The following is a 57671-nucleotide window of genomic DNA, read 5'->3' on the forward strand; positions in this document are numbered from 1 at the left end:
CCCTAGAAAAACAAAAACAGGAAATCTTGCGCCATGAAATCTCTACTCAATGCCTTCAAGGCTGCACCTGCCCGCGAGGGTATCCCCAGCCAGGACATGCAAAGGTTCAGGGTTTTGCGCTGGCAGACCTTTATATCCATGTCACTGAGCTACGCCTTGTTCTACGTGTGTCGCCTCTCGTTCAACGTGGTCAAGCCGGCACTGGTATCGAACAACATTCTGAGCCCCACCCAACTGGGCATCATCGGCTCGGCGCTGTTCTTCGCCTATGCCATCGGCAAACTGGTCAACGGCTTTCTGGCCGATCACTCCAATGTGCGCCGCTTCATGATGCTGGGCCTGCTGCTCAGCGCCATCGTCAATGCCTGCATGGGCATGACCACCAACACCATCATTCTGACCCTGATCTGGGGCCTCAATGGCTGGGCCCAATCCATGGGGGTCGGGCCGTGCGTGGTCTCGCTGTCGCGCTGGTACACCGACAAGGAACGCGGAACCTTCTATGGCTTCTGGTCGATTGCCCATAGCCTGGGCGAAGCCTTGACCTACGTGGCCGTGGCCGCTGTGGTGGTGACCTGGGGCTGGCAGTTCGGCTACTGGCTCGCCACCCTGATGGGCCTGGCGGGGCTGGCCCTGATTTACTTTTTTATGGCCGACTCGCCACAAAGTTGCGGCTTCCCCCCGGTACAAGCCCCTGAACCCCATGACAAGACGGGGCCGAGCATCTTCGGCAAACAGCTGGAACTGCTGAAAAACCCGGCCCTGTGGCTGCTCGCCCTGGCCTCTTGCCTGATGTACATCGGGCGCTATGCAGTGATTTCCTGGGGCGTGTTCTTCTTGGAAAACGCCAAGACCTACAACACCCTCAGCGCCTCGACACTGATCTCCATTACCGGGGTTTTCGGGATTATCGGTACCGGCCTGAGCGGGCTGATTTCGGACCGTTTCTTCAACGGCAAGCGCAATGCCCTGGCGATGATCTTCGGCTTGATGAACACCGCGTCGCTGGCCGCATTCCTGTTCGTTCCGGCCGGCCACTATTGGCTGGATGCTACGGCCATGATGTTCTTCGGTCTGTCGATGGGGGCTCTGCTGTGTTTCCTCGGCGGCCTGATGGCCACTGACATTGCCTCCAAAAGCGCTTCCGGCGCTGCGCTGGGCATGATCGGTATCGCCAGCTATGGCGGCGCTGCAGCAGGAGAAATTCTTACCGGCGTACTGATCGAGCACGGCACTACGGTGTTGAGCAATGGCAGCAAGGTCTATCAATTCCAGACCCTGTCGATCTTCTGGGTCAGTGCCTCGCTGATCTCGGTGCTCATGACCGCCCTGTTTGCCCTGTATATCCAAAAGCGCACACAACCGCCTATGGGTAAAACAGCAGCCTTTGCTGAACCGGCAAAGATTTAAACCGCTCTTGATCCTGAAACAAAAAGTGACATATACCTGCAACATTCATCCCGCATAGTTGGCGACTGGCCAGCAAGGAGTTGTGTGTTTCCCAAGAGCAATACCGCCGTGTCTTGGAACTAACAACAACAATAAACGAGCAAACAAGATGACCTATCCATTGAATGAAGCCCTGAACACATCTTTTTTTTCGCCGCGGAATGCACACGTGTGCAAACCCGGTCGCTACAACGGTCTGATCGCCGCCCTGTGCTTCACCGCACTGGAAGGCGCGCTCATGCTGATGCCCACTGCGTCCCACGCACTGGATCTGGACTACCAGCATCAGTACAACGAAAAGGATCGCGACCACACCGACAAGGTGATGATCACCCAGGCCCTGGACAATGGCCTGGCGTTCTCCTTCCAGATGGTTGCCAGCCCCGCAGTCAAGGAAAACGGTCAGCCCGGCCAGCCGTTTGAACACATGACCAAGGATTCCCTGAAAGGCAAGGTCAAGTATTCACACAAACTCACCAAGCGCCTGAAGTTCAAACCCAAGTTCACCTACTCCCAGGGCAAGGATAAAAAGTCCTATAAACCGGCGTTCAAGTTCCCCTACGAGTTGAACAACAGTTTTTCCGTGATCCCCGGTTACTACTACAAGGTCACCACCTATAAAGATGACGGCAAGGAAAGCAAAAGGGACAACGTCTGGTCATTGGGCGGCAAGTACCGAACCGACCGGATGTCCATCGGCATAGCGCGCAAAGAGATTTACAGCAACCAGATAGCGTTTGACGGCAAGAAGCGTAACTACAGCAACAAGTTCGTCATCGACTACAAAGTGACCCACCGGTTTATTCCTTACTTTGAAGTGGCCGACGTGTACGTCGACAAAGACACCGACGAGCGCCAGGCCCGCTATCGCGTGGGCTTTAAATACAAATTCTGATCGCGCGCCCCCCTGCAACCCCCTCCAGGAGACTGTGAATGAACGTTTCTCTTTCGGCCCTTTTTCGCCTCAGCGGCCCGCTGCTGACGGCGGCCCTGAGCATCAGCGCCCCCCAGATTGCCCACGCCCAGGACAACGGCCACTACGTAATGGAAAAAGCCGTGCAGGTCAGCCGCCACGGCGTACGCCCGCAGACCGACACGCAAAAACTGGTGGACGCCACCCGGCGCCAGTGGCCCACCTGGCTGGTGCGTGACGGCGAACTCACCGGCCACGGCTATCTGGCAGCCAGCCTGATGGGCGCCTGGCAGGCCGGGCACTATCGTCAGGCCGGGTTGCTCCCGGCGGGTTGCCCGGACACCGCCACGGTGTACACCTTGTCCAGCCCCAAACAGCGTACCCGCGCCACCGCTGGCGCATTGCTCGACGGCATGTTCCCCGGCTGCGGACAAAAGGCCCTGGCCAGCACGGAAAAACTCGACCCGCTGTTCCAGACCGACAAGATGGACTTTGCCCGCATCGATCCGGTGATCGCCAAAGGTGAAATCCTCAAGGCCCTGGGCGGTGACCTGCAGGCGGCGAAGGCCCGACTGCAACCGGACCTGGACCTGCTCAAGGCCGCAGCCTGTATCGAAGGCAAACCATGCCCGTTCTACGAAGCCGAATGGGTGCTTAAACAGAATGATGAGGGGCGTCTGAAGATCAAGGGCCTGGACAAGGCGTCATCCCTGGGCGAAACCTTTCGCCTGCAATACAGCGAAGGCAAACCTTTGTCCGAAGTCGCTTTCGGCCATGCCGCCAACGCCAAACAGGTGATGGCCCTGACCCGACTGCACCGCGCCAAGTACGACTTCGTCAATGACACGCCGCACATTGCCAAACGCGGTGGTTCGCAGTTGATGAACCAGCTGCTGCTGGCACTGGAACAAGGCACCGCACTGGAAAAATCCGACCCGCTGGGCAATCCGCCCAAAGCCCCGTTACTGGTGATTGTCGCCCACGACACCAACCTCTCGCACTTGCGCACCATGCTCGGTTTTCACTGGGCCCTGGGCGAGTACCAGCCCGGCAACATCCCGCCCACCGGCACCCTGGCCTTTGAACGCTATCGCGATACCAACAGTGGCGAACGCTTCATCAGGACCACCTTCGTGACCCAGTCACCGGATCAGATCCGCAACCTGACCCCGCTGACCGGCAACAACCCGCCGCTGCAGGTGGACTTCGAACAGCCCGGCTGCAAGAAAACCGCGGTTGGCACCCTGTGCCCGCTGGAGAGTTTTGCCAGCAACCTGAGCAAAGCCATTGACCGCACAGCGATGACCACAGCGCGCTACCCATAAACCCGCAGGCTGCGATGGGGCCGGACAGAGACGAAGGTCCTTGGGCCCTTATCGCAACCTTTGGCAGCGACTACAGGATTCACCGTACTTGAGTCATTAGCCGACTAGACTCTGCGCCCATTGTGTCCAGGAAGACTAAAAGGAAAACCCATGAAGACCTCGCTCTATGCCAGCCTGCTGCTGGCCGGCATGCTCAGCCCGCCAGCCTTTGCCCAAACGCCATCCAGTGACGGCTACGTCCTGGATAAAGTGGTACAGGTCAGCCGCCACGGAGTCCGCCCGCCTACCGAGTCCAATGAAAAACTGCTCACCAGCGTCACCCAACGCCAATGGCCTACCTGGCTGGTGCCCCTGGGCAACCTGACCGGTCACGGCTACACCGGCGCCGTGGAAATGGGCCGCTACCGGGGCCAGGTGCTGCGCACTGCCGGGCTGATCCCCAAAGGCTGCCCGGACGCCAGCCAACTGCTGGTCCATGCTAGCCCCCTGCAACGCACCAAAGCCACGGCCCAGGCCTTGCTCGACGGCATGTTCCCCGGTTGCGGTTTCCAGCCGACCTACGTTGCAGGCAAACAGGACGCCCTGTTCCAGGCCAATGAAATGCCATTTGCCGCACTCGACCCGGACAAAGCCAAGGCCGGCATATTCAAAGCCCTGGGGGGCAGCATCGAAGCCGCCCAGGCACGCTACAAACCCTATGAAGAAAAACTCCGGGAAGTGGCCTGCTTGCCGGGTGCTGATTGCCCGTACGGCAAACAGCCCTGGGTGCTCGAAGAAAATGCCAAGGGCCGCTTCTCGATCAAGGGCCTGAGCGCCGGGGCCAACATGGGCGAAGTGTTCCGCCTGGAGTACAGCCAGGGCCTGCCGCTGGACAAGGTCGCCTTCGGTAATGCCCGCACCCCGGCCGAAGTGTCGAGCCTGATGGTACTGACCAAAGCCAAATACGACTTCCTCAATGACATCCCCTATATCGCCAGCCGTGGCGCATCCGAGCTGATGAACCAGATTTCCCTGGAGCTCAAGCAAGGCACCTCCTTCGCCAAAAAAGATGCCCCAGGCACCCCGCCCGATGTACCGCTGATGCTGTTGGTGGCCCATGACACCAACATCTCGTACCTGCGCACCATGCTCGGCTTCGGCTGGAAACTGGGTGACTATCTGGAAAACAACATCCCGCCGGTGGGCACCCTGCAGTTCGAGCGTTACCGGGAAGTCAAAACCGGCGAGTACTTTTTGCGCATCGCCTTTGAAGCCCAGTCGATGGATCAGATCCGCAACCTGACCCGGCTGGCCGGTGCCGAAAAACCGCTCAAGGGTGATTTCGCCAGCGCCAAAGACTGCCGCAAAACCAGCGTCGGCCTGCTGTGCCCGCTCAAAGAGGCGCTGCTGAAAGTCGATCAGAACATTGATCCGACCGCGCTCACGCCTTACAGCTTCCAATAACCGGCGGCCTGGGGTAAAAGTCGCTTTCTGCGTTGAACCCGGGATGGGCACAATAGCGGCGCGACTCGCCAGGCATTTCCCGGCGTCTGAATCAGCATTTGAGGGGAGCGGTATCGTTTGGAGTTGAGGCAACTGCGCTATTTCGTAAAGATTGTTGAACTGGGCAGTCTTGGACGTGCCGCCCTGGAGCTGGAGGTCGGGGTTTCGGCCCTGAGCCAGCAAGTCTCCAGGCTCGAAAACGAGCTGTCGACCCGCCTGCTGAATCGCACCTCCACCGGCGTCACCCCCACCAGCGCCGGTGTTGCCTTTTTACATCACGCCCAACTGACCCTGCGTCAGGCGGAAAACGCCGTGATGGCTGCCCATCGCGGTCGTATGAGCGGGTACGTCAGCGTCGGCCTGGCCCCGACCACGGCTACCGTGCTCGCGCTGCCCTTGATCAATGCGATGCGTGAGCGCTATCCGGACATTCAGTTGCATCTGGTGGAAATGCTGTCGGGCCATTTGGCCACGCAGCTCAATGCCCGCCAGATCGACCTGGCCATCCTGTTTCAGCTCGAAGGCGGGAAGCGCTGGAGCATCACCCCCCTGCTGGATGAAAAGCTGTTTGTCATCGCCTCACCCCAATTGCCCAATGCTCCTCGCGGTGATGGCGTGCAGATAGCCGATCTGGGGGGCTTGCCGCTGGTGATGCCGAGTTCGCAACACGGGCTGCGTTCAACCTTGATGACGGCCTTTGAGCGGTCGGGGATCACCCCCAATATCGTGATGGAAGTCGATGGTCTGGCAATCTTGATGAACGCCGTGCGGGCCGGGCATGCCGCCACGATTCAACCCGGCGCGGCAGCGGCGCTTAAAGGCGAGTCCGGGCTTTCACTGGTGCAAATCACTGATCCCCATGTGGGCCGGCGTAATCTTCTGGCGACCCTGGCCGATGACGAACTGTCCCCGGCGGCGCTGGCCACGCGGCTGGTGATGGTAGAGGTGGCAAAAAAACTGGTGCTCGATCAGCAGTGGCCCGGCGCAACCCTGGTTGAAACCGCCAGCGGCTAGCAACCCGAACCGGCCAACCCTTTAATAAAACTAAACACCCCGCGTCGAATCCCGTCTTTCGGCGCTTTGCGCTGTCACCTACCTTCTCCCTCCTTTGCAAGGCGCACTTTGCTCCGGCTGCCTTGGGAACCGAGGAGAAATAATGATCGATGTACTCATCATAGGTGGCGGCAATGCAGCCCTGTGTGCCGCACTGATGGCTCGGGAAGCCGGCGCCAGCGTCATGCTGCTTGAAGCCTCGCCCAAAGTATGGCGAGGCGGCAATTCACAACACACGCGTAACCTGCGCTGCATGCACGATGCTCCTCAGGATGTGCTGATCGATGCCTATCCCGAAGAGGAATACTGGCAAGACCTGCTGAAGGTCACCGGCGGTATCACCGATGAGAAGCTGGCCCGAATCGCCATTCGTGCGTCGTCCACCTGCCGCGACTGGATGCGCTCCCACGGCGTGCATTTTCAACCGCCGCTATCAGGCGCGCTGCATGTGGCGCGGACCAACGCCTTTTTCATGGGCGGAGGTAAAGCCCTGGTCAATGCCTATTTCCGCAGTGCCGAACGCCTGGGCGTCGAGATCCGCTACAACACGCAAGTGACCGACATTGAGCTCAAGGACGGCAAATTTATCGCCGCCCACATTGGCGCCCATGAGGTCGATGGCCAGGCCGTGGCCGCGCAACGCATTGAAGCCCGGGCCTGCGTACTGGCAGCTGGCGGCTTTGAGTCCAACCGCGAATGGCTGCGCGAAGCCTGGGGGCAGAATGAACGGGGGGAATGGCCTTCGGACAACTTCCTGATCCGTGGCACACGGTTCAACACCGGTATCCTGCTGCGGCGCATGCTTGATCACGGTGCTGATGGCATCGGCGATCCGACCCAGGCGCACATGGTCGCCATTGATGCTCGCGCCCCCCTGTATGACGGCGGTATTTGCACGCGCATCGATTGCGTATCCCTGGGTGTGGTCGTCAACCGTGACGGCGAGCGGTTCTACGATGAGGGCGAAGATTTCTGGCCCAAGCGCTATGCCATCTGGGGACGGCTGGTGGCGGGTCAACCGGGTCAGCAGGCGTACTCGATCATCGACCAGCAGGCCATCGGTCGCTTCATGCCGCCGGTCTTCCCCGGTACCCGGGCCAACACCCTTGAGGATCTGGCCCGCCAGTTGCAGCTGCCCCAGGCTGCGTTCGTGAAAACCGTGGAGGACTACAACCAGGCCTGTCACGTCGGCACCTTCGACCACACCGCGCTGGACGATTGCCACACCCGGGGGCTGACCCCGGCCAAAACCCATTGGGCACGGCCGCTGGTGCAACCACCGTTCTATGCCTATCCGCTCAAACCGGGCGTTACCTTCACCTATCTGGGCCTTGCCACCGACGAAACCGCTGCCGTGCATTTCAATGGCGAGCCCAGCCCCAACCTGTTCGTTGCCGGCGAAATGATGGCCGGCAACGTGCTGGGCAAGGGCTACACCGCGGGTATCGGCATGGCCATCGGTACTGCGTTCGGGCGTATTGCCGGCGTCCAGGCCGCCGCCTCCGTGGGCTATGGCCCTTCCTCCACGATATCGGAATCTCGACATGCAACTGTTTGATCCCAAGGCATCCGGCGAATTGATCCCGGTATTGAACCTTGATGAAACCGAAGTCCAGCGCCAGCTGGCGATCTGCAACTCCTGCCGTTACTGCGAGGGCTTCTGCGCGGTGTTTCCGGCCATGACCCGGCGTCTTGAGTTTGGCCAGGCCGATATCCACTACCTGGCCAATCTTTGCCACAACTGTGGTGCGTGCCTGCATGCCTGCCAATACGCAGCTCCCCACGAATTCGCAATCAATATACCCAAGGCCATGGCCAAGGTACGCCTGGACACCTACGCCGAATACGCCTGGCCCAAGGCCCTGGGCACTTTGTATCAGCGCAACGGCCTGACCCTGGCTCTGGCCACTGCGGCGGGGCTGACGCTATTTCTGTGCCTCATGCTGCTGGTGATGGGCAATCTCTTTACCGCTATGCCCGGGGGCAATTTCTACGGAATTTTCCCGCACAACACACTGGCATTGATGTTCGGGCCGGTGTTCGGCTTTGCAGTGCTTGCCCTGACCCTGGGCGTACGCCGCTTCTGGCGCGATGTATCACCTGCCAGTGCCAGCCTGGGGCTTAAAACCTCAGCGGCCCTTGAGGCGACGTCCAGCGTTGCCCGGCTCAAGTATCTGGACGGCGGGCATGGCGAGGGCTGCAACAATAGCGACGACGCTTTCACCCTGTGGCGTCGGCGCTTCCACCACCTGACCTTCTACGGCTTCCTGCTGTGCTTCGCAGCGACCGGCGTCGCCACCCTCTATCACTTTGTCCTGCACTGGTCGGCTCCGTATCCCGTGTTCAGCCTGCCCGTGATGCTGGGGATTGTCGGTGGGCTTGGCCTGCTGGTCGGCCCCGCCGGGTTGTTGTGGCTGAACCTGCGCCGTCATCCGGATCAGGGCGACGAGCAGCAAAAACCCATGGACCGCGGCTTTATCGCACTGCTGCTGTTGATCAGTGCCAGCGGCCTGGCGTTACTCGCCCTGCGTGAAACCAGCGGCCTGGGGCTGGCTCTGGCGATCCATCTCGGCCTGGTCATGGCGTTCTTCCTGACCATGCCGTACAGCAAATTTGCACACGGCATCTTCCGCAGCGCAGCACTGCTCAAATACGCCATCGAAAAGCGCCAGCCAAACCCGATCAACGCGGCAAGCGACTGACACCAGAAGCACTCATTCCAATAACAATATCCAGCAAGACGGTAGCCATGATGAAAACAACAACAGAAACAAGCCGCAAAAAGGGGTCCAAGCTGGGCGCCATTTTGCGGGTCACCAGCGGTAACTTCCTCGAACAGTTCGACTTCTTCCTGTTCGGCTTTTACGCCACCTATATCTCCAGGACCTTCTTTCCGGCGACCAGCGAATTTGCCTCGCTGATGATGACCTTTGCAGTCTTTGGATCCGGCTTTTTGATGCGCCCGCTGGGCGCCATCATTCTGGGTGCCTACATCGACAAAGTGGGGCGGCGTAAAGGGTTGATCGTAACGCTGTCGATCATGGCCGCGGGCACGGTACTGATTGCACTGGTGCCGGGCTACGCCAGCATCGGCATTGCCGCACCGATTCTGGTGTTGCTGGGACGGCTGCTGCAGGGATTTTCTGCGGGTGCAGAAATGGGCGGTGTTTCGGTTTATCTGGCTGAAATCGCCACACCCGGGCGTACCGGTTTCTACACCAGCTGGCAATCAGCCAGTCAGCAGGTGGCGATCATTCTGGCCGCCGCTCTGGGATACTCGATCAATACCTATATGGAGGCATCCGAAATTGCCGCCTGGGGCTGGCGCATTCCGTTCTTCATCGGCTGCGCGATTATCCCGTTCATCTTCGTCATTCGCCGTTCGCTGGAAGAAACCGAAGACTTCAAAGCCCGACGCCACCATCCGAGTACCCGTGAAGTGTTCCGCTCCATGCGTGATAACTGGCGGACCGTACTGGCGGGCGGCCTGCTGGCTTCCATGACCACTACCACCTTCTACCTGATCACGGTCTATACCCCGACCTTCGGCAGAACCGTGCTCAACCTGAGCACCACCGACAGTCTGGTGGTGACCCTGTTCGTCGGCCTGAGCAACTTCATCTGGTTGCCCATTGGCGGTGCGCTCTCCGACAAGATCGGCCGTCGGCCCTTGCTGCTGGGCATTTCCCTGCTGTGCATGCTGACCGCCTACCCGGCCATGCACTGGCTGGCCGAAGCCGCGAGCTTTGAACGGCTGCTCATCGTGCTGCTGTACTTCTCGTTCTTCTTTGGTCTGTACAACGGCGCAATGGTGGCGGCCCTGACCGAAGTCATGCCGCAAAACGTGCGGGTGGTGGGGTTCTCTCTGGCCTTCAGCCTGGCTACCGCGTTGTTCGGTGGCTTTACCCCGGCTATCTCGACCATCCTGGTGCAAACCACCGGAGACAAGGCATCACCTGCGTTCTGGCTGATGTTCGCGGCCTTCTGCGGGTTCTGCGCAACGATGGCGCTCTATCGTCAGCATAAAGCGCCGGTGCTCAACGCGGCATAAGCAAATAGCCGTGCCCCCTGTGTAGATACGCTCACGTGAGATACATTGAGCTCGCATCTAATAACAACACTCCCACAGGGGGAAACTTGAACACTAATCAAAAGCTCAGAACTTTCGACCGTATCCGTGAAGCAGTACTCCCTGAATTTCGCGACCGGGTAGCTGAATACCTGGTGGTGTATGAAGAGGCATTGCACGACGAACATGCACCTGTGGACGTCGTGCGCTCTACCGCAAATCAGCTCAGGGGCTATCTGCGCGGCCTGAACACCACCCGGGTACTGGGCATGGCTGATCTGGAAGAGCTGGACCGGCGTATCAGCGAATCCTGGCTGTGATCACGGCGCTTACTGAGCGCTGCGACTGAAAATCCGGATCACTTCATCCAGATGCTCGGCCATCGCCTGACGCGCAGCGGCCGGGTCATGCTGCTCCAGCGCCTGCAGCACTCGCCGGTGCTCATCTTCGGAACGATGGGGCATGTCACCTGAGCCGTAATGACTTTGCAGGCGCTGGAACATGCTGCCGTAACGATGGCCCAGCAGGTGCTGGATCATCAGCGCGTAGGCCGGATTGTCCGAGGCCTGGGCGATACGGATATGGAACAGGCGATCACCGGGATGGGTGTGCGAGTCCTGGCGGTTGTCCTGCACGTTGCGCTCGAACGCTTCGCGGATGCCTGCCAGCTCTTCATCGCTGGCATTCACCGCCGCCAGTGCCGCGGCTTCGGGTTCGATCAGACGGCGCGCCTGGAGCAAGGCGAAGGGCGGGATCTCGGCACTGAAATCCACCTCGATACCCAGCTCGGGGTCCAGTTCTTTCCACTGGTTGCGCGTAACCTGGGCCATCACCGGTTCATTGGATACCGCTTGTACCGGCGGCTCGCATACCAGCACCCCGTTACCCACACGCACATCCACCAGACCAATCACTTCCAGCGCAATCATCGCCTCGCGCACAGAAGCCCGGCTCACCCCCAGCAACTTGGCCAGCTCGCGTTCGGCCGGCAAACGGCTGCCCGGCGGAAATTCTCCGCTGTCGATCAAGGCCCGCAACTGATCGGCGATCTGTCGATAAAGTCTTTGGTTATCAATTACTTGAAATGGCATCGTGAAATAAGCTCTGGTCTGGACAGCGTTCGACGAGCACTTTTGGGGAAAAAAGACGCTTGTTGATGCTTGAGGTGCATGCTACAAAAGGCCCAATGGCCTGACCATTGAACGGATAACGTAAAGCGATCATAGCAAACCTTATCCCGATACTTGCGTCGTTTTGCCATTTGCTACGCCCACAATGGCCTGACCATTGGGCCAAAATAAAAATAATGAACTGCAACACGGAGCATCTATGGATCTTTCCGGCAAACGCGTGCTGATCACGGCCGCCGCCCAGGGCATTGGCCTGGCCAGTGTCCAGGCATACCTCGCCGCTGGCGCTGAAGTCTTCGCCGCCGACATCAATGCCGCCGCCCTCGACGCCCTAGAAGGCGCGCACCCTGTTCTTTTAGACGTTACCGATGCCGGTGCCATCGAGCGCCTGGCCAGTGAGCTTGGCCCGCTGGATGTGTTGTTCAACTGTGCGGGTGTGGTGCACAGCGGCAATATCCTGCAGTGCAGCGAAAAAGACTGGAGCTTCGCCCTGGACCTCAACGTCACCGCCATGTACCGCATGATCCGCGCCTTCCTGCCGGGCATGCTGAGTAACGGCGGCGGTTCGATCATCAACATGGCGTCGGTGGCATCCAGCGTCAAAGGCGTGCCCAACCGTTTTGCCTACTGCGCCAGCAAGGGTGCCGTGATTGGCCTGACCCGTTCGGTGGCGGCTGACTTTGTGAGCCAGAACATCCGCTGCAACGCCATCTGCCCCGGCACCGTCGACTCCCCTTCCCTGCGTCAACGCATCAGCGAACAGGCCCTGCGCGAAGGCCGCAGTGTCGACGAGGTGTACGCCGCCTTCGCTGCACGCCAGCCCATGGGCCGCATCGGCAGCGCCGAAGAAATCGCCCAGCTGGCGCTGTATCTGGGTTCCAGTGCCAGCGGCTTCACCACCGGCACCGCACAAATCATCGATGGCGGCTGGAGCAACTAGCCCCTTCCACACCTGTAGGAGCGAGCTTGCTCGCGAGCTGTTGATCTTGAAAAAAGCTCGCGAGCAAGCTCGCTCCTACAGGGACTTGATAATTGATAAAGGAATTTTTATGAAACTGCTGCGCATCGGTAACAAAGGCCTGGAACGTCCCGCCCTGCTTGATAACAACGGTCAATTGCGCGACTTGTCCGCCGTAATCCCGGATATCGCAGGCGACAGCCTCAGCCCGCAAAGCATTGCCCGCCTGCAAGAGATCGACCCATCGACCCTGCCGCTGGTACAAGGCTCGCCACGCATTGGCGCCTGCGTCGGCCAGGTCGGAAAGTTCATTTGCATCGGCCTCAACTACGCTGACCACGCCGCCGAAACCGGCGCCGCCATCCCGGCTGAGCCGGTGGTGTTCAGCAAGTGGACCAGCGCCATTGTCGGCCCCGACGACGATATCGAAATCCCGCGCAATTCCCGTAAAACCGACTGGGAAGTCGAACTGGGCGTGGTCATCGGCAAGGGCGGGCGCTATATCAGCGAAAGCGACGCCCTTGAGCATGTAGCCGGTTACTGCGTGATCAACGACGTGTCCGAGCGCGAGTTCCAGCTGGAGCTGGGCGGCACCTGGGACAAAGGCAAAGGCTGTGACACCTTCGGCCCGCTCGGCCCGTGGCTGGTCACCCGGGATGAAATCGCCGATCCGCATCAGCTCGACCTGTGGCTGGAAGTCGACGGCAAGCGCTATCAGAACGGCAACACGCGGACGATGATTTTCCAGATCCCGAAAATCATCAGCTACCTCAGCCAGTTCATGAGCCTGCAACCCGGTGATGTGATTTCCACCGGCACCCCGCCCGGGGTCGGCCTGGGCATCAAGCCCGAGCCGGTGTACCTGCGCGCCGGCCAGCAAATCCGCCTGGGCATCGCCGGCCTTGGGGAACAAAACCAACGCACCGTGAATGCCGAGTGACAGGGAGCTGCGCCATGACCACCATTACCGCCGTACGCGTTGAAGATATTCGCTTTCCCACATCGCAATCCCTGGACGGTTCGGATGCGATGAACCCGGACCCGGACTACTCCGCCGCCTATGTGATACTCGAAACCGATACCCCGGGTCTGGAAGGCCACGGCCTGACCTTCACCATCGGCCGCGGCAACGAAATTTGCTGCGCTTCGATCAAGGCCCTGGCCAGCCTGCTGGTGGGCTTGAAGCTGGAGTGGATCGCCGAAGACATGGGGCGTTTCTGGCGCCACGTCACCAGCGACAGCCAACTGCGCTGGATCGGCCCCGACAAGGGTGCAATTCACCTGGCCACCGGCGCCGTGGTCAACGCCGCCTGGGACCTGTGGGCCAAAGCCGAAGGCAAGCCGGTATGGCGCCTGGTGGCAGACATGAGCCCCGAGCAATTGGTGCGCTGCATTGATTTCCGCTACATCACCGACTGCATCACCCCCGCCGAAGCCCTGACCTTGCTGCGCGAACGCGCCCACGGCAAAGCCGGGCGCCTGGCACTGCTCGAAGCCAACGGCTACCCCTGCTACACCACCTCGGCCGGGTGGCTGGGCTATGCCGACGACAAGCTGCGCCGCCTGTGCCAGGAAGCGGTCGATGCCGGGTTCTCCCACGTCAAACTCAAAGTCGGTCACGACCTGCAGGACGACATTCGCCGCGTACGCATTGCCCGTGAAGTGCTGGGCCCGGATCGCCAGTTGATGATCGACGCCAACCAGGTCTGGGAAGTCGATACCGCGATCGACTGGGTGCGTGAACTGTCGTTCGCCAACCCCTGGTTTATCGAGGAGCCCACCAGCCCGGACGACGTCGAAGGCCACCGCAAGATCCGCCTCGGTGTGGCCCCGGTCAAAGTGGCCACCGGCGAGATGTGCCAGAACCGCATCGTGTTCAAGCAACTGATCATGCGTGAAGCGATTGATGTGGTGCAGATCGATGCCTGCCGCCTGGGCGGGGTCAACGAAGTGCTGGCCGTGATGCTGATGGCCGCCAAGTACAACTTGCCGGTGTGCCCGCACGCCGGCGGGGTTGGCCTGTGCGAGTACGTGCAGCACCTGTCGATGATCGATTACCTGTGTCTGGCCGGCACCCATGAAGGTCGGGTGGTGGAATTTGTCGATCACTTGCACGAGCACTTTGAAGACCCGTGCGTGATTCGCAACGCGGCCTATATGCCGCCACAGGCGCCGGGGTTCTCGATCCAGATGAAAGCCGCGTCCCGCGAACAGTACCGCTATCGGGGCTAAACCAACGGACGGAGCACAATAACAATGTCGTCCTCACCCTCACTACGGCTCGATGCACACCAGCACTTCTGGCGCTATGACGCCGCGGCCTATCCCTGGATCGGCCGTGACATGAGCGCTTTGCGCCGGGATTTTCAGCCCGCTGATCTGCGCCCGTTGCTGGACGCAGCCGGGTTCGACGGCTGCATTGCCGTGCAAGCCCGGGCCTGCGAAACAGAGACCGATCAGTTACTGGCACTGGCTGAACGCTACCCGTGGATTCACGCCGTGGTGGGTTGGGTCGACCTGTGCGCCGCCGACCTTGAACAGTCGCTGGAACGCTGGGCGCAAGCGCCGGCCTTGCGAGGCTTTCGTCATCAGTTGCAAGACGAACCCGCGCCGGCCGACTTCATGCAAAACCCGGCGTTTAACCGGGGGTTGAACACCTTGCAACGCCGGGGGCTGGTCTATGAAGTGCTGATCAAGGCTGCGGATTTACCCGCTGCAACCGCTTTGTGCCAACAGCACGACCAGCACGCCATGGTGCTCGATCACTTGGGCAAACCCGATGTACAGGCCAACGATTTACCAACCTGGGCCCGGCAACTCGCCCCCTTGGCCGCCCTGCCCCATGTCAGTTGCAAACTGTCGGGGTTGATCACCGAAGCCCATTGGCAACACTGGAACAGCGCACAACTGACGCCTTATCTGGACACCGCACTGCAGCTTTTCGGCCCCGAGCGCCTGATGTTTGGCTCGGACTGGCCGGTGTGCCTGCTGGCCAGCCAATACGCCGATACCTGCAGCCTGGTCGACAGCGCGCTGCAGGGTTTGAGTGCGCCGCAGCAAGCAGCGGTTTGGGGTGGCAATGCCTGCGCCATTTACGGGATTGAAGGAGTGAAGCAATGAATCTTTATCTGCAGGACAAGGTTTTTATCGTTACCGGCGGTGGCTCGGGCATTGGTGCAGCCATCTCTTTGGGCCTGGCTGACGAAGGTGCGATCCCGGTGATTTTCGGCCACAGCCCGCTGTCCGATGAACTGGCGCGGCAACTGGATCAGCGTGGCGCGCAAAGTCTGTTCATCCAGGTTGAATTGCGCGATGAAGACGCCTGCCGCGCCGCCGTCGCCAGCGTGTTGCAGCGTTTCGGGCGCATCGACGGGCTGGTCAATAACGCCGGGGTCAACGATAGCGTGGGGCTTGAAGCCGGGCGTTCGGCGTTCGTCGAATCCCTGGAAAAAAACCTGATCCACTACTACCTGATGACCCACCTGTGCGTTGACGCGCTGCGGGCCACCCGCGGTTCCATCGTCAATATCAGTTCCAAGACCGCCCTCACCGGGCAAGGCGGCACCAGCGGCTACACCGCGGCCAAAGGTGCGCAACTGTCGCTGACCCGGGAATGGGCCACCTCTTTACTGGCTGATGGCATACGGGTCAACGCCGTGATCCCGGCCGAAGTCATGACCCCGCTCTACGAGCGCTGGATCAACAGCTTTGCCGACTCCGAGGCCAAGCTGGCGAGCATCGTCGAAAAGATCCCCTTCGGCCAACGCATGACCACCAGCGAAGAAATCGCCGACAGCGTGCTGTTTCTGTTGTCGCCACGCGCCTCCCACACCACTGGCCAATGGCTGGTGGTGGATGGCGGCTACACCCACCTCGACCGGGCGCTGACATGAACCGCCAATGCCTGGCCCTGGACCTGATCGACGACCCGGCGCTGATTGCCGAATACGAGCGCTTGCATCAACGGATCTGGCCACAGATCAGCGCCCACCTGCACCGCCATGGCGTACTGGACATGCAGATCTGGCGCCTGGGTACACGGCTGTTCATGGTCATGGACACCGGCCCGCAGTTCAGTAGCGACGCGTTTGCACAGGCCGCTGCCAGCGACCCCAACGTGCAGCAATGGGAAGCATTGATGTGGCGCTTTCAGCAACCTACGCCCTGGACACCACCGACAGAGAAGTGGGCACCAATGACCCGAATCTTCAGCCTCACATAACCCTGTAGGAGCGAGCTTTCAAGATCAAAAGATCGCGAGACAAGCTCGCTCCTACAGGTGATTCGGTGATTCATGCCGGCAGATACAACGCTCTAAAAACAACAGACAGAGAAGTAGGCACCAATGACCCGGATTTTCAGCCTCACATAACCCTGTAGGAGCGAGCTTGCCTCGCGAGCTTTCAAGATCAAAAGATCGCGAGACAAGCTCGCTCCTACAGGTGATTCGGTGATTCATGCCGGCAGATACACCGCTCTAAAAACAACAGACAGAGAAGTAGGCACCAATGACCCGGATTTTCAGCCTCACATAACCCTGTAGGAGCGAGCTTGCCTCGCGAGCTTTCAAGATCAAGAGATCGCGAGACAAGCTCGCTCCTACAGATGATTCGGTGATTCATGCCGGCAGATTCACCGCTCTAAAAACAACAGACAGAGAAGTAGGCACCAATGACCCGGATTTTCAGCCTCACATAACCCTGTAGGAGCGAGCTTGCCTCGCGAGCTTTCAAGATCAAGAGATCGCGAGACAAGCTCGCGCCTACAGGTGATTCGGTGATTCATGCCGGCAGATACAACGCTCTAACAACAATAACAAGGAGATGCGCCATGTCATTCAAGCACTCGAACGTCGCAGCACCGCCCATTGTCCGTGGGGTTACGTCCTATCGCTGGGCACTGATTCTGGTGACCTGCCTGTTCTTTCTATGGGGCCTGTCCTATGGCCTGCTGGACGTGCTGAACAAGCACTTTCAGGAAACCCTGCACGTCAGCAAGGCGCAATCGGGCTTGCTGCAAAGCGCGTACTTCGGGGCGTATTTTCTGATCGCCCTGCCCGCCGGTTTGCTGATGGACAAGTACGGCTACAAGGCGGGCATCCTCCTCGGTCTGTGTCTCTACGCCACAGGCGCCCTGCTGTTCATGCCGGCCGCCGCCGCGCAGAGCTTTCAGTTCTTTTTGTTCGCCCTGTTTGTGATTGCCTGCGGCCTGGGCTGCCTGGAAACCGCCGCCAACCCCTATGCCACGGTATTGGGTTCACCTGCGGGCGCTGAGCGACGTTTGAATCTGGCGCAATCGTTCAACGGCCTGGGGCAGTTTTTCGGTCCATTGATTGGCGGTGCACTGTTCTTCAGCGGCGCCAACAGCGCCGACACCACGCAATCGCTGCAAATGACCTATCTGGTCATTGCCGCGATGGTGCTGCTGGTCGCCGTGCTGATTGCCCGTACCCCGCTGCCCGACTTGCGCGAGCAGGAAGCCGAGGTTCAGCAGCACAACCCCAAAACCCTGTGGCAGCACCGCGAGTTCGTCACCGGGGTCATCACCCAGTTCTTCTATGTCGGCGCGCAGGTCGGCGTCGGCGCGTTCTTCATCAACTACGTGACCGAACACTGGGCGCAGATGAGCAGCCAGCAAGCCGCGTATTTGCTGTCGGTGGCCATGCTCAGTTTTATGTTCGGCCGCTTCTTCAGCACCTGGCTGATGGGCCGGGTCAATGCCCAGCTTATGCTGCTGATTTACGCGCTGATCAACGTCGCACTCTGCGTGGTGGTGGTGCTGGGGTTTGAAGGCGTCTCGGTGGTGGCACTGGTGGCGATGTTCTTCTTTATGTCGATCATGTTTCCGACCCTGTTCGCCATGGGCGTGAAGAATCTGGGCGCGCATACCAAGCGCGGCAGCTCGTTCATGATCATGGCCATTGTCGGCGGTGCGTTGCTGCCCTACGTGATGGGGCTGGTGGCCGACCACTCGTCCACCGCCGTGGCTTATCTGTTGCCGATGGGCTGTTTTGTGATCGTCGCAGCTTATGCCCGTGCGGCCCTGAAAAAAATCTGATTGCTGTACTCCATAAAAAAAACAAACGGAGCACTTCATGTCCAACCCCGTATTGCAACAAGCACTCAGCAAAATCCGCTGGCGCATCCTGCCCTTTGTCGCACTGATGTTTGCCATGGCAATCATCGACCGCTCCAACATCGGCTTTGCCAAACACGCCTTGCAGGCAGACACCGGCCTGAGCAACGCCGCGTTTGCGCTGGGCGCGGGTATTTTCTTCATCGGCTATGCGGTGTTTGAAGTACCCAGCAACCTGATGCTGCACAAGGTCGGCGCGCGTATCTGGCTGAGCCGGATCATGGTCACCTGGGGCCTGGTGTCGGCGGCCATGATGTTTGCCCACGACGAAACCAGCTTCTACATTCTGCGCTTTCTGCTGGGGGTGGCCGAAGCCGGCCTGTCGCCGGGGGTGGTGCTGTACCTGACCTACTGGTTCCCGCAGAACCAGCGCGGTTCGGCCTATGGCATCTACTACTTCGGGGTGCCGGTGTCGCTGATGGTGGGCGGCCCGGTGTCGGGCTGGCTGCTGGAGTCCGCGCAGTTCGGCCTCACCGGCTGGCAATGGATGTTTCTCACCGAAGGCCTCGCGGCCTCGGTCATCGGCGTGTTTGCGTTCTTTTACCTGACCGACAAACCCCGGGACGCCAAGTGGTTGAGCAACGATGAAAAGGCTGCCATCGAACACGAGCTGGACAAAGAGCAACAGCTCAAAGCCAACAAAGGCCCGTCTTCGTGGCGCGCCGCGCTGATCAACCCCAAGGTGCTGTACTTCACCCTGATCTACTTCACGATTCAGGTCAGCGTGTATGGCGTGCTGTTTTATCTACCGACCCGGATCGCCGAGCTGCTGGGCACCGGCATTGGCCTGAAGGTAGGCCTGCTGACGTCGATCCCGTGGATCGCCACAGTGATCATGCTGTATGCCGTGACCCGGCATGCCGACCGCAAAGGCCAGCAAACCCGCTTCGCGGCAATCATGCTGGCACTGGCAGCGGTGGGCATGGTCGGCTCGACCTTGAGCGGCAGCTTGCCACTGGTAATTCTGGCGTTCTGTGTCGCGGCAGCCGGATTTATCACGGTGCAACCGTTGTTCTGGACCTTGCCAACCCGTTTTCTGGGGGGTGCGGCAGCGGCCAGCGGGATTGCGGTGATCGGCGCCCTGGGCAACCTCGGCGGCTTCCTCGCGCCAACGGTCAAGACCTGGGCTGAGCAACACTTCAACAACCCCCATGCGGGCATGTACTTCCTGGCCGCTATGGCGTTGCTGGGAGCCTTGATGCTGATGCGCTCGGCAAGGGCGGGCAAGCAGGCCGACGGCGCGCAGACGGTGCAGTCACCGGGTTAAAAACCCACCCCCCCCTGCCCCCCCTGCCCCCCCTGTAGGAGCGAGCTTGCTCGCGAGCTTCTCAAAAAGATCGAGTTCACTGGCTAATCAATGTGGGCTCGATAAAAAGCTCGCGAGCAAGCTCGCTCCTACAAGAAGCTCGCTCCTACAAGAAGCTCGTTCCGACAAGAAGCTCGCGCCTGCAGAAGTTCGCTTTTAGGCCGCTGCCGGTGCGCCATCAGGCTTGAGTCGCGGTTCTACGGGTACACCCGGCTCTTTGAGCAGCGCGAAGTAGGCAAATGCTGAACACACCGCCACCACCGCGCTGATCACAAACGCCGTGGAAAAAGAGCCGCTCTGCTGCACGCTGAAGCCGGTAAGGATCGGCGCCACGGAGCCCGCCAGATAACCACCGAAATTCTGGATCGAGCCGAACGACGCCACCCGCTCCGAGGGCACGATGGTGTTGACGATCATCCACGCGGTGGCGCTGGAGATGTTAATGAAGAACATGGTCAGGCACAGCAGCACCACACAGGCCACAACGTTGGTGGTGAAGGCGACGATCAGGGTGAACAGCGCCCCGCCGAGCAAGCCAAGGATGACCATCAATTTGCGGCTGGCCAGCACCCGCATGCCGCGCGCCACCAGACGGTCGCAGCACTTGCCGGCCACGATGGTACCCAGCGCGCCGAACAGATAGGCCAGGGATACCACCCACGCCGTGCGATACAGGTCCAGGCCGTGTTCGCGCTCAAAGTAACCGGGCAACCAGGTGAGGTTGAGCCAGATCATGTAGATCACGCCCATGAATCCGAGAAACGCACCCCAGGTGTTGCGGTCTCTGAACAGTGAGGTCCAGGCCACCTTCGGCGCCTTTTTCTGTTGCACTGCCACCGGCTCGGCGCGGCCCGTCTCAGCCATGTACTGGGCTTTGCTTTTGTAGAATTTGAACCAGCACACCGCCAGCAACAGCCCCATGACGCCGGTGAGGATGAACATCCCGCGCCAGCCCAGATGAACCATGAATACGGTCAGCAATGGTGGCGCCAGGCATGGCCCGATGCAGGTCGATGACCAGACCCAGCCGGTGGCCGTGCCACGTTCCTGGGTGTCGAACCATTCGGACAAGGCCTTGGCCGCCGAAGGAAACACCGGGGCTTCGCCAATCCCCAGTAATACCCTTAGCCCCACCAGATGCCCGTAGCTGCTGAACAGGCCGAATGCCGCCTGCGCCACCGACCACACCACCAGGGATCCACCCAGCGCCAGTTTGCTGCCGAGTTTGTCGATCAAGGCGCCAAGGGGTAACTGCGAGAAGGCGTAGGCCACGGAAAAGGCCGAGAGCATTACCCCCATCTGCATGGGGCTGATGGCCAGGTCGTGCTGGATGGTGGTGTTGGCAATGGACAAGGCGCTGCGGTCCAGGTAGTTGACCACGCCAATCAGGAACAGGAAAAAGATCGTCAGGTTTTTGTAGGTTTTTATTGTTTTCATGCACGCCTCTCGTGAGCGGTTGCGCTCCTGCCCGACAGGTGGAGCGTTGCTCACTGTAGTTGGCGTCCCGGTTACTGCCCAATCACATGATTCGATCGACTAATAACCTCGAGTTATCAAGGCGTCTGGGGGGGACCGCGCAGAGCATCCGGGCCACTCAAAAGTGCATCGATAAAGGCTTTCGCGGACCATTGCGCTACTTCGTTGCGCCGGGTAATGACCCCGTAATCGGCCAACACCAGCGGAAACGGCAGCGCCAGGCGGGTCAAGCGCCCGGCGCGGATTTCCGGCTCCACCATCGACTCTGCCAGCATCGCCACCGTCGGGGTGGTTTGCAGCAGTTGCATGGTCGTTTGCAGCGACACGGTTTCTACCGTGTTTTCCGGGGTCTGCATGCCCGCTTCGACAAAGGCCTGCTCCACCCGCATGCGCATCGGCGTGCCCGTGGGGTAAATCACCCACGGCCAACTGCCCAGATCAGCCAGCGGTACTTCGCTGGCCCCAGCCAGCGGGTGCTGGCTGCCCGTGACCAGGCACAGCGGTTCCGGCGCCAGGGCCTGAAAATCAAACAGTTCGCGATGACGGTCGAGGGTAAAGCGGGCCACCACCACGTCCAGCTCCTTGTGTTCGAGCATGGCCAGCATGTTGGCGCTGGTGCCCTCGAGCACCTGCAAGGTGAGCAGCGGCCAGTCTTGTTTGACCCGCACAATGGCCGCCGGAACGGCCAAAGCCGTGGCGGCGTAGATGGTGCCGACTTTCAGCAGGCCATGGCCGCCCTGGCGCAAATGATTGATCTGACCGACAAACTGCCCGGTGTCATTCAATGCGATCTGGGCAAACCGGGCCACATGACTGCCCAGATCGGTCAGCGACATGCTGCGTGGCAAGCGCGCAAACACTTCAAAGTCCAGCTGGTGCTCGATCTCCCGCAGCATCTTGCTCACCGCGGGCTGGCTGATGTTCATTTCATGGGCGGTGGCATGCATGTTTTGCGTGCGCGCCAGGGTGTCTATAAGCACCAAATGGCGATAGCGCAGCCAGTTGCACAGTTGATTAAATCCGACATCAGCCATCCGATAACCTCCGGTTATTGAGACTTAAGAATATCTCATTGGCGATTATCGAGAAGCAATATTAGGGTGAACCGGTCGCGCTAAATAAAAACAATGGAAACCGCCCATGAACCTTGCCAATAAACGCGTAGTGATCACCGCTGCGGCTCAGGGAATCGGACTGGCATCGGTGCTCGCGTTCCGCGATGCAGGCGCCGAGGTCATTGCCACCGACCTGCACATTCAGGCACTGCAGGACATTCCCGGGATCCGCGTGCTGCAACTGGACGTGACGCAACCTGCGGCCATCGCTGCCGTCTGCCAGCAGGTCGGAGCGGTGGACGTGCTGTTCAACTGCGCCGGTTACGTTCATAGCGGCGCACTGCTGGACTGCGACGAACAGGCCTGGCAGTTCTCCTTCGATCTCAATGTCACGGCCATGTACCGCATGATCAGCGCCTTCCTGCCCGGCATGCTGGCCGCGGGCGGTGGCAGCATTATCAACATGGCCTCGGTGGCTTCCAGCGTAAAAGGCGTACCCAACCGCTTTGCTTACACCGCAAGCAAGGCCGCAGTTATCGGCCTGACCAAATCGGTGGCCGCGGACTACGTGCGCCAGGGTATCCGTTGCAATGCCATTTGCCCCGGCACGGTGGACTCGCCGTCCTTGCGCCAGCGCATTGCCCAACAGGCGCTGGAACAGGGCCGTACGCAAGCCGAGGTGTATCAGGCATTCGTCGACCGCCAACCCATGGGCCGCATCGGCACCGCCGAAGAAGTCGCCCGCCTGGCCTTGTATCTGGCCAGCGACGCCAGCGCCTACACCACCGGCACCACCCAGGTGATTGATGGCGGGATGAGTAACTGAAATGCATAAATCCTCTGTAGGAGCGAGCTTGCTCGCGAGCTCTGGCTTGAAAACGCTCGCGAACAAGCCCGCTCCTGCAGGCACCGTTTTTCTTATTGGATGAAGGAGTTTTTATGAAACTGCTGCGCTACGGCGAGAAAGGTCAGGAAAAACCGGGGCTGCTGGATGCCCAGGGCAAGATTCGCGATTTGTCGGCACACATCGCCGATGTAGCCGGCCAGGCACTGGATGCCGCAAGCCTGGCCGCCCTGGGCAAAATCGACCCTTGCAGCCTGCCGCTGGTCAGCGGTTCGCCACGCATTGGCGCCTGCGTCGGCCAGGTCGGCAAGTTCATCTGCATCGGCCTCAACTATGCCGATCATGCCGCCGAGTCGGGCCTGGACGTGCCATCGGAACCGGTGGTGTTCAGTAAATGGACCAGCGCCATCTGCGGCCCCAACGACAACGTCGAGATCCCCCGCGACTCGACCAAGACCGACTGGGAAGTGGAGCTTGGCGTGGTGATCGGCAAAGGCGGACGCAATATCGATGAACACAATGCCATGGACCACGTGGCCGGGTTTTGTGTGATCAACGATGTCTCCGAACGCGAGTGGCAACTGGAACGTGGCGGCACCTGGGACAAGGGCAAGGGCTTTGACACTTTCGGCCCTCTCGGCCCGTGGCTGGTCACCCGCGACGAAATCAGCGACCCGCACCAGCTTGACCTGTGGCTTGAGGTCGACGGACAGCGCTACCAGAACGGCAATACCCGCACCATGGTGTTCCAGATCCCGGCCCTGATTGCTTACCTGAGCCGCTGCATGTCGCTGCAACCGGGGGATGTCATCTCCACCGGCACTCCGCCGGGCGTGGGCCTGGGGGTAAAACCAGCACCGGTGTATCTGCGTCCCGGGCAGGAAATACGCCTGGGCATCAGCGGTCTCGGCGAGCAACGCCAGCGCACGGTACAGGCTGACTGACCCACAGCAGGCCTTGAAAATAATCATAAGAAACAGGAGCAACACATGCGGATTCTGATCACTGGCGGTACCGGCTTCATCGGCAAACAACTGGCCCAACGCCTGCTCGACCTCAACAGCCTGACGCTTGAAGGCCAGGCCCCCCGCGCGATCGAGCGCATCGTGCTGTTCGACACCTTTGCCGGTGAAGACCTCCCCGTCGACCCGCGTATCGAACTGGTGACCGGCGATGTAGCCGACCCCGAAGTGATCGCCCGGGTCACCGACGGCGTGGACCTGGTGTGGCATTTGGCAGCGGTGGTCAGTTCGGCTGCCGAGGCCGACTTCGACCTGGGTATGCAGGTCAACCTGCACGGCCTGATGCTGTTACTCGAAACCCTGCGCAAACAGGGCAACGCCCCGCGTTTTGTGTATGCCAGCGGCTTCGCCGTATTCGGTGGCGAGCTGCCGGACGTGGTCGACGACAACACGGTACTCACCCCGCAATCGTCCTACGGCATGCAAAAAGCCGTGGGCGAACTGCTGGTGGCCGATTATGCCCGCAAGGGCTTTGTCGATGGCCGCGTGCTGCGTCTGCCAACGGTTGCAGTACGCCCCGGCAAACCAAACAAGGCGGCATCGACCTTCTTCAGTTCGATTATCCGCGAGCCGCTGGTGGGCCTGCCTGCGGTCTGCCCGGTACGCCCGGACACCCAGGTCTACCTGACCTCGCCACGGCGGATTATCGAGTCAATGCTGCTGGGCATGACCCTGTCGCCAGAGACCCTGGGCAATCAACGGATCATCCCGCTGCCGGGTGTGACCACCACCGTTCACGACATGGTCTCGGCGCTGCAACGGGTCGCGGGTGAGCAAGTGACCAAATTGATTCGCTGGGAACCGGACGCGACCATCCAGCGCATCGTCGAGAGCTGGCCGAGCAAGGTCGAGGCGCCCCGCGCACGCGCCCTGGGCTTCACTGCCGACGCCGATTTCGACGCCATCGTGCGCGCGCATATTGAAGACACTGCCGTTTGAGACCTCGCCTATAACCTGTAGGAGCGAGCTTGCTCGCGATCTTTAGATCTTGAAGAGCTCGCTAGCAAGCTCGCTCCTACAGAACACTGCACAACAGGTTCACGTTACTCACAACAATAAAAAACTGAGGCCGTGCGATATGACCACTCCACTCACCGATGTCTCGGACATCGAACAACAGACGATCAAACGCGTTACCAAACGCATGATCCCATTTCTGATCCTGCTGTTTGTGGTCGCCTTTCTGGACCGCAACAACGTCGGTTTCGCCGCCCTGCGGATGAACGAAGACATCGGTATCAGCCAGACCATTTATGGCCTGGGCGCCGGGATTTTCTTCCTCGGTTACTTCATGTTCGAAGTGCCGAGCAACATTCTGCTGCACCGCTACGGCGCCCGGGTCTGGATCGCCAGGATCATGGTGACCTGGGGCATCATCGCCGGCGCCATGGGCTTCTTGCAGACGCCGGTGCACTTCATCTCCCTGCGCGTATTGCTGGGTATTGCTGAAGCCGGGTTCTTCCCGGGAGTGATTTATCTGCTGTCGCTGTGGTTCCCGAGCCGTTACCGCGCCCGCATGATCGCCACTTTTTACCTGGGCGTACCCATCGCGCAAATCATTGGTGCCCCGTTGTCGGTGGGCCTGATGGAGCTGGGCGATGCCTGGGGCTTCGTCGGCTGGCGCCTGATGTACATCGTCGAGGCCGTACCCGCGGTGATTCTCGGTGTGGTCTGCTATTTCTACCTCACTGACCACCCGGCCGATGCCCACTGGCTGACCGACAAGCAGCGCAACTGGCTGATCAGCACCCTGGAACAGGAAGAACGCAACAAACCGCTGGTGGTGGGCCTGCAACCAACCAAAGGCCAGATGATCCTCAAGGCACTGAGCAGCCGTCAGGTCTGGCTGCTGGCGCTGGTGTATTTCGGCATCACCTCGGGCTCCAACGCGATGAACTTCTTTATGCCCACGGTGCTGGCATCGTTCCGCGGCTCGTTCGGGCTGGAGATCGGCCTGATGCAGAACGGTCTGATCACCGCCATTCCTTACGCCGTTGCCGCCGTCGCGATGATCTGGTGGAGCCGTCGTTCGGACCGTCTGCAAGAACGCCACTGGCATGCCGGCGGTGCCGCCATGCTGGCCGCCGTGTCCATCGCGGTCGCGCTGTGGCTCAACCAGCCGTGGATCATCGTCATCGGCTTCATCCTGCTGGCCATGGGTGTGTACAGCGCCATCAACGTGTTCTGGGCAGTGCCGGGGCAAGTGCTGACCGGGGTCGGAGCCGCCGCAGGTATTGGCCTGATCAACTCCATCGGTAACCTCAGCGGTTTTGTCGGCCCGTACCTGACCGGCTACCTGTTCACCGTAACCGGCAGCTATACCCCGGGTTTCCTGGTGATCGCCGCACTGGTGGGCGCCGGTGGTCTGGGCATGGTGCTGATGCCGCGCAACAAGGTGTCGCAGATTGGCAGCGCCATCCCCGCAGCCGCAGGAGGTAAAGCATGAGTCTGGCGACCGTAGGGTTTATCGGCACCGGGATCATGGGCAAACCCATGGCCCGCAACCTGTTGCAGGCCGGATATCCGGTACGGGCCTGGAACCGCTCGCCGGCCAAGGCCCAGGAACTGGCTGCCCATGGCGCCGAGGTACTGCCGACCCCGGCTCTGGCGGCCAAAGGCGCCCAGGTGCTGGTTTGCATGCTCAGCGATGGCCCGACCTGTGATGAGGTGCTGTTCGGCGAAGGCGGCGCTGCGCGGGTTCTGGCCCCCGGGGCGCTGGTCATTGTGATGAGTTCGATTGCGGTGGACAGCGCCGTGGAGCAGGCCCGCCAGTGTGCTGACCTGGGGCTGCACTACCTCGACGCGCCGGTGTCTGGCGGTGAGCGCGGGGCGCGTGAAGCCAGCCTGGCGATCATGGTCGGCGGTGAAGTGGCGGCCTTTGAACAGGGGCGCCAGGTGCTGGCGGCCATGGGCCGTCCGGTCCACGTAGGCCCGGCCGGAACCGGCGAACTGTCAAAACTGGTCAATCAGCTGATTGTCGCCAGCACCATCGCCACCGTCGCTGAAGGCCTGCTGCTGGCCGAACGCGGCGGTGCCGACCCGGTCAAGGTTCACGAAGCGCTGCTGGGAGGCTTTGTCGATTCGCCGATCTGGCGCCAGCACGGCCAACGCATGCTCGACAACGACTTCACTCCCGGTGGCCCGGCCAAATGGCAACTCAAGGACACCCGCACTGCCCTCGCCCAGGCCCAAAAGCTGGGCCTGAGCCTGCCGGTGGGCAGCCTGGTGGATGGCCTGTTCCAGGCCATGATCGAAGCCGGTGACGGTGAACTCGACCACGCCGGGCTGATCCGCCAGTTACGCCGCCACAACCAATTGCCTGAATAATCTGCTGGAGCCTGTCATGACCGAATCAACCCCTCGCCGCCTGCGCAGTCAGCTGTGGTTCGACGATCCCAGCCATGCCGATCTCACTGCGCTGTACGTAGAGCGTTACATGAACCAGGGCCTGACCCGCGCCGAACTGCAATCGGGGCGGCCGATCATCGGGATCGCCCAGACCGGCAGCGACCTGACGCCCTGCAACCGGCATCACATCGAACTGGCCAAACGGGTCAAGGATGGCATCCGCGATGCGGGCGGCATTCCGATGGAGTTTCCGGTGCACCCGATTGCCGAGCAGTCCCGCCGGCCGACTGCCGCTCTGGATCGCAACCTGGCGTATCTGGGCCTGGTGGAAGTGCTGCACGGTTACCCGCTGGATGGTGTGGTGCTGACCACCGGCTGCGACAAGACCACCCCGGCCTGCCTGATGGCGGCGGCGACCACCGACCTGCCGTCCATCGTGCTGTCCGGCGGGCCGATGCTCGACGGCTGGCACAAAGGCCAGCGCATCGGTTCGGGCACTGTGCTCTGGCATGCGCGCAATCTGCTCAGCGCCGGAGAGATCGATTACGAAGGGTTTATGACCCTGACCACGGCGTCATCACCCTCGGTCGGCCACTGCAACACCATGGGCACCGCCCTGTCGATGAACGCCCTGGCCGAAGCCCTGGGCATGTCTTTGCCGGGCTGCGCGAGCATTCCGGCGCCTTATCGCGAGCGCGGGCAAATGGCCTATGCCACCGGCATGCGTATCGTCGATCTGGTGCGTGAAGATGTTCGCCCCTCGCACATCATGACCCACGCTGCATTCGAGAACGCCATTGCCGTGGCCTCGGCACTGGGGGCCTCCACCAACTGCCCGCCGCACCTGATTGCGATTGCCCGCCACAGCGGCATCGACCTGTCGCTGGAAGACTGGCAGCGGGTCGGCGAAAACGTACCTTTGCTGGTGAACTGCATGCCGGCCGGTGAATACCTGGGCGAAGGTTTCCACCGTGCGGGCGGCGTGCCGGCGGTGATGCATGAACTGGACAAGGTGGGTCGCCTGCACCGCGACTGCCGTTCGGTGAGTGGCCGCAGCATGGGCGAGATCGTGGCCGACGCCGTCACCGGCGACCGCGACGTGATCCGTTCGTACGAAGACCCGCTGATGCATCGCGCCGGTTTCATCGTGCTCAGCGGCAACTTCTTCGACAGCGCGATCATGAAAATGTCAGTGGTGGGCGAAGCCTTTCGCAGCACCTATCTCAGCGATCCGTTGCAACCCAACAGCTTCGAAGCCCGGGCCATTGTGTTCGAGGGGCCGGAGGACTATCAGGCGCGAATCAACGACCCGTCGCTGGACATCGACGAGCGCTGCATTCTGGTGATTCGCGGCTGCGGTACTGTAGGTTTCCCGGGCAGTGGCGAGGTGGTCAACATGGCCCCGCCTTCGGCGCTGATCAAGGCCGGCATCGATTCGTTGCCATGCCTGGGTGACGGTCGCCAGAGCGGTACTTCGGCCAGCCCATCGATTCTCAACATGTCCCCGGAATCGGCGGTGGGCGGCGGCTTGTCGTTGCTGCGTACCGGCGACCGGCTGCGGGTCGACCTCAATGCCCGCAGCGTCAATTTGCTGGTGGACGAAGTTGAACTCGACGCCCGTCGCCAGGAACCGCTGCCGCCACTGGCGCCGTCGCAAACCCCGTGGCAGGAGCTCTATCGCCAACTGGTTGGCCAGTTGTCTACCGGCGGCTGCCTGGAGCCGGCCACCCTGTACTGGCGCGTGATCCCGGAAAACGGCCCGCCGCGCCACTCCCATTAAACAATGAACCCCCTGGAACCCTGAACCCTGAACCCTGTAGGAGCGAGCTTGCCTCGCGATCTTTTGATCTTGTAAGCGCTCGCGAGCAAGCTCGCTCCTACAGAGGTGGAACGGGTTATGGGCTACACCATGAATTCAAGGAATGACCTTATGAACCCGCTGCAATTGAGCATTGAAAATTCCCTGCCTGAGGACTGGCAGCGCGCGACGCTGGTCGGGCGTGTGTGCTTGCCGGGTGTACGCGGCGGTCCGGCGGTGGTGGTGATTCGTGACGGTGAAGTCATTGACTGCAGCGCACAGTTCCCGACCCTGAGCCTGCTGCTGGATACACAGAATCCGTTACAGGCAGTACGTGAAATCAGCGGTCACTCCCTGGGGACGATCCAGGATCTGCTGGCCAACAGTGGCGAACAGCGCGACCCGGCCAGACCCTGCCTGCTGGCCCCCGCTGACCTGCAAGTGATCAAGGCCGCAGGGGTCACCTTTGCCGCCAGCATGATCGAACGGGTGATCGAGGAAAAAGCCGGGGGCGATGCCCTGAGGGCCGAGCAGGTACGCGCCCTGGTGCAAGAGGTGATCGGTGACAACCTGCGCGACCTGCGCCCCGGATCGCCCGAGGCCATGCGTCTGAAGCAGGTATTGATTGAACAAAACATGTGGTCGCAGTATCTGGAAGTCGGTATCGGGCCCGACGCCGAAATCTTCACCAAGGCACCGATTCTGGCCGCCGTGGGCAGCGGCAACGCAATCGGTGTCCACCCCGGGTCCAGCTGGAACAACCCGGAACCGGAAGTGGTGCTGGCCGTCGACAGCCGGGGGCAGATTCATGGTGCAACCCTGGGTAATGACGTCAACCTGCGTGACTTCGAAGGGCGCAGCGCACTGCTGCTGAGCAAGGCCAAGGACAACAACGCCTCTTGCGCACTCGGCCCGTTCATTCGCCTGTTTGACGAACATTTCAGCCTCGACGATGTACGCCGCTGCGAAGTGACCTTGCGCGTCGAAGGGCGGGACGGTTACGTGCTCAATGGCAAAAGCTCCATGGGCCAGATCAGCCGCGACCCGGCCGACCTGGCGCAACAGACCCTCAATGAAAATCACCAGTATCCGGATGGATTCGTGCTGTTCCTCGGCACCCTGTTCGCCCCGACCGACGACCGCGACCAGCCGGGCCAGGGTTTCACCCACAAGGAAGGCGACGTGGTGAGCATTGCCAGCGGCAAGCTGGGCGCCCTGCACAACCGCGTGACCAGCAGCGACCAGGCGCCGCAATGGTCATTCGGCGTGGCCGCGCTGATGAAAAATCTGGCGGGCCGGGGCTTGCTGGGGTAAAGGACGACTGTCGCCACCCCGAGCGCATGCACGCCATGCACTCGGGGCCGTCGCCATCACGGCCCGGGTGTTACCTGCCGCAACCCTTTTCGTGTAATATCCGGCGCTGGGTGCCACCGCAACAACGCGGCAGGGCAGGTTAATTTAGCGAAGGTCGGGCCGCCATCGCGGAGTCGCCGCACCTATGAGTCATGAACCCTCGCGTCTGGATAAAGCCGCAAACACCCGCAAGTCTGCTTCCTCCCTCGCGTTTATCACGCGCTTTTTCGCCGCTGAATCTGCGGGCGGCTTGATCCTGATGGCCTCTGCCCTGGCAGCCCTGCTGCTGGCAAACTCCCCCTGGGCTGCTGCCTACTTCTCCACCCTGCAAATCAAACTCGCCGGACTCTCCATCGAGCACTGGATCAATGATGGCCTGATGGCGATCTTCTTCCTGCTGGTGGGCCTTGAGATCAAGCGTGAAATGCTCGCGGGCCAGTTATCCAGCTGGAGCCAGCGCGCGCTTCCGGGGTTTGCCGCACTGGGCGGCATGCTGCTGCCGGCCCTGATCTATATCGCGGTCAACTGGGGCAACTCGCAAACTATCGGCGGCTGGGCCATCCCCGCGGCAACCGATATCGCGTTTGCGCTGGGGGTACTGTCACTGCTGGGCAAGCGGGTTCCCGTTTCGTTGAAGATCTTTCTGGCGGCGCTGGCGATTCTCGATGACCTGGGGGCGGTACTGATCATCGCCCTGTTCTACACCAGCGGCCTGTCCATCAGCATGTTGCTGGCCTCCGTGGCTGTGGTTGCGGTGCTGGTGGTGCTCAATCGCTGCGGTGTGCGCCGACTCGCCCCTTACCTGATAGCCGGCGCCCTGCTCTGGTTCTTCATGCTGCAATCGGGCATCCACGCGACACTGGCCGGGGTCATCCTTGCCCTGTGCATTCCGCTGGGTAACACGGAACACAAACACCAATCCCCTCTGCTCCACCTCGAAGAAAAGCTGCATCCGTGGGTCGCTTTCGCCGTGGTCCCCATCTTTGGCTTTGCCAATGCCGGTGTATCCCTGGCCGGCATTTCCCCAGGTGACCTGCTGGACCCGGTACCGCTCGGGGTCACTCTGGGTCTGTTGCTGGGTAAACAACTGGGCGTCTTCGGCCTGGCCGCCCTGGCCATCCGCTTTGGCCTGGCAAAACTGCCCGAGGGTAGCAACTGGATCCAGCTCTATGGCGTGGCACTGCTGTGCGGTATCGGCTTCACCATGAGCCTGTTCATTGGCGCCCTGGCATTCCCGGGGGCCCCGCATCTGGTGGATGAAGTGAAAGTCGGCGTGCTGATGGGCTCCATCCTGTGTGCCATCCTCGGCGTCGTGGTACTGATGAAGGCCGGCCGTCAAAAGGCATCTGCCTGATCCGTGCCGGGGTGCGTCCGATCACGGGCGCACCTGCGGGGTAACCCGCTCCCTCCCGCCAAAGCCCCGCCAGGTCGAACCTGAGCGGGGCTTTTTAGTGCGCGACTGGTTGAGCATTACTGCTGCTGGTTCGGGGTTTTTGGCAGGTGCTTGCCATTATCCGGCTGACTACTAGACTCCCGCTCCTCGCGAACAGGCTGATGTTGGGCAGTAGCTTTCGCAAAAAACTGCAGGATCGCAGTTTTCAAATACTCAGGAGAGGATTGAACATGACTCGCAAAGAGCAATCACCTTTAGCACTTAAAAACCAAGCTGCCGCACTCCATTTTCCGGATCAAACGATGGGTCACACCTTGAGTTCCCGGATGGCGCTACTGTGGCGGATATCGCAGGCGCAAGGGAGAGGACCAGGAAAGCGGTTGAACCGTTGTCGGCCAGCGCAGCTCTGCGACTGAAGCGCATCATTGATACGGGCACGTATCAATCATCGAGACCTGCGCGGTGTAACGAGCAATGTACGGAGCGGCACGGCATTTTCGAGATCATTCCCTGCCCGGGATATTGGGCAATGATCGATGCTGCTTCGCCTGCGTGATTGGCCACTGCTCGTAGCCAGCGACAACGTTCTTACTCCTTTCGGAGAGCCTCTGCATGAATACACTCGCCATAGTCGGCGCCGGTGCTGCTGGCGTCGCGACTTTTATTGCTGCGGTCAGAGCCCAAGTGGCACGAAGCATCTACATGATCGATCCGCAGCCAATTGGTCCGGGCGCAGCATTCTCAAATACTGACAACGATATTCTCTGTAATACCTCGGTCGACACCATGTCGGTGCTGCACGACATGCCGCTGGATTTTCTTGAGCACCTGCGGTGCGAGGGCTACGCCTTTACAGCCGAAAGTTTTGTCCCGCGGTTTCTGGTAGGCCGATATCTGGCCAGCCGGTTTCTGCAGTACTCAGCCATTGCCCGTGAGCAGGGAGTACGGGTTCAGTATGTTTGCAGCAGGTTCAAGGCATTGAAAGTTCATGGCCATCGCCATTACGAGCTTGAGTTCTGTGACGTGCAGATGAAGCCAGCCCCCTCACTGAGGGCGACCGATGTGGTGTTCTGTACGGGGTTTGGGCCGCCACACATACCGGCAGTTGCCCGGCCTTTTTTCAACCACTCGAGCTTCATCAAGAACCCCTATCCTGAAGCAAGCATGCTGGCCATGATTCCTGAGAATTCCCGGGTGCTCATCATGGGTAGCAAGCTCTCGGCCATCGACAGTGCAATCGTTCTGTGCCGCGACGGACATCAAGTGACCATGCTATCGCCGTCAGGAGAGTTCCCCTCTGTGCGCGCCCGCTTCATGCGCAGTCCAAAAACGGCATTCGACGTTGAGGCCATTGCAGTAGTAATGAAGCAGGAGCAACACGAAGCGCAGACCTGCAGCCCGGCCATGGGCTATAGATACCTGAACTATTTCTCCAGGGTGCTTCGCCAGAACCTGGGCAAGGACTGGAGCCTGCAGTTCTCCCGTGCATCAAGCGTTGTCGACAGGCTAAGGGAGGAGGTGGAAATTGCCGGCAGCGGTGCCAGTCACTGGCAGGAATACGTGGTTGATTTCATGCATGCCATCAACCGGCTGCACAGCAAGGGTGACCTCTATTTCGAGGGTTGCTTCCATCCCGCCTTCGAGCAGCTGCTTTACCGATACATATCCGCACTGGCACTCCCCAACGCACGCAAGCTGCTGAAGTACTTGGAGGACGGTGTTCTGTGTGTGCAGAGCGGCGAAGTAACCCGTATCGGCTACTCCCAGGGTCGCCCTCACCCATGGCGGGTGAACTGGGCCGCAGGCGACCACCGCTTTGACGCCATTGTCTCGGCTACTGGCTACCACCAGTCCAGATATGTCATGGGCGATGACGGCAAGATTGAGCTGGACATGCGCGGCGATCGCAGCCAAAGACAGCCGATTACTGTCTTGCCGACCATGGCAGGGGCCCATGAAAGCTTCGGTGAGCACGAGAGCATCTGGTTCCTGGGCGCGCCGGCCAGACCCCGGCTGTGGCACCCGAATGCCCTTGTGGTGGTCACCTCGATGGCAAACCGGATTATCGAGAGCATGCGCCGGCTGCCCCAGATCGGGAGTGCTGCTTGATGCCAAAAGAGACAGGTTTGCGCAAGTCGTCGAAGGATGACCCATGAAGTGAAACCGATTCACCTGAAAAAGGGCCTGTACAGGCCCTTTTTTTGCTAGTCGCACACGACTTCGAGGGCGGCGGTACAACTGAGCAAAAGGGGCGATTACAGGTGGAAATGGCCCGCGGCCTCTGGCTGGTAAAGCACTTTCCTGATCTCGATCCGGCGGGTGCGATCAGAAATTCGCCAGTCGATGGCGTCCCCCTCCTGATAACCCAGAATGGCAGCGCCGATGTCGGAATAGACGGAATGCTTCCCTGCGTTGCTGTCCGCATCTTCAGGGTAAACCAGAGCCACTTCGATCTCTTCGTCGTCCAGCTGCAGCAAGGCCCTGGAGTTCATCGTGACGACATTGCACGCCACCTGCTGCGGCTTGACGACAATGGCTCGCTCAAGCTCATGCTCGAGTTCAACCACGGCCGGGCCTTGCTCGAGCACGATCAGACTCTCCAGCCTGGCCTTGTCGATTTCAGTGATGTAGATCCTGGTGGAGTCACCAACGGCACCTTCGCGCAACAACTGGCGATAGCGCCCCGCCGTCATGGAAAATGACTTCAATGTCGGGGTTTCGCTCTCGAGCACAAAGCCGCTGCGCACAAAGGCTTTCAGCGAGCGCCCGTTGTCAGGGTGGATCTTGGCGATGAGCTTCTGGGCCCGCATATCGAGGAAGGCCAGTTTCATGCCTTCGCGGATCGTGCGGGCGCCAAGGTTGCGGCCCCATTTGTCACTGTCCCCGATGACCAGGACTATCTCGCAATTGGGCCCGGTCTTGATTAGACGGACAAAGCCCACCGGGGCGTCATGCCGGTCATAGGCCATGAAGAATCGGCCGCCCTGGTTGAATAGATGGGTCAGGATCGGCGATTGAGTCCGATCGATAGCTTGCCCGATGGAGCGGGAGACATGACGCGAATCGCTCAGATAGCAGGTAACGCGCTCATCCTCCAACCAATCCATCAGCGTCAGCGCGTGCGCCCGAGTAATTTCAGGGCACAGAGAAACGAAAGGCTTGTTCATCTTCAACACACATATTTGTAAAAGGATGAAAGCCCTTCATGGCTATGGCCATGACGGTTCTTTCGGCAACCGGCTATCTTAAGACATAACGCGAGTAATGCCGAACAGGGTGGAGGACATTCGACACCGTTCAGCTCTGCCGGCGGGGGCCAAACTCAGGACTAACAGTAACAATCCCTTAACCACCGGCTACAAAAAAGCCCCGATCAGCAACATATGATCGGGGCTTTCTTTTGCCTGCAGCTGGCACCTTGCTGTCACCGTCGTTTGCACGGTAAGTCGAGAATAGCTGGAGGTCTTGAATTGTATGGTGTCCCAGGCGGGGTTCGAACCTGCAACCTTCCCCTTAGGAGGGGGATGCTCTATCCAATTGAGCTACTGAGACAAATCATGTGCACTGCACGCGGTGTGCGGTGCGATCAACGGCGTGCATGGTAACGGGCAAGGCTTTATTTGTCATGTCGTGCGTTGGCTTTTTAACTGTCACAAGCATCGCGTACAAGTCTCGCACCCACAGAGGTCCTGCCCTGCCCCGAATATGTTGCCGTTGCCCAGGCTCGCCGGGGCGATCAATTGCAGGCGCCCCGCTGCTGATAAAGGGTCATGAGCACGGTCAAATAATCGTATACAAAATGTCACGTAACGGTGCACCAGAAATTCAAATACTGCTTTTTTGCATCAAAAAGTAACAACCCCGCAAATGGCCATCATCGCCAATCGTCCATGCTTTTATCCCTCGTCTGATCTTCCCGCTCGAAATCTTGAAAAATAAAATCCATATTTTTCAGTCAGATAAATAGCAACTTTGAAATCTTCCGCTGCTGATAGCCACACGCAATTTTTCGCTGGCATGAATATCGCTTACACCCACACGTCACTTGTATACAAAACAGACAAAAACTAAGTACACGTTACTTCGTGGCCTGCGGCATCAAGCAGGCATACCGCGGACTTTCATAACCAGTGATTCTCGCTAGCCGTGACGAAGATTTGTCGAGCCCGTGCTCATGAACAGTCATCACGCTGCAGGTATCAGGAGCTTGCCAGAATGCGTTCAAGACTCTCCCCTACCATCGCTCTGGATTTACCTTCCCCGGTTTCAACCCCCGCCCTCGCTCCTGACAGCGTGTCGTCAACCCTGGCGCTCAGTCCGCGCTTGCACAACAGCGACCTTGCCCCCACCAAAACCGAAGGCCGGCGTTGGGGCAGGTACAGTATTTTTGCGTTGTGGACCAACGATGTGCACAACATTGCCAATTACTCATTCGCCATCGGCCTGTACGCACTGGGCCTGAACGGTTGGGAAATCTTGCTTTCCCTCGGAATCGGCGCGGCCCTGGTGTTCAATTTCATGAACCTGTCGGGCTATATGGGGCAGCGCACCGGGGTGCCTTTTCCGGTGATCAGCCGTATAAGTTTCGGCATTCATGGAGCGCAAATTCCGGCATTGATACGCGCAGTAATCGCTATCGCCTGGTTCGGGATTCAGACCTATCTGGCATCGGTGGTGCTGCGGGTGTTGCTGATCGCGGTTCATCCGGGGTTTGCCGAGTATGACCACAACTCGATTCTTGGCCTGTCGAGCCTGGGCTGGCTATGTTTTGTCGCCATCTGGTTCGTACAGCTGGCGATTCTTGCCTACGGCATGGAAATGGTCCGGCGCTATGAGGCGTTCGCCGGGCCGGTGATTCTGTTGACGGTGATCTGTCTTGCCGGCTGGATGTATTTTCAGGCCAACGGCACCATTGCCTGGTCAAGCCGCGAGCCGTTGAGCACCGGTGAAATGTGGCGCAACGTGTTTGCTGGTGGCGCGCTGTGGCTGGCGATCTACGGCACGATGATTCTTAATTTCAGCGATTTCTCCCGCTCTTCGCCCTGCTGCAAAACGATCAAGGTCGGGAATTTCTGGGGCTTGCCGGTGAACATTCTGGTATTTGCCGGTATCACTGTCCTGTTGTGCGGCGCGCAATTCCAGATCAATGGAAAAATCATTGAGAGCCCGACGCAAATCATCGCTTCGATTCCCAACACTTTATTTCTGGTGCTGGGCTGCCTGGCGTTTCTGATCGTTACAGTGGCCGTGAATATCATGGCCAACTTTGTCGCTCCGGCATTTGTACTGAGCAATCTGGCGCCCAAATACCTGACCTTTCGCCGAGCCGGGCTGATCAGTGCAACCATTGCGGTGCTGATCCTGCCGTGGAATTTGTATAACAGCCCGCTGGTGATCGTTTACTTCCTGTCCGGTCTCGGCGCCCTGCTCGGCCCGCTGTATGGCGTGATCATGGTCGATTACTGGCTGGTACGAAAAGGTCAGGTCGATGTGCCGGCGTTGTACAGCGAAGACCCCAGCGGCACTTACTACTACTCCAATGGCGTCAATCTACGTGCGGTCGCAGCCTTCGTTCCTGCCGCACTGATCGCCATCGTGCTGGCCCTGGTCCCGGGCTTCCACACCGTTTCGCCGTTTTCCTGGCTGATTGGTGCAGGTATCGCGGCGATGCTCTATCTGATCATCGCCAAGCGCCAACCCTATTACGCCCAGGTCAGTGGCGAATCGATTGCCGTCGAGAATGCCAGCCATTGATCTGTCACGGTCTGCCTGGTGCAGACCGCCCCCCCTCACTTCAAGGAGAGCCCATGCGAATTCTCGTGGTTAATGTCAACACCACTGACAGCATCACCCAGGCCATTGCCCGCCAGGCGCAGTCGGTGGCAGCGCCCGGCACCGAGATCATCGGCCTGACCCCCGCTTTCGGCGCAGAGTCGGTGGAAGGCAATTTTGAGAGTTATCTGGCGGCCATCGCGGTAATGGACTGTGTCATGGCCTATGACCGGCCTTTCGATGCGGTCATCCAGGCCGGGTACGGCGAGCACGGCCGTGAGGGGTTACAGGAACTGCTTGATGTGCCAGTGGTGGATATCACTGATGCGGCGGCGAGCACGGCGATGTTTTTGGGGCGGGCCTATTCGGTGGTCACCACCCTGGATCGCACCGTCCCGCTGATTGAGGACCGCCTGAAGCTGTCGGGGCTCTGGGATCGTTGTGCGTCGGTGCGGGCCAGTGGCATGGCGGTGCTGGAGCTTGAGGCGTCACCGCACAAGGCGTTGGAAGCCATTGTTCGCCAGGCCGAACTGGCAGTTATCGAAGACAAGGCCGAGGTTATTTGCCTGGGTTGCGGGGGGATGGCCGGGCTTGATGAACGCATTCGCCAGCTCACTGGAGTGCCGGTGATCGATGGCGTGACGGCTGCTGTAACCATTGCTGAATCACTGGTGCGCCTGGGGCTGTCTACGTCCAAGGTACGCACTTATGCAACGCCCCGGCCCAAGGCGATTGCCGGCTGGGCGGCACGGTTCTGCCGATAGCTACGGGCGGCTGACTTGCCCATGACGGCATGACTGGCGGGGTGCTGCCGGCAGCTGTCGTGCAATTTGCACTACAGCAAAAAGCCATCATTGCAATCTGCAATCATCCGCCCTTTAAAAACCCACTCAAGATGCTGTTTTATAAGGGTTTTACCCTATAAAAAAGTTGGCACGAAGAGTGCTCTATCAATAGTAATCAGTCCATGCCCTCAGAGATGACCGCCATGAACAGCACTCTTTTACTGTTGAACGCCCTTGGGCTTGCCGTCCTGGTGGCTTTTCACTTTCAACCAGCCCCCACCGCCCCACAGACTGCCGAGCTGGTCACTTACAACAAACCGCTGACCCCCATGCCACAACTGGCTGTGATGACAGAGACCGATCAGGTTGCACCTCGATTGACGGCTGAACTCCCCGTGGCCAGCGCAAATATTCAAGACGAGCGCTGGTTTTTTTAAAGCAGCGCCTGAACAACCCGGGCAAGGCCGTCGACTCGCAGTTACGCCGAGTGGGCAGCAGGGGCCACGCTCGCATCAATAAGCGCCAACAAACCTTGAACGCCCCGGGACAGCGTGGCCGAGTTATTCAGTACCGACACCTGCTCTGCCTGCAGCTCATCAGTGGTATCGAGAAACAATTGATTGCGCTGCAGACGGGCGCTGATTTCAGCCGGTGTCTCCCGGCCACGCGCCAGCAAACGCTGGTGCAGCACCCGGGTATCGACGCAAACCATGATCGCCAGCAGATCCGGGTAACGTTCACGGGCGTTTTTGAGGTAGCCGCGGGAGCCGTTGACCAGTACATGGCGCCCGCTATCGAGCCAGTCGTCGATCTGAGCCGGAATCCCGTACTCAAGGCCATTGGCCTGCCAATGCATGGCAAACGCGCCCTCCTCCTTGAGAGACTGAAAGACTTCCCGGGAAACCCCCAGCGCATCCTCTCCCACAGCCTCGCAGGAGCGGGTAATCACTCGCCGGATAACCTCACAGCCGCGCTCGGGCAGATAAGGTCGTGCTGCATCAATCAGGCTGTCCTTGCCTGAGCCCGAAGGGCCCATCAAATAAATCAATTTGCCTGGCATGATTTGGATCTCCCGGAACCTGACTGCCCGTAAACCGAGCCACCCGCAGAATGCGTAAACACATAAGGGCCGGCTAGCGGCTTTCAAGCATTCGTCGTAAAAAACGTGCCAGCGCTGCTTTCGGATGAAGAACACGACTATCAGCTTCCCAAGCCAGTGCAGATTTCCGATAATCGTTACTGGCAAAAAGCCTCTATCCGGTTCAATATTTGTCACAGAATTGACGCCAGGGAAGTGGCGGACTTAAGGCATGATGCGTGCCTCTTAACAATTCAGGTTGAACATTTGGCCACAGGGACGGTCTTAAACCACATCCTGCGGCCAATTCCGAGAACCGCTCCCCTGAACTAACCGGTTAACTATAATGCGCCCATTGAAACAGGCAATTTACTCAAGCCGTACGGCCGACAAGTTTGTCGTACGCCTGCCAGACGGAATGCGCGAGCGCATTGCCGAAGTGGCTCGCGATCATCACCGCAGCATGAACTCTGAAATCATCGCCCGACTGGAGCAAAGCCTTATTCAGGAAGGCAATCTGGGTGAAGAACTCAGCATGCGCCTGGACAGCCCCGAGCTTTCCCTGCATGAGCGTGAACTGCTGCAACGCTTCCGCCAACTCTCCCATCGCCAGCAAAATGCGCTGGTGTCCCTGATTGCTCACGACGCCGAAGCAGCATCCAGCGCGTCCTGATTCAATACAGATACAAAAAAGCCAGCACTGCGCTGGCTTTTTTATGGGCGTTATTTACGCCTGGCTGATCTGGCGCGGGTCATAGCAAGAAGATCGTTGCCAGGCCCAGAAAGATAAAGAATCCACCACTGTCTGTCATGGCCGTGATCATCACGCTTGCCCCCATCGCCGGATCACGCCCCAGTCGGGACAGCGTCATGGGGATCAATACTCCCATCAGCGCAGCCAGCAACAGGTTGAGGGTCATGGCAGCCGTCATCACCACCCCCAGCGACCAGCTGCCATACAGCAGGTAGGCGACGACACCTATCACGCCACCCCACACCAGGCCATTGATCAGGCCTACGGCCAGCTCTTTGCGCATCAGGCGCGAGGTGCTGCCGGTATTGACCTGGTCAAGGGCCATGGCGCGCACGATCATGGTGATGGTCTGGTTGCCGGAGTTGCCGCCAATCCCCGCCACGATGGGCATCAGTGCAGCCAGGGCGACCAGTTTTTCAATGGATCCTTCAAACAGCCCGATCACCCGCGACGCAATAAATGCAGTCACCAGGTTGACCGCCAGCCAGGCCCAGCGGTTACGCAGGGATTTCCAGACCGATGCAAAGATGTCTTCCTCTTCACGCAGACCGGCCATGTTGAGGACTTCGTTTTCACTTTCTTCCCGGATCAGGTCGACCATTTCATCGATGGTCAAACGGCCAATCAGCTTGCCGTTCTTGTCGACCACGGGCGCAGAGATCAAGTCATAACGCTCAAATGCCTGGGCCGCATCGTAGGCATCTTCGTCCGGATGGAAACTTACCGGGTCGCTGGCCATGACTTCAGCCACCTGCTTCTCCGGGTCGTTGACCAGCAAGCGCTTGATCGGCAGCACGCCTTTGAGCACGCCGTCGTAATCGACCACAAACAGTTTATCGGTGTGCCCTGGCAACTCTTTGAGGCGGCGCAGATAACGCAACACCACTTCAAGGCTGACATCCTCGCGGATGGTCACCATCTCGAAGTCCATCAGGGCGCCGACCTGATCCTCGTTATAGGACAGTGCGGAGCGAACGCGCTCACGCTGCTGCCCGTCCAGGGTTTCCATCAGCTCATGGATGACGTCTCGCGGCAGCTCAGGGGCCAGGTCAGCGAGTTCGTCGGCATCCATCTCCTTGGCCGCAGCCAGGAGCTCATGATCGTCCATGTCGGCGATCAGGGTTTCACGTACCGAATCCGAAACTTCCAGCAGGATGTCGCCGTCGCGATCAGCCTTGACCAGCTGCCAGACCGTCAGACGGTCGTTCAGGGGCAATGCTTCAAGGATGTAGGCAACGTCTGCAGAGTGCAGGTCTTCAAGCTTGCGCTGGAGCTCAACAAGGTTTTGCCGGTGGACCAGATTTTCAACCCGGTCATGGTGCTGGCCTTCCTGACGATGGGTCAGGTCCTCGACCACACGCTGGCGATTAAGCAGCTCAATGACTTGAGCGAGGCGGCTTTGCAGGCTGTCTTGAGTTTTCTTTACTTCAACTTCGGTCATAGGCGAACTCCACTCCCAGCAGCAGGGCACGCCGGAAGGATCAATCAGTCAATTCATGATTGGAAAAACGGGATGCTGAGTTTCTACTGGGTAAGTCCATGGAGGTCTTCCACAAGCCCCGGCGGGGCTGACGGGCGCAATCATACACGGCTTAAAAATTAATGACGCGAAAAATCTCGGTGATAACAACTGCTTGCGCGATGCCTGTGGTCGCTGCCGCGGTACCAACCCCAAACCTCGATCGATCCATTATGGCAGGCGCCTGAGTTTTACGACTGCCGCGCTGCCGATCGCAGCCTGGCGCCTCGACAGTCACTACCGAGAATCCAAATCGCAGACAGCAAAAAGCCCGCACAATGTGCAGGCTTTTTGGTGTTTGGTGCACTCGACAGGATTCGAACCTGTGACCGCTCGGTTCGTAGCCGAGTACTCTATCCAGCTGAGCTACGAGTGCAAGTTGTGTTTGTTAGACCAGACCACCCTGGTTGAAGCAAAGTTAACTGCAGAAGCAACTAACTCTTAAATGGTGCACTCGACAGGATTCGAACCTGTGACCGCTCGGTTCGTAGCCGAGTACTCTATCCAGCTGAGCTACGAGTGCAAGTTGTGTTTGTTAGACCAGACCACCGCTGGTTGAAGCAAAGTTAACTACCGAAGCAACTAACTCTTTAAATGGTGCACTCGACAGGATTCGAACCTGTGACCGCTCGGTTCGTAGCCGAGTACTCTATCCAGCTGAGCTACGAGTGCATTTGAAGCTGCGTATTATAGACCGTTGAATCTCTCTGCCAAGTACTTTTTTCAGTAATTTCAACAACTTACCGAAATGGCTAGATTCGAACGTGCTACTTGAATAAATGGCGGAGAAGGGGGGATTCGAACCCCCGACACCCTTTTGAGATGTACTCCCTTAGCAGGGGAGCGCCTTCGGCCACTCGGCCACCTCTCCGCAACACGGGGCGTATAATAACCAGCCTTTTCCCCGTATGCAACTAAAAACTTAAATAAAATTAGAGACTTGGTTCTTCATCCTTTTCTTTCTTGATCCGCAGGTAGATTTCCTCGCGGTGCACGGCCACTTCCTTGGGTGCATTCACACCAATTCGCACTTGGTTTCCTTTGACGCCGAGCACGGTCACAGTAATTTCGCCATCGCCTATGATCAGGCTTTCCGCACATCGGCGAGTCAGAATCAGCATACGTTTCTCCTCACGCTATTCATTTCAGGGACAACAGTCTGCAAAAAAAAAGGGCTTCGGCCTACTAGCTGAACAGCTATAGCCCGCCGCGCCTTAAGTATTGACCAACATGACGAAAACAGCAGAGTTCGTTCACATCTATCAAAAAACAAAGGGCGCGGATCAACCGCGCCCTCCGGGCAACGCTTTACTCACCCTGTCGGGCAGGAGCGTCCAGTTCAAAAGCGGTGTGCAACGAGCGCACAGCCAGCTCCAGGTACTTCTCTTCGATCACCACCGAGACTTTGATCTCCGAGGTCGAGATCATCAGGATGTTGATGTTCTCCTTGGCCAGCGACTCAAACATGCGGCTGGCAACGCCCGCATGGGAGCGCATGCCAACACCGACGATCGACACCTTGGCAATCTTGGTATCACCCACCACTTCACGGGCGCCAATTTCACGCGCCGTGTTTTCCAGCACCGTCTGCGCTGCAGTGAAGTCATTGCGATGCACGGTGAAGGTGAAGTCGGTGGTGTTATCGTGCGCCACGTTCTGCACGATCATGTCGACTTCAATGTTGGTCGCACTGATCGGGCCCAGAATCTTGAACGCCACGCCCGGAGTGTCAGGCACGCCACGGATAGTCAGCTTGGCTTCATCGCGGTTGAAAGCGATGCCAGAAATGATCGGCTGTTCCATGGATTCCTCTTCATCAATAGTAATAAGGGTGCCAGGACCCTCTTTGAAGCTGTGCAATACGCGCAGCGGAACGTTGTACTTGCCTGCGAACTCGACCGCCCGGATCTGCAACACCTTGGAGCCCAGGCTGGCCATTTCCAGCATTTCTTCGAAGGTGATTTTTTCCAGACGCTGAGCCTGCGCCACAACCCGCGGGTCAGTGGTGTAAACGCCATCGACATCGGTGTAGATCTGGCACTCATCCGCCTTCAAGGCTGCCGCCAGCGCCACACCGGTGGTGTCAGAACCGCCACGGCCCAGGGTGGTGATGTTGCCGTGCTCATCCACGCCCTGGAAACCTGCCACCACAACCACGCGCCCGGCCTTGAGGTCGGCGCGAATCTTCTGATCGTCGATTTGCAGAATCCGGGCCTTGGTGTGCGCGCTGTCCGTAAGGATCCGCACCTGGCTGCCGGTATAGGACACCGCTGGCACGCCGCGCTTGTTCAGCGCCATTGCCAGCAGGCCTATTGTCACCTGCTCGCCCGTGGACAGGATCACATCCAGTTCACGGGGCAATGGCTGATCGCTGATTTGCCTGGCCAGTTCGATCAGGCGATTGGTTTCGCCGCTCATTGCAGACAGCACAATCACCAGGTCATTGCCGGCTTCACGGAACTTCTTAACTTTCTCGGCGACCTGTTCGATTCTCTCGACAGAGCCGACCGAGGTGCCTCCGAATTTTTGTACGATCAAAGCCATTTCAAAGCAGCCTCAGCCCATAAAGGGCGCCCATTTATCATTCAAACGACGCGCCGTAGACGACGGCGCGTGCTGGACCTCAGATACCTTGCTCGACAAATGGCACAGTCAGGGCCAGTGCGGCGTCCAGGGCTGCAGCATCAACACCGCCGCCTTGCGCCATGTCCGGACGACCACCGCCCTTCCCGCCCACTGCCGCAGCGGCCTGCTTCATCAAATCACCGGCTTTGAGTTGGCCAGTCAGGTCCTTGGTTACGCCTGCAACCAGAACGACCTTGTCTTCATGAACACTGCCGAGCAGGATCACTGCACGGCCGAGCTTGTTCTTCAGCTGATCTACCAGCGCCAGCAGCGCCTTGCCATCCTGACCGTCCAGGCGAGCGGTCAACACTTTCACGCCTTTCACATCCACTGCAGACGATGACAGATCATCACCGGCAGCACTTGCGGCCTTGGCCTGCAATTGTTCGAGTTGTTTTTCCAGCTGGCGGTTACGCTCCAGCACAGCCGACAGTTTGTCGACCAGGTTCTCACGCGAGCCCTTGATCAGGCTGGCGGCTTCCTTGAGCTGCTCTTCAGCGGCGTTCAGGTAAGCCAGTGCGGCAGCACCGGTGACCGCCTCGATACGACGAATACCGGAGGCTACACCACCTTCACTGGTGATTTTCATCAGACCGATATCACCGGTGCGATTGGCGTGGATACCGCCACACAGCTCGACCGAGAAATTACCGCCCATGCTCAGCACGCGCACGTTGTCGCCGTATTTCTCGCCAAACAGCGCCATGGCGCCTTTCTGCTTGGCGGTGTCGATGTCGGTTTCTTCAGTCTCGACCGGGGTGTTCTTGCGAATCTCGGCATTGACGATATCTTCCAGCGCCTTGATCTGCTCGGGCTTGATCGATTCGAAGTGGCTGAAGTCGAAACGCATGCGCTGACTGTCAACCAACGACCCCTTCTGCTGAACGTGCTCGCCCAGTACCTGGCGCAGGGCCGCGTGCAGCAAGTGGGTAGCCGAGTGGTTCAGCGCCGTGGCATGACGGACTTCAGCATCGACCTGCGCTTCAACGGTTTCGCCGACCTTCAGGCCGCCCGCTGCAACCACACCGTGATGCAGGAACGCACCGCCGGTTTTAGTGGTGTCGCGCACGTCAAAACGGGCACTGCCCGCCTGCAGATAACCGCAGTCGCCGACCTGACCGCCAGATTCGGCGTAGAACGGGGTTTGATCGAGAACCACCACGCCCTCATCACCTTCATTCAGGCTGGCAACAGACTGGCCATCCTTATAGAGGGCAACTACCTTGGCCGGGCTGTGGGTGGCGCTGTAGCCGATGAACTCGGTGGGCACATCGACCTTGACCAGGGTGTTGTAGTCCAGGCCGAACGAACTGGCCGAACGCGCACGCACACGCTGGGCTTCCATCTCGCGCTCGAAACCTTCTTCGTCCACGGTCAGGTTACGCTCGCGGGCGATGTCGGCGGTCAGGTCCATCGGGAAACCGTAGGTGTCGTAGAGCTTGAACACTACATCGCCCGGCACCACGGTGCCTTTAAGGTCGGCCAGGTCCAGCTCAAGGATTTTCAGCCCTTGCTCCAGGGTCTTGGAGAACTGCTCTTCTTCGGCTTTGAGCACGCGCTCAATGTTGGCCTGCTCGCGCACCAGCTCAGGGAAGCTCGCCCCCATCTCGGCAACCAGTGCCGCGACGATTTTGTAGAAGAAGTTGCCGGTGGCGCCCAGCTTGTTGCCGTGACGGCAGGCGCGACGAATGATGCGGCGCAGCACATAGCCGCGACCTTCATTGGACGGCAGCACACCATCGGCGATCAGGAAGCTGCACGAACGAATGTGGTCAGCCACCACTTTCAGCGACGCCTGGCCGTCGTTGGCGCAACCAATCGCTTGGGCTGCGGCTTGCAACAGGCTCTGGAACAGATCGATGTCGTAGTTGGAGTTGACGTGCTGCATCACCGCACTGATCCGCTCCAGGCCCATGCCGGTGTCTACCGACGGCGCAGGCAGCGGATGCAACACGCCATCGGCGGTGCGGTTGAACTGCATGAACACGTTGTTCCAGATTTCGATGTAACGGTCACCGTCTTCATCCGGCGAGCCCGGCGGGCCACCCCAGATTTCAGGGCCGTGGTCATAGAAAATTTCGGTGCACGGGCCACACGGGCCGGTATCACCCATGGTCCAGAAGTTGTCCGAAGCGTACGGAGCACCTTTGTTGTCGCCGATGCGGATCATGCGCTCGGCAGGCACGCCGACGTCTTTGGTCCAGATGTCATAGGCTTCGTCATCGCTGGCGTAGACCGTCACCCAGAGCTTGTCTTCAGGCAGCTTCAAGACACCGGTCAGGAAGGTCCAGGCAAAATTGATCGCGTCTTTCTTGAAATAGTCGCCAAAGCTGAAGTTGCCCAGCATTTCGAAAAAAGTGTGGTGACGGGCGGTGTAGCCGACGTTTTCCAGGTCACTGTTCTTGCCACCGGCACGCACGCACTTCTGGCTGCTGGTAGCACGGGTGTATGCCCGTTTTTCCTGACCCAGGAAACAGTCCTTGAACTGGTTCATCCCCGCGTTAGTGAACAGCAGGGTCGGATCATTGTTCGGGACCAAGGAGCTGGACGGGACACGGGTGTGACCTTGCTCCTCGAAGAAGCGAAGGAAGGCTTCACGGATTTCTGCGCTTTTCATAGGTTCTTCCACGGAGGCTGCGGCCAGAGGCAAGTCAATCACGTCCATCGACAGTGCGACTCGCAAAGGGCCGCATTATATCGGCCCTTCGCCTTGGGTACAGCGTGTTTATACGATAGGCGCAGGCAATTGGACGGCCTGCACACTCATTGTTGGTTAAATTCAGTTAAAACCGAGATTACCTGCTCAATCTGCTGGCGACTGACATCCATGTGCGTGACCATTCGCAGACGCGGTGCGGCACTCAGTTTGATACCACGTTCACCGGCAAATATCTTGAGCGCTTGCGCCCGCTCACCCAGTTGCGCATAAACCATGTTGGTCTGGACCGGCTCAACTTCATAGCCGCCAGCACGCAAGCCATCGGCCAGCAGCCGGGCGTGCTCATGGTCATCGGCCAGGCGCTCAACCTGATGGTCCAGCGCGTAAAGCCCCGCAGCCGCCAGCTGACCGGCCTGGCGCATGCCGCCGCCGACCATCTTGCGCAAACGCCGGGCCTTGCCGATCAAGTCCACAGTACCGCACAGAACCGAGCCCACTGGCGCGCCCAACCCTTTGGACAGGCATACCGACACCGAATCGAAATGCCGGGTGATATCCGCCGCATCCACCCCCAGCCTGACGGCAGCGTTGTACAGCCGCGCACCATCGAGATGCAGGCCCAGCCCGTGCTCACGGGTAAGACGACTTGCCGCAGCCAGATACTCCAGTGGCAGGACTTTACCCTGCATGGTGTTTTCCAGCGCCAGCAAGCGGGTGCGGGCAAAGTGAAAGTCATCAGGCTTGATCGCTGCCGCGACCTGATCCAGGTCCAGCGAACCATCCGCCTGTACCTCCAGCGGCTGCGGCTGGATGGAGCCCAGTACCGCCGCACCGCCACCTTCATACTTGTAGGTGTGGGCCTGCTGCCCGACGATGTATTCATCGCCGCGCCCACAATGGGCCATCAGCGCCAGCAGGTTGCTCATGGTGCCCGTGGGCACGAACAGTGCCGCGGCAAAGCCCAGTCTTGAGGCCAGCTCCCACTCCAGCTTGTTCACCATGGGATCTTCGCCATACACATCGTCGCCCAGTGGCGCATTCGCCATGGCCTCGCGCATGCCGCGGCTGGGTTGGGTCACGGTGTCACTACGAAGATCGATAACAGTCATTGAACAAGCCTCGGCAATGGGGGGATCAGCACTTGATGCTAATCGGGGACCTCCCTTGCTAACAAGAGTACTGCGGGCAACCCCGCCATATTCAAGGCGTAACCTGACAATGGACAAATAAAACAATCTGCAAAATCGATGACTATTAGCAAAAAGCAGCAATGCATCTTTAAAACATATGTGATACAAAATGCCCGCCGCCAGAAAGGCTGGCGGCAACGTTCTCAGGGCGGGGTGCAACTCCCCACCGGCGGTAATTGCGCGCAATGCGCATAGCCCGCGAGCGCTTGGCAGGTCCTTCAGCTTTGGCTGATGACCGGCCAAGGTCAGCAGACCCGGTGTGATCCCGGGGCCGACGGTCATAGTCCGGATGAAGAGAGAACGGGATTGGCGCCAAAGGGCCGTCAACCCGGCGGGCTTGTACTGCTGCTTTATTGCCGCGTACAGCCCACCGGAACGCACCCTTAAATCCCATTCGATTCATATGCCCTGTTTTTCACACAAACAGGAGTCAGAACATGCAACCCACCGCAATTCACCACAACGAGCGTGTAGCGTTTATCCAGGCCAGCTGGCACAAAGAGATCGTCGACCAGAGCCGTAAAGGTTTCCTCGCCGAAATGCTGGTGCAGGGTTATCAGGAAAGCGACATCGATTTCTTTGAAGTCGGCGGTGCGTTTGAAATCCCGCTGCACGCCAAACTGCTGGCCAAGACTGGCCGCTATGCCGGTATCGTCGGCGCAGCCCTGGTTGTCGACGGCGGCATCTATCGCCACGACTTCGTCGCCCAGTCAGTGGTCAGCGGCCTGATGCAGGTTCAACTGGAAACCGAAGTTCCGGTGTTCTCGGTCAGCCTGACCCCGCATCACTTCCACGCAGGCGAAGAACACCAGAAGTTTTTCTTCGAGCACTTCGTGCACAAAGGCCAGGAAGCGGCAAAAACCTGCGTCGATACCCTGCAGAAAATTCGCGCTATCAAGCGTATGGATACCCAGCAAAAACGCGCGGTGTAATTCAGGTCAATCGCGATGACTGTTGACGATGGCGCCGTGTTTACCCGATAAACACGGCGCCATCGAGCGCATCGCGAGACAAGCCCGCGCCTATAGCTAAACGAGCACCGCCGCCTTCGCCGGCTCGATAATCATCCCGGCCCGCAAACCATTCTTCACCTTTGGATTGGGGAAGATGATCCGCGCACCCTCCTCTTCGACGATCCAGTGCGTCCTGGGCGTGTCTTGCGCCAGCAAATAGCCCTTGGGCAATTCGCAGAAATTCTCGACATCCGCCGGCAAGTGCAGGACGAAGGCATCACTGTGCTTGATCACTTCGCGAGCCACGCTGAACAGCTGCAGACCTTCCAGCGAAGCATCAGCCAGGGGCGGTTCGGTGCCCTCGATGATCTGCTTCAAACGCAACTCAAGACGCTCGACGTTAACCCCGCCGTTCTGCCCGAAAGGTCGTGCCTTGCCCAGTTCCAGGGTAAAGGCTTCAGCGCCCAGCTGCTCGTAGGTGTAGGCACTGAAGACGATTGAAGGCTTGTTCTGCAGCAGGACCGCTTCCATACCGGCAGCACGCAGGCGGGCCAGTTCGTCACGGGAATGGACCCGACCTTCTTTGTAGGGATAGAGCGCGAACTGCTCGATCTTCGAACCGCGAATGGCGGTGTGCAGGTCGTAATGAAGGCGGGTACGTTCAGGAAGGCTGAAAAATGTTTCGGCCAGATGTTCAAGTTCGCACGCACGCAAGGCTTCGGGGCCGCTGCTGTTCTCGTGCCGACCGTTGAACAGCCGGTTCAGGTCCTCTTCGACAAACCGCGCGCCGGTGCGCATGGCACCAGGGTTGCCGAACAGGAACAGAATTCGGGTTCGGGGCTTGATGTCGCCCCGGGCAATGTCATTCAACAGGCGATCGAGCAACTCGATAGGCGCTGTTTCATTGCCGTGGATGCCGGCCGACAACAGCAGATCCATACCATCGTCGCGACCTTCAGGAGGGCGCACTTCAAGTGCCCCCTCGGCCAGCCAGCGCATCCGCACGCCGTCGACAGTCAGTTGAGTCTTCTCGGCCGGTTCACGTCCGGCCAGGGTCAGTTCAAGCAGTTTGCCGAGGGCGAGCATAGAGCATCCTTTATCAGTGGTTGCAGTCTGGGCCGTGAACGTGACCGTCTTCGTCGTCGCCCAGGTCAGCCGGTTCCATTTCCAGTTGCAGGCTTACAAGGTTAGTCGCCAATGGGCGCAGCAACAGGTTGGCGTATTCGGCATCGCCTTCCTCAACGTCCACACCGATCAGCAACTGGCCACGGCCGTCTTGCTGAATCCACAGTTCCTTGCCCTGCCACATGACAGCGACGCGGGTGCAGGAGGTTTCCAGCTGGGTGCCGTCGGTATCTTCAAGGATCAGCTTCAGGGTATCGGTCATTATTTAGCTCTCATTTGCGGGTGACGTTGCGTGCCCGGGGCGATAAAACCCCGGGCACGCACGTGTTCAATTGATCTGGAACGGGTAAACCGCGCCCAGTTTAAGGATTTGCGTCAGTTCATCCAGTGCCGTCCGGCATTCAAGCAACAATTGCGGGTCTGCCAGATCGCTTTCGCGCAAGGCATCGCGGTAGTGCTTGTTGACCCAACGGGTCAGCGTGTCGTACAGCGCAGGGGTCATGATAACCCCGGGATTGACCGCCGCCAGCTCAGTTTCATTAAGTGCGACCCGCAGCCGCAGGCACGCCGGGCCGCCACCGTTCTGCATGCTTTGCTTGAGGTCGAACACCTTGACCTCGCGAATCGGTCCGCCCGCCGCCGTCAGCCCTTGCAGGTACTGCCACACACGGGGGTTGCTGCGGCACTCTTCGGGCACGATCAACAGCATCGAGCCGTCAGCACGACTCAGCAACTGGCTGTTAAACAGATAAGAGCGCACTGCATCTTCCACTGCTACCTGATCACGGGGCACGCTGATCGACTGGAAGTTGCCACCACGTGCCGCCAGCTTGGCGTGCAGCTCGGCCAGCATCTGCTCGGTGTTGAGAAACGCATCCTGGTGATGGAACAACAACTCGCCATTACCGACAGCGATCACGTCGTTGTGAAACACCCCTTGATCGATCACGTCAGGGTTCTGCTGGGCAAACACTACCCCCTCTTCACTCAGGCCGTGCAGACGCGCCACGGCTTGCGAAGCTTCAAGGGTCTGGCGCGCCGGATATTTTTGCGGCGCCGGGTAGCGGCTGTCGAACGCACTGCGCCCGTATACAAAAAACTCCACCCCCGGCTGGCCATAATCCCGGCAAAACCGCGTGTGGTTGGCCGCACCTTCATCACCAAACTGAGCCACCGCCGGCAATGCCCCGTGGTGCGCAAAATGCTGCGGATCAGCAAACATCGCCCCCAGTACACGGCTGGTGGTCGGATGCTCGATGCTGCGGTGAAATTTGCAATTGAGGTTGGCAGCCGTAAAGTGCACGCGGCCGTCAGCCGTATCCGCGCCCGGGCTGACCGTGGCCGCGTTGGCCACCCACATGCTCGACGCCGAACAACTGGCGACCAGCAAGGGCATTGCTTGCTTCGCGGCGCGCTGGATGACCTGCGCATCGCTGCCGATAAAGCCCAGGCTGCGCAAAGCGCCGACATCCGGACGTTCCTGAGGCGCCAAAACCCCCTGGACAAAGCCCATGTCCATCAGCGCTTTCATTTTTTCCAGACCCTGCAGCGCGGCTTCCTTTGGATTGGAGGCCTGCTGACTGTTGCTCTGGGAGGCGACGTTGCCAAACGACAGACCGCCGTAGTTATGGGTCGGCCCCACTAAACCGTCAAAATTGACTTCAAAGGACTTCATCGGCGAGGCTCCGGCAAACGGTTGTAATTGGCATGAATCAAAATTCTGAGGCAAACAGGCCCTGATCCTGGAGCTGGCTTGCCAGCGATGCAGGCGACGCGGGGTATCGAACGGACCACGCTGCCTCAATCGCTGGCAAACCAGCTCCCACAGGAATCGGCGCTTTAGGACATTCGCACACCGGGGGTCAACGCCGCCGGCAACGCCAGGGTCGGCGTCTCCAGAGAAGCAACCGGGTACGCGCAATAGTCAGCGGCGTAATAGGCACTGGCGCGATGGTTGCCCGACGCCCCGATACCGCCAAACGGTGCGCTGCTGGCCGCGCCGGTCAGCTGCTTGTTCCAGTTAACGATCCCGGCCCGGCTTTGCAGCCAGAACTGCTGATAACGCGCTTCGGAGTCCGACAGCAGCCCTGCTGCCAGGCCAAACGCGGTGTTGTTGGCCTCGGCAATCGCTTCGTCGAAACCGCTGTAGCGAATCACTTGCAGCAACGGCCCGAACAGCTCTTCGTCGGATCGTTCACTGACTTCAGTGACGTCGATAATGCCCGGAGTCAGCAACGCGGCATTGCTCTGCGGCTGAGTCATCTCCAGCAGAGCCACAGCCCCAGAGCCCAGCAATACTTCCTGAGCATCCATGAGGGCGCGCGCGGCACCCAACGAAATCACCGAGCCCATGAACGGTGGCGGCTGCTGATCAAAAGCCCCCACTTCGATGCTCTGGCTGACTTCGACCAGGCGCGTCAACAGACTGTCGCCCCACGCCCCTTGCGGCACCAGCAAGCGCCGGGCGCATGTGCAACGCTGCCCGGCCGAGATAAAGGCCGACTGAATGATGGTGTAGACCGCAGCGTCCAGATCGGCCACCTGATCGACCACCAGCGGGTTGTTGCCGCCCATTTCCAGGGCCAGGATTTTGTCCGGGCGACCGGCGAACTGCTGATGCAACGCGTTACCGGTACGGCTCGAGCCAGTGAAGAACAAGCCGTCGATGCCCGTATGGGCCGCCAGTGCGATACCGGTTTCGCGCGCACCCTGCAGCAGGTTCAACACACCCGCCGGCAAGCCGGCTTCGATCCAGCACTTGACCGTCAGCTCGGCAACCCCGGGGGTCAGTTCGCTGGGTTTGAATACCACGCTGTTACCGGCCAGCAAAGCCGGGACGATATGCCCGTTGGGCAAATGGCCCGGAAAGTTATACGGACCAAACACCGCGACCACGCCGTGGGGCTTGTGGCGCAATACGGCAGTGGCATCGCCCAGCGGGCCGCTCTTCTCGCCCGTGCGCTCGCGATAGCTTTGTACCGAGATTGCCACCTTGTTGATCATGCTGGTGACTTCGGTGGCCGACTCCCACAGGGGTTTGCCGGTTTCTTCGCCGATGCAGCGCGCCAGCTCATCGGCGTGGCCCTTGAGGCTGGCAGCGAACGCTTCGAGTATGCCCAGGCGCTCCTCGAAAGAACGTGTGGCCCAGGCCGGAAAAGCCTGACGCGCCGCCTGCACGGCAGCATCGACCTGGGCCGCATTGGCCCCGTTACCCGTCCACAGCACTTGCTGGGTGACCGGATTCAGCGACTCAAAGGCTTCGCCCTGCCCGTTCTGCCAGGCGCCTGCGATATACAACGTGCTCATTATTTCGACTCCCGTGGGGTCACTGGCTGGGCGGACAATGCCACTGCGCGGACTTGATCGCCGGCAGTCAGTTGCAGACGTCTGGCGGTCAATTGATCAACCACCAGCGTGCCTGCAGCAAGACGTGCCGGTGCCGCGGTAATACGGCAGTCTTCGCGCTTGCGGTTGTGGATCAGGTAAGGCGTGGCATCGTCACCCGGGGTGCCGATAGCCAGCACCAGCGCTTCACTGTCGCGCACAGCACGGATCTTGCTGGTTTCGCACTCCACTGCCGGGCCAGCGTCGAAAATATCGACATAGCCCTGGTAGCTGAAGCCTTCGCTTTTGAGCATGTTCAGCGCCGGCTCGGTGTGAACATGCACTTTGCCGATCACGGCGCGAGCGTCTTCAGACAAGAAGCAGGTGTATACCGGGAACTTGGGCATCAACTCGGCGATGAAGGCCTTGTTGCCGACACCGGTCAGGTAATCGGCCTGACTGAACTCCATTTTGAAGAAGTGCCGGCCCAGGCTTTCCCAGAACGGCGAGCGGCCCGCTTCGTCGGACATACCGCGCATTTCGGCAATGATCTTGTTGCCGAACAACTCGGGAAACTCGGCGATAAACAGCATCCGCGCCTTGGCCAGCATGCGGCCGTTGAAGCCGGTGCGATAATCGGCGCTGAGGAACAGGGAGCACAATTCAGAGTTGCCGGTCAGATCGTTGGCCAGAAACAGGGTCGGGATTTCCCGATAGATATTCAGCTCCTGGGAGGCGCTGACCGTCAGGCCCACCCGGAAGTTGTACCAGGGCTCGCGCAGGCCTACCGCGCCGGCAATGGCAGAAATGCCGACCACCTTGCCTTCGTCGTTTTCCAGCACAAACAGGTAATCCGCGTCGCCGCGCCCGGCTTCGCCACGGAAGGTTTTTTCAGCCCAGGTGACACGGTGCAGCAGGCGTTCTTCATTGGCCGGCAAGGTCGTCAGGCCGGTGCCAGTGCTGCGGGCCAACTCAATCAGGGCCGGTAAATCGCTATTGCGTACAGGACGAACGATCATGCTATCTCCTCAAACGGGGCGCGCTGACGAACCCCGCGAAACTCGCTAAACGCGTTAAACCGCCACCACTCGTACGCTGGCGCCTTCGCCAACACCGAGTGCTTCGGCCGCTTCCAGATCCAGCATCACCGGTTTGCCCGGCGCCCAGTCGAGTTCCAGCAGTACCGCGCGGTAATCCTGCAACTGGGCGTTGGCCACCAGATACTGGCGACCGCCGCCTTTGCCTGGCTCCCCGATCTTGACCGGTACCACGCGGCTTTGAGCAATCGAACGGATACCCGAAACCCGTGCATGCAGGGTCGGGCCACCGTCGAAAATATCGATGTAGTGATCGGTTTCGAAGCCTTCGCGCATCAGGATGTCGAAGGTAATCTGCGCCCGCGGATGCACTTGCCCCATGGCCTCCTGGGCGGTGTCGGGCAGCAAGGGCACATAAATCGGGTAGTGCGGCATCAGTTCGGCGAGGAAAGTACGGCTTTTAAGCCCGCACAGGCGCTCGGCGGCAGCGTAGTTCAGGTCGAAGAAGTTGCGGCCAATGGCGTCCCAGAACGGCGAGTCACCGTTTTCATCGCTGTAACCGACGATCTCGGTAACCACCGAATCGGCAAAGCGCTCCGGATGGTTGGCCACAAACAGCAGTCGCCCGCGGGAGTTGAGCTCGGACCAGGCCGAACCCACCAGTTCAGGCAGTACATAGAAGCTGGTCAGCAGACTGTTGCCAGTGAGGTCATGGCACTGCGACAACACGTGAATCTTGTTGTGAATCTTCAGCTCGCGGGAGGCATGTACAAAGGTCTCGTTACGAAAGCTGTAGAACGGTTCCGAGTAACCGGCCGATGCCACGATTGCCGAACAGCCCACCAGTTTGCCGGTGGCGGTGTCTTCGAGAACGAAGAAATAACTCTCCTCGCCGTTGAAGCTGACTTCAGCGGCAAACGAGGTTTCAGAGGCTGCGATCTTGTCGCGCAGGCGCTCGATATCGTCCGGCAATGAAGTGACACCAATCGGGCTGTCCGCAGCCAGACGCTGTACTTCGCCCAGATCAGCCATTTGCGCGGGGCGCATCACCAGCATGGTGTCACTCCTTAATCCTTGAACAACACAGAAGAAAATACCGAACCTGCAACCCCTGCAGGAGCGAGCTTTATGGGATCGCGATGCATGGCTCGCGAGCAAGCTCGCTCCTGCAGGGGTTGCGGTTCAGCATATAAAAGGGTCAACGCCTGAAAAATCAGGCGTTGAAATCACGATCAGGCTTGCGTCAGCTTTTGCACGGCACGCTCGAAGCGGTTCAGACCTTCTTCGATATCGGCCTCTTCAACCACCAGACTCGGGGCGAAACGCACCACGTCAGGACCGGCCTGCAAAATCATCAGGTTCTCTTTCTCACAGGCGTTGAAGATGTCTTTGGCCTTGCCTTTCCAGGCATCGCTCAATACACAACCAATCAACAGACCCATGCCACGTACTTGCGTGAACAGGCCGTATTGCTGGCCAATTTTCTCAAGCCGGGTCTTGAACTGCTCGTGCTTGGTTTTCACACCGTTCAACACTTCAGGGGTGTTGATCACGTCGATCACCGCGTTGCCCACGGCGCACGCCAGCGGGTTGCCGCCGTAGGTGGTGCCATGAGTGCCGACAACCAGGTGTTTGGCCAGTGCTTCAGTGGTCAACATGGCTGCGATCGGGAAACCGCCACCCAGGCTCTTGGCACTGGTGAGGATGTCCGGGGTCACGCCGTAATGCATATAGGCAAACAGCTCGCCGGTGCGGCCCATGCCGGTTTGCACTTCGTCAAACACCAGCAATGCATTGTGTTGATCGCACAAATCGCGCGCGCCTTGCAGGTAAGCCTGTTCGGCCGGGAGCACACCGCCTTCGCCCTGGATCGGCTCCAGCACTACCGCGCAGGTCTTGTCCGAAATGGCCGCTTTCAAAGCGTCGAGATCGTTGAACGGGACATGGGTGATGCCGGTGATTTTCGGACCGAAGCCGTCGGAGTACTTCGACTGCCCACCCACGTTCACGGTGAACAGTGTGCGTCCGTGAAAGCTGTTGAGGGCGGCGATGATTTCGTACTTCTCAGGGCCAAAACGGTCATGGGCCACACGACGGGCCAGCTTGAACGCGGCCTCGTTGGCTTCTGCGCCCGAGTTGCAGAAGAACACCCGCTCAGCGAAGGTCGAGTCCACCAGCTTTTTGGCCAGGCGCAATGCCGGCTCGTTGGTGAACACGTTGGATACGTGCCACAGGGTGTTCGCCTGTTCAGTCAACGCGCCGACCAGTGCCGGATGTGCATGACCCAGAACGTTAACAGCGATGCCGCCTGCGAAGTCGATCAGTTCTCGACCTGCCTGATCCCAAACCCGGGAACCGGCACCGCGCACAGGAATGAAGGCGGCAGGTGCGTAGTTAGGAACCATGACCTGGTCGAAATCGGCGCGTTGCACCGGGGCTTGCTCAACGGACATCGGAGTCTCCTGAAGAGGAACGCCTGCCTGAACTGGCAAGCGATGGGGGGATTGTAAGGACACGCGGGGGGCAAGCCTTGTCGCCAAGCGACAACTTCTTACAGCGTCCTACCACGATTTTCCAAGGCTTGCGGCAATGCGACATATTCCGTCACAAAGGCGCAGTTTAAACGCTGGGCCGACTTTTCGGCAGCATCAACGCACTTTGATTGCTCATCCTGTTGCGGGGCGCACTCAGGCAAAACCAGGCCGCTGACTCTCAGCCGCGCTCGGCAGGCGCCGATGACA

General features: G+C 59.5%; 49 protein-coding genes, 5 tRNA genes and 1 riboswitch (1 of these 55 cut by a window edge). Of the genes, 31 read left to right on the forward strand and 23 right to left on the reverse strand.

Features of this window, described 5'->3' with window-relative positions; translation table 11 throughout:
* Positions 1-33: 33 nt before the first annotated feature.
* The 9 genes from JQ848_RS16595 (at position 34) to JQ848_RS16635 (ending at position 10611) form a co-directional block, all read left to right on the forward strand.
* Positions 34-1410: an MFS transporter gene (locus tag JQ848_RS16595; RefSeq protein ID WP_202210951.1), complete on the forward strand. Its 1377-nt coding sequence runs from the start codon at positions 34-36 to the stop codon at positions 1408-1410.
* A gap of 208 nt (positions 1411-1618) precedes the next feature.
* Positions 1619-2344 (forward strand): oligogalacturonate-specific porin KdgM family protein, encoded by a 726-nt coding sequence (locus JQ848_RS16600; protein ID WP_178092389.1) that lies wholly within the window; start codon positions 1619-1621, stop codon positions 2342-2344.
* 38 nt (positions 2345-2382) lie between these two features.
* Complete coding sequence (locus JQ848_RS16605) at positions 2383-3687, forward strand: histidine-type phosphatase (RefSeq protein ID WP_202210952.1); 1305 nt, start codon at positions 2383-2385, stop codon at positions 3685-3687.
* 150 nt (positions 3688-3837) lie between these two features.
* Complete coding sequence (locus JQ848_RS16610) at positions 3838-5130, forward strand: histidine-type phosphatase (protein WP_202210953.1); 1293 nt, start codon at positions 3838-3840, stop codon at positions 5128-5130.
* 117 nt (positions 5131-5247) lie between these two features.
* The gene (locus JQ848_RS16615; RefSeq protein WP_003440985.1) at positions 5248-6183 is read left to right on the forward strand and encodes a LysR family transcriptional regulator; all 936 of its coding nucleotides are present in this window, start codon (positions 5248-5250) and stop codon (positions 6181-6183) included.
* Positions 6184-6325: 142 nt separating this feature from the next.
* Entirely contained in the window at positions 6326-7780 is a 1455-nt protein-coding gene (gene tcuA, locus JQ848_RS16620; protein ID WP_003440983.1) for an FAD-dependent tricarballylate dehydrogenase TcuA, read from the forward strand.
* Positions 7767-8924 carry a tricarballylate utilization 4Fe-4S protein TcuB gene (gene tcuB / locus JQ848_RS16625; RefSeq protein ID WP_003440982.1) on the forward strand — a complete coding sequence of 386 codons (1158 nt, stop codon included), beginning with the start codon at positions 7767-7769 and terminating at the stop codon, positions 8922-8924. Before tcuA ends, tcuB begins: the two co-directional genes overlap by 14 nt.
* A gap of 47 nt (positions 8925-8971) precedes the next feature.
* A complete protein-coding gene (gene tcuC / locus JQ848_RS16630; RefSeq protein WP_161718073.1) occupies positions 8972-10273 on the forward strand; it encodes an MFS transporter in 1302 nt (433 codons plus the stop codon).
* A gap of 86 nt (positions 10274-10359) precedes the next feature.
* Positions 10360-10611 (forward strand): hypothetical protein, encoded by a 252-nt coding sequence (locus JQ848_RS16635; RefSeq protein WP_010655885.1) that lies wholly within the window; start codon positions 10360-10362, stop codon positions 10609-10611.
* Positions 10612-10620: 9 nt separating this feature from the next.
* On the opposite strand, the gene JQ848_RS16640 is transcribed toward JQ848_RS16635, so the two are convergent.
* Complete coding sequence (locus JQ848_RS16640) at positions 10621-11382, reverse strand: FadR/GntR family transcriptional regulator (RefSeq protein ID WP_003440976.1); 762 nt, start codon at positions 11380-11382, stop codon at positions 10621-10623.
* A 238-nt stretch (positions 11383-11620) separates the two neighbouring features.
* Here JQ848_RS16640 and JQ848_RS16645 point away from each other — a divergent pair, with 238 nt between their 5' ends.
* The 8 genes from JQ848_RS16645 to JQ848_RS16680 all read left to right on the forward strand — a co-directional run bounded on the left by JQ848_RS16645 (position 11621) and on the right by JQ848_RS16680 (position 19781).
* Positions 11621-12361, forward strand: coding sequence for an SDR family oxidoreductase (locus JQ848_RS16645; protein ID WP_003440974.1), 741 nt, complete (start codon positions 11621-11623; stop codon positions 12359-12361).
* Positions 12362-12470: 109 nt separating this feature from the next.
* The gene (locus JQ848_RS16650; protein WP_202210954.1) at positions 12471-13319 is read left to right on the forward strand and encodes a fumarylacetoacetate hydrolase family protein; all 849 of its coding nucleotides are present in this window, start codon (positions 12471-12473) and stop codon (positions 13317-13319) included.
* 14 nt (positions 13320-13333) lie between these two features.
* The gene (locus JQ848_RS16655; protein ID WP_003440967.1) at positions 13334-14611 is read left to right on the forward strand and encodes an L-fuconate dehydratase; all 1278 of its coding nucleotides are present in this window, start codon (positions 13334-13336) and stop codon (positions 14609-14611) included.
* A gap of 24 nt (positions 14612-14635) precedes the next feature.
* The gene (locus tag JQ848_RS16660; protein WP_003440964.1) at positions 14636-15499 is read left to right on the forward strand and encodes an amidohydrolase family protein; all 864 of its coding nucleotides are present in this window, start codon (positions 14636-14638) and stop codon (positions 15497-15499) included.
* On the forward strand, positions 15496-16272 hold the full coding sequence (locus JQ848_RS16665) for an L-fucose dehydrogenase (RefSeq protein WP_202210955.1): 777 nt from the start codon (positions 15496-15498) through the stop codon (positions 16270-16272). Before JQ848_RS16660 ends, JQ848_RS16665 begins: the two co-directional genes overlap by 4 nt.
* Positions 16269-16601 carry an L-rhamnose mutarotase gene (locus JQ848_RS16670; RefSeq protein WP_003440958.1) on the forward strand — a complete coding sequence of 111 codons (333 nt, stop codon included), beginning with the start codon at positions 16269-16271 and terminating at the stop codon, positions 16599-16601. The genes JQ848_RS16665 and JQ848_RS16670 overlap by 4 nt, the downstream gene beginning before the upstream one ends.
* Before the next feature lie 608 nt (positions 16602-17209).
* The gene (gene fucP / locus JQ848_RS16675; protein ID WP_010655890.1) at positions 17210-18436 is read left to right on the forward strand and encodes an L-fucose:H+ symporter permease; all 1227 of its coding nucleotides are present in this window, start codon (positions 17210-17212) and stop codon (positions 18434-18436) included.
* Positions 18437-18473: 37 nt separating this feature from the next.
* Entirely contained in the window at positions 18474-19781 is a 1308-nt protein-coding gene (locus JQ848_RS16680; RefSeq protein ID WP_003440953.1) for an MFS transporter, read from the forward strand.
* Positions 19782-19976: 195 nt separating this feature from the next.
* On the opposite strand, the gene JQ848_RS16685 is transcribed toward JQ848_RS16680, so the two are convergent.
* Both JQ848_RS16685 and JQ848_RS16690 read right to left on the reverse strand, forming a co-directional pair.
* The gene (locus JQ848_RS16685; protein ID WP_003440950.1) at positions 19977-21257 is read right to left on the reverse strand and encodes an MFS transporter; all 1281 of its coding nucleotides are present in this window, start codon (positions 21255-21257) and stop codon (positions 19977-19979) included.
* 116 nt (positions 21258-21373) lie between these two features.
* Positions 21374-22330: a LysR family transcriptional regulator gene (locus JQ848_RS16690; protein WP_003440947.1), complete on the reverse strand. Its 957-nt coding sequence runs from the start codon at positions 22328-22330 to the stop codon at positions 21374-21376.
* A gap of 106 nt (positions 22331-22436) precedes the next feature.
* Here JQ848_RS16690 and JQ848_RS16695 point away from each other — a divergent pair, with 106 nt between their 5' ends.
* The 9 genes from JQ848_RS16695 (at position 22437) to JQ848_RS16735 (ending at position 34218) form a co-directional block, all read left to right on the forward strand.
* Positions 22437-23177: an SDR family oxidoreductase gene (locus JQ848_RS16695; protein ID WP_003440944.1), complete on the forward strand. Its 741-nt coding sequence runs from the start codon at positions 22437-22439 to the stop codon at positions 23175-23177.
* 113 nt (positions 23178-23290) lie between these two features.
* Positions 23291-24139 carry an ureidoglycolate lyase gene (locus JQ848_RS16700; RefSeq protein WP_003440933.1) on the forward strand — a complete coding sequence of 283 codons (849 nt, stop codon included), beginning with the start codon at positions 23291-23293 and terminating at the stop codon, positions 24137-24139.
* Positions 24140-24184: 45 nt separating this feature from the next.
* A complete protein-coding gene (denD, locus tag JQ848_RS16705) occupies positions 24185-25156 on the forward strand; it encodes a D-erythronate dehydrogenase (RefSeq protein WP_010655893.1) in 972 nt (323 codons plus the stop codon).
* A gap of 139 nt (positions 25157-25295) precedes the next feature.
* Positions 25296-26663, forward strand: coding sequence for an MFS transporter (locus tag JQ848_RS16710; protein ID WP_003440931.1), 1368 nt, complete (start codon positions 25296-25298; stop codon positions 26661-26663).
* The gene (locus JQ848_RS16715) at positions 26660-27544 is read left to right on the forward strand and encodes an NAD(P)-dependent oxidoreductase (RefSeq protein WP_127196604.1); all 885 of its coding nucleotides are present in this window, start codon (positions 26660-26662) and stop codon (positions 27542-27544) included. The genes JQ848_RS16710 and JQ848_RS16715 overlap by 4 nt, the downstream gene beginning before the upstream one ends.
* Before the next feature lie 16 nt (positions 27545-27560).
* Positions 27561-29345 carry an IlvD/Edd family dehydratase gene (locus JQ848_RS16720; RefSeq protein ID WP_202210956.1) on the forward strand — a complete coding sequence of 595 codons (1785 nt, stop codon included), beginning with the start codon at positions 27561-27563 and terminating at the stop codon, positions 29343-29345.
* Between the two features lie 150 nt (positions 29346-29495).
* Entirely contained in the window at positions 29496-30677 is a 1182-nt protein-coding gene (locus tag JQ848_RS16725) for a fumarylacetoacetate hydrolase family protein (RefSeq protein WP_003440926.1), read from the forward strand.
* 184 nt (positions 30678-30861) lie between these two features.
* Positions 30862-32070 (forward strand): Na+/H+ antiporter NhaA, encoded by a 1209-nt coding sequence (nhaA, locus tag JQ848_RS16730; RefSeq protein ID WP_202210957.1) that lies wholly within the window; start codon positions 30862-30864, stop codon positions 32068-32070.
* A gap of 651 nt (positions 32071-32721) precedes the next feature.
* Complete coding sequence (locus JQ848_RS16735; protein ID WP_202210958.1) at positions 32722-34218, forward strand: FAD/NAD(P)-binding protein; 1497 nt, start codon at positions 32722-32724, stop codon at positions 34216-34218.
* A 146-nt stretch (positions 34219-34364) separates the two neighbouring features.
* On the opposite strand, the gene JQ848_RS16740 is transcribed toward JQ848_RS16735, so the two are convergent.
* Entirely contained in the window at positions 34365-35276 is a 912-nt protein-coding gene (locus JQ848_RS16740) for a bifunctional GNAT family N-acetyltransferase/nucleoside diphosphate kinase regulator (RefSeq protein ID WP_003440918.1), read from the reverse strand.
* A 308-nt stretch (positions 35277-35584) separates the two neighbouring features.
* Positions 35585-35661, reverse strand: a tRNA-Arg gene (locus JQ848_RS16745).
* 663 nt (positions 35662-36324) lie between these two features.
* Between JQ848_RS16745 and JQ848_RS16750 the strand changes: the two genes are divergently transcribed.
* The 3 genes from JQ848_RS16750 to JQ848_RS16760 all read left to right on the forward strand — a co-directional run bounded on the left by JQ848_RS16750 (position 36325) and on the right by JQ848_RS16760 (position 39103).
* Complete coding sequence (locus JQ848_RS16750; RefSeq protein ID WP_003440916.1) at positions 36325-37863, forward strand: NCS1 family nucleobase:cation symporter-1; 1539 nt, start codon at positions 36325-36327, stop codon at positions 37861-37863.
* Between the two features lie 53 nt (positions 37864-37916).
* Entirely contained in the window at positions 37917-38645 is a 729-nt protein-coding gene (locus JQ848_RS16755) for an aspartate/glutamate racemase family protein (protein ID WP_003440913.1), read from the forward strand.
* 224 nt (positions 38646-38869) lie between these two features.
* Positions 38870-39103 carry a hypothetical protein gene (locus JQ848_RS16760; RefSeq protein ID WP_003440910.1) on the forward strand — a complete coding sequence of 78 codons (234 nt, stop codon included), beginning with the start codon at positions 38870-38872 and terminating at the stop codon, positions 39101-39103.
* 41 nt (positions 39104-39144) lie between these two features.
* On the opposite strand, the gene phnN is transcribed toward JQ848_RS16760, so the two are convergent.
* Positions 39145-39726: a phosphonate metabolism protein/1,5-bisphosphokinase (PRPP-forming) PhnN gene (gene phnN, locus JQ848_RS16765; protein ID WP_003440906.1), complete on the reverse strand. Its 582-nt coding sequence runs from the start codon at positions 39724-39726 to the stop codon at positions 39145-39147.
* A gap of 364 nt (positions 39727-40090) precedes the next feature.
* Between phnN and JQ848_RS16770 the strand changes: the two genes are divergently transcribed.
* Entirely contained in the window at positions 40091-40417 is a 327-nt protein-coding gene (locus JQ848_RS16770) for an Arc family DNA-binding protein (RefSeq protein ID WP_003440903.1), read from the forward strand.
* 79 nt (positions 40418-40496) lie between these two features.
* Here the strand turns inward: JQ848_RS16770 and mgtE are convergent, their stop codons facing one another.
* The 9 genes from mgtE to ltaE form a co-directional block, all read right to left on the reverse strand.
* On the reverse strand, positions 40497-41939 hold the full coding sequence (gene mgtE, locus JQ848_RS16775) for a magnesium transporter (RefSeq protein WP_003440900.1): 1443 nt from the start codon (positions 41937-41939) through the stop codon (positions 40497-40499).
* 377 nt (positions 41940-42316) lie between these two features.
* Positions 42317-42393, reverse strand: a tRNA-Arg gene (locus tag JQ848_RS16780).
* A 70-nt stretch (positions 42394-42463) separates the two neighbouring features.
* Positions 42464-42540, reverse strand: a tRNA-Arg gene (locus tag JQ848_RS16785).
* 72 nt (positions 42541-42612) lie between these two features.
* Positions 42613-42689 (reverse strand) — tRNA-Arg (locus JQ848_RS16790).
* Positions 42690-42797: 108 nt separating this feature from the next.
* Positions 42798-42888 (reverse strand) — tRNA-Ser (locus JQ848_RS16795).
* Positions 42889-42949: 61 nt separating this feature from the next.
* Positions 42950-43138 carry a carbon storage regulator CsrA gene (csrA, locus tag JQ848_RS16800; RefSeq protein ID WP_003175645.1) on the reverse strand — a complete coding sequence of 63 codons (189 nt, stop codon included), beginning with the start codon at positions 43136-43138 and terminating at the stop codon, positions 42950-42952.
* Between the two features lie 187 nt (positions 43139-43325).
* Positions 43326-44561, reverse strand: a complete 1236-nt coding sequence (locus tag JQ848_RS16805; RefSeq protein WP_003440896.1) for an aspartate kinase — start codon at positions 44559-44561, stop codon at positions 43326-43328.
* A gap of 79 nt (positions 44562-44640) precedes the next feature.
* Positions 44641-47259 carry an alanine--tRNA ligase gene (alaS, locus tag JQ848_RS16810; RefSeq protein WP_160628296.1) on the reverse strand — a complete coding sequence of 873 codons (2619 nt, stop codon included), beginning with the start codon at positions 47257-47259 and terminating at the stop codon, positions 44641-44643.
* 146 nt (positions 47260-47405) lie between these two features.
* Positions 47406-48410 (reverse strand): low-specificity L-threonine aldolase, encoded by a 1005-nt coding sequence (gene ltaE / locus JQ848_RS16815; RefSeq protein ID WP_003440889.1) that lies wholly within the window; start codon positions 48408-48410, stop codon positions 47406-47408.
* Positions 48411-48626: 216 nt separating this feature from the next.
* Positions 48627-48797, forward strand: a riboswitch (FMN riboswitch).
* A 131-nt stretch (positions 48798-48928) separates the two neighbouring features.
* Between ltaE and JQ848_RS16820 the strand changes: the two genes are divergently transcribed.
* A complete protein-coding gene (locus tag JQ848_RS16820; RefSeq protein ID WP_010655905.1) occupies positions 48929-49423 on the forward strand; it encodes a 6,7-dimethyl-8-ribityllumazine synthase in 495 nt (164 codons plus the stop codon).
* Positions 49424-49519: 96 nt separating this feature from the next.
* Here JQ848_RS16820 and astE read toward each other — a convergent pair whose 3' ends face one another.
* The 8 genes from astE to argR form a co-directional block, all read right to left on the reverse strand.
* On the reverse strand, positions 49520-50530 hold the full coding sequence (gene astE, locus JQ848_RS16825) for a succinylglutamate desuccinylase (protein WP_003440883.1): 1011 nt from the start codon (positions 50528-50530) through the stop codon (positions 49520-49522).
* A gap of 13 nt (positions 50531-50543) precedes the next feature.
* Entirely contained in the window at positions 50544-50831 is a 288-nt protein-coding gene (locus JQ848_RS16830) for a hypothetical protein (RefSeq protein ID WP_003440880.1), read from the reverse strand.
* 66 nt (positions 50832-50897) lie between these two features.
* The gene (gene astB, locus JQ848_RS16835) at positions 50898-52244 is read right to left on the reverse strand and encodes an N-succinylarginine dihydrolase (RefSeq protein ID WP_202210959.1); all 1347 of its coding nucleotides are present in this window, start codon (positions 52242-52244) and stop codon (positions 50898-50900) included.
* 164 nt (positions 52245-52408) lie between these two features.
* Positions 52409-53878 (reverse strand): succinylglutamate-semialdehyde dehydrogenase, encoded by a 1470-nt coding sequence (gene astD, locus JQ848_RS16840; protein WP_202211312.1) that lies wholly within the window; start codon positions 53876-53878, stop codon positions 52409-52411.
* Entirely contained in the window at positions 53875-54912 is a 1038-nt protein-coding gene (astA, locus tag JQ848_RS16845) for an arginine N-succinyltransferase (protein WP_003440872.1), read from the reverse strand. Before astA ends, astD begins: the two co-directional genes overlap by 4 nt.
* Positions 54913-54966: 54 nt before the next feature.
* Positions 54967-55986, reverse strand: coding sequence for an arginine/ornithine succinyltransferase subunit alpha (gene aruF / locus JQ848_RS16850; protein ID WP_010655909.1), 1020 nt, complete (start codon positions 55984-55986; stop codon positions 54967-54969).
* A gap of 176 nt (positions 55987-56162) precedes the next feature.
* Positions 56163-57383, reverse strand: a complete 1221-nt coding sequence (locus JQ848_RS16855) for an aspartate aminotransferase family protein (protein ID WP_010655910.1) — start codon at positions 57381-57383, stop codon at positions 56163-56165.
* Positions 57384-57642: 259 nt separating this feature from the next.
* Positions 57643-57671, reverse strand: the 3' end of a protein-coding gene (gene argR, locus JQ848_RS16860) for a transcriptional regulator ArgR (protein ID WP_003440864.1). Its footprint extends 952 nt past the window's final position; 29 of the gene's 981 nt are visible here — the last part of the coding sequence; the start codon falls outside the window, past its right edge — the gene reads right to left on this strand; its stop codon occupies positions 57643-57645.

It is taken from the genome of Pseudomonas paraversuta (assembly GCF_904067025.1).
GTDB classification, from domain to species: Bacteria; Pseudomonadota; Gammaproteobacteria; order Pseudomonadales; family Pseudomonadaceae; genus Aquipseudomonas; species Aquipseudomonas paraversuta.

Bases quoted from the DNA above. Each gene is read 5' to 3' on its own strand.
- denD (WP_010655893.1), top strand. From the start codon at position 24,185: ATGCGGATTCTGATCACTGGCGGTACCGGCTTCATCGGCAAACAACTG.
- tcuB (WP_003440982.1), top strand. From the start codon at position 7,767: ATGCAACTGTTTGATCCCAAGGCATCCGGCGAATTGATCCCGGTATTG.
- JQ848_RS16855 (WP_010655910.1), bottom strand. From the start codon at position 57,383: ATGTCCGTTGAGCAAGCCCCGGTGCAACGCGCCGATTTCGACCAGGTC.
- JQ848_RS16720 (WP_202210956.1), top strand. From the start codon at position 27,561: ATGACCGAATCAACCCCTCGCCGCCTGCGCAGTCAGCTGTGGTTCGAC.
- JQ848_RS16655 (WP_003440967.1), top strand. From the start codon at position 13,334: ATGACCACCATTACCGCCGTACGCGTTGAAGATATTCGCTTTCCCACA.
- JQ848_RS16725 (WP_003440926.1), top strand. From the start codon at position 29,496: ATGAACCCGCTGCAATTGAGCATTGAAAATTCCCTGCCTGAGGACTGG.
- JQ848_RS16695 (WP_003440944.1), top strand. From the start codon at position 22,437: ATGAACCTTGCCAATAAACGCGTAGTGATCACCGCTGCGGCTCAGGGA.
- JQ848_RS16700 (WP_003440933.1), top strand. From the start codon at position 23,291: ATGAAACTGCTGCGCTACGGCGAGAAAGGTCAGGAAAAACCGGGGCTG.
- csrA (WP_003175645.1), bottom strand. From the start codon at position 43,138: ATGCTGATTCTGACTCGCCGATGTGCGGAAAGCCTGATCATAGGCGAT.
- JQ848_RS16830 (WP_003440880.1), bottom strand. From the start codon at position 50,831: ATGACCGATACCCTGAAGCTGATCCTTGAAGATACCGACGGCACCCAG.
- JQ848_RS16760 (WP_003440910.1), top strand. From the start codon at position 38,870: ATGAACAGCACTCTTTTACTGTTGAACGCCCTTGGGCTTGCCGTCCTG.
- JQ848_RS16715 (WP_127196604.1), top strand. From the start codon at position 26,660: ATGAGTCTGGCGACCGTAGGGTTTATCGGCACCGGGATCATGGGCAAA.
- JQ848_RS16750 (WP_003440916.1), top strand. From the start codon at position 36,325: ATGCGTTCAAGACTCTCCCCTACCATCGCTCTGGATTTACCTTCCCCG.
- JQ848_RS16640 (WP_003440976.1), bottom strand. From the start codon at position 11,382: ATGCCATTTCAAGTAATTGATAACCAAAGACTTTATCGACAGATCGCC.
- JQ848_RS16755 (WP_003440913.1), top strand. From the start codon at position 37,917: ATGCGAATTCTCGTGGTTAATGTCAACACCACTGACAGCATCACCCAG.
- JQ848_RS16605 (WP_202210952.1), top strand. From the start codon at position 2,383: ATGAACGTTTCTCTTTCGGCCCTTTTTCGCCTCAGCGGCCCGCTGCTG.
- JQ848_RS16690 (WP_003440947.1), bottom strand. From the start codon at position 22,330: ATGGCTGATGTCGGATTTAATCAACTGTGCAACTGGCTGCGCTATCGC.
- aruF (WP_010655909.1), bottom strand. From the start codon at position 55,986: ATGCTGGTGATGCGCCCCGCGCAAATGGCTGATCTGGGCGAAGTACAG.
- JQ848_RS16770 (WP_003440903.1), top strand. From the start codon at position 40,091: ATGCGCCCATTGAAACAGGCAATTTACTCAAGCCGTACGGCCGACAAG.
- JQ848_RS16610 (WP_202210953.1), top strand. From the start codon at position 3,838: ATGAAGACCTCGCTCTATGCCAGCCTGCTGCTGGCCGGCATGCTCAGC.
- JQ848_RS16650 (WP_202210954.1), top strand. From the start codon at position 12,471: ATGAAACTGCTGCGCATCGGTAACAAAGGCCTGGAACGTCCCGCCCTG.
- astB (WP_202210959.1), bottom strand. From the start codon at position 52,244: ATGAAGTCCTTTGAAGTCAATTTTGACGGTTTAGTGGGGCCGACCCAT.
- tcuA (WP_003440983.1), top strand. From the start codon at position 6,326: ATGATCGATGTACTCATCATAGGTGGCGGCAATGCAGCCCTGTGTGCC.
- JQ848_RS16665 (WP_202210955.1), top strand. From the start codon at position 15,496: ATGAATCTTTATCTGCAGGACAAGGTTTTTATCGTTACCGGCGGTGGC.
- JQ848_RS16660 (WP_003440964.1), top strand. From the start codon at position 14,636: ATGTCGTCCTCACCCTCACTACGGCTCGATGCACACCAGCACTTCTGG.
- phnN (WP_003440906.1), bottom strand. From the start codon at position 39,726: ATGCCAGGCAAATTGATTTATTTGATGGGCCCTTCGGGCTCAGGCAAG.
- fucP (WP_010655890.1), top strand. From the start codon at position 17,210: ATGTCATTCAAGCACTCGAACGTCGCAGCACCGCCCATTGTCCGTGGG.
- JQ848_RS16740 (WP_003440918.1), bottom strand. From the start codon at position 35,276: ATGAACAAGCCTTTCGTTTCTCTGTGCCCTGAAATTACTCGGGCGCAC.
- mgtE (WP_003440900.1), bottom strand. From the start codon at position 41,939: ATGACCGAAGTTGAAGTAAAGAAAACTCAAGACAGCCTGCAAAGCCGC.
- JQ848_RS16820 (WP_010655905.1), top strand. From the start codon at position 48,929: ATGCAACCCACCGCAATTCACCACAACGAGCGTGTAGCGTTTATCCAG.
- JQ848_RS16735 (WP_202210958.1), top strand. From the start codon at position 32,722: ATGAATACACTCGCCATAGTCGGCGCCGGTGCTGCTGGCGTCGCGACT.
- JQ848_RS16680 (WP_003440953.1), top strand. From the start codon at position 18,474: ATGTCCAACCCCGTATTGCAACAAGCACTCAGCAAAATCCGCTGGCGC.
- JQ848_RS16710 (WP_003440931.1), top strand. From the start codon at position 25,296: ATGACCACTCCACTCACCGATGTCTCGGACATCGAACAACAGACGATC.
- ltaE (WP_003440889.1), bottom strand. From the start codon at position 48,410: ATGACTGTTATCGATCTTCGTAGTGACACCGTGACCCAACCCAGCCGC.
- JQ848_RS16685 (WP_003440950.1), bottom strand. From the start codon at position 21,257: ATGAAAACAATAAAAACCTACAAAAACCTGACGATCTTTTTCCTGTTC.
- astA (WP_003440872.1), bottom strand. From the start codon at position 54,912: ATGATCGTTCGTCCTGTACGCAATAGCGATTTACCGGCCCTGATTGAG.
- tcuC (WP_161718073.1), top strand. From the start codon at position 8,972: ATGATGAAAACAACAACAGAAACAAGCCGCAAAAAGGGGTCCAAGCTG.
- JQ848_RS16645 (WP_003440974.1), top strand. From the start codon at position 11,621: ATGGATCTTTCCGGCAAACGCGTGCTGATCACGGCCGCCGCCCAGGGC.
- nhaA (WP_202210957.1), top strand. From the start codon at position 30,862: ATGAGTCATGAACCCTCGCGTCTGGATAAAGCCGCAAACACCCGCAAG.
- JQ848_RS16670 (WP_003440958.1), top strand. From the start codon at position 16,269: ATGAACCGCCAATGCCTGGCCCTGGACCTGATCGACGACCCGGCGCTG.
- JQ848_RS16805 (WP_003440896.1), bottom strand. From the start codon at position 44,561: ATGGCTTTGATCGTACAAAAATTCGGAGGCACCTCGGTCGGCTCTGTC.
- astE (WP_003440883.1), bottom strand. From the start codon at position 50,530: ATGCTCGCCCTCGGCAAACTGCTTGAACTGACCCTGGCCGGACGTGAA.
- alaS (WP_160628296.1), bottom strand. From the start codon at position 47,259: ATGAAAAGCGCAGAAATCCGTGAAGCCTTCCTTCGCTTCTTCGAGGAG.
- JQ848_RS16595 (WP_202210951.1), top strand. From the start codon at position 34: ATGAAATCTCTACTCAATGCCTTCAAGGCTGCACCTGCCCGCGAGGGT.